General features: G+C 68.2%; 53 protein-coding genes and 1 pseudogene (1 of these 54 running past the window's edge). 32 read left to right on the top strand and 22 right to left on the bottom strand.

Going from position 1 to position 57,050, the window contains the following annotated elements:
- Window positions 1-631 carry part of the coding region annotated (locus QM624_RS06330) for an FAD-binding oxidoreductase (RefSeq protein ID WP_415089898.1) on the top strand (this coding region is incomplete at its 5' end). 535 nt of the annotated region lie to the left of the window's left edge, so 631 of the 1,166 annotated nt are shown.
- 116 nt (window positions 632-747) lie between these two features.
- Here QM624_RS06330 and QM624_RS06325 read toward each other — a convergent pair.
- Window positions 748-1,068: a VOC family protein gene (locus tag QM624_RS06325; protein ID WP_415089896.1), complete on the bottom strand. Its 321-nt coding sequence runs from the start codon at window positions 1,066-1,068 to the stop codon at window positions 748-750.
- A gap of 148 nt (window positions 1,069-1,216) precedes the next feature.
- Between QM624_RS06325 and QM624_RS06320 the strand changes: the two genes are divergently transcribed.
- Window positions 1,217-1,555: a hypothetical protein gene (locus QM624_RS06320; protein ID WP_415089894.1), complete on the top strand. Its 339-nt coding sequence runs from the start codon at window positions 1,217-1,219 to the stop codon at window positions 1,553-1,555.
- Window positions 1,556-1,559: 4 nt separating this feature from the next.
- Here QM624_RS06320 and QM624_RS06315 read toward each other — a convergent pair whose 3' ends face one another.
- The gene (locus QM624_RS06315) at window positions 1,560-2,108 is read right to left on the bottom strand and encodes a GNAT family N-acetyltransferase (RefSeq protein ID WP_415089892.1); all 549 of its coding nucleotides are present in this window, start codon (window positions 2,106-2,108) and stop codon (window positions 1,560-1,562) included.
- A 215-nt stretch (window positions 2,109-2,323) separates the two neighbouring features.
- Window positions 2,324-2,995, bottom strand: coding sequence for an NUDIX domain-containing protein (locus QM624_RS06310; RefSeq protein WP_415089890.1), 672 nt, complete (start codon window positions 2,993-2,995; stop codon window positions 2,324-2,326).
- A gap of 68 nt (window positions 2,996-3,063) precedes the next feature.
- Here QM624_RS06310 and QM624_RS06305 point away from each other — a divergent pair, with 68 nt between their 5' ends.
- Window positions 3,064-3,852: a DeoR/GlpR family DNA-binding transcription regulator gene (locus tag QM624_RS06305; RefSeq protein ID WP_415089888.1), complete on the top strand. Its 789-nt coding sequence runs from the start codon at window positions 3,064-3,066 to the stop codon at window positions 3,850-3,852.
- On the opposite strand, the gene QM624_RS06300 is transcribed toward QM624_RS06305, so the two are convergent.
- Entirely contained in the window at window positions 3,821-4,309 is a 489-nt protein-coding gene (locus QM624_RS06300) for a GNAT family N-acetyltransferase (protein ID WP_415089886.1), read from the bottom strand. The two genes, QM624_RS06305 and QM624_RS06300, sit on opposite strands and share 32 nt — an antisense overlap.
- A 172-nt stretch (window positions 4,310-4,481) precedes the next feature.
- Window positions 4,482-5,120: a dihydrofolate reductase family protein gene (locus QM624_RS06295; RefSeq protein ID WP_415089884.1), complete on the bottom strand. Its 639-nt coding sequence runs from the start codon at window positions 5,118-5,120 to the stop codon at window positions 4,482-4,484.
- A gap of 260 nt (window positions 5,121-5,380) precedes the next feature.
- Here QM624_RS06295 and QM624_RS06290 point away from each other — a divergent pair, with 260 nt between their 5' ends.
- Window positions 5,381-5,938, top strand: a complete 558-nt coding sequence (locus QM624_RS06290; protein WP_415089882.1) for a dihydrofolate reductase family protein — start codon at window positions 5,381-5,383, stop codon at window positions 5,936-5,938.
- A gap of 98 nt (window positions 5,939-6,036) precedes the next feature.
- On the opposite strand, the gene QM624_RS06285 is transcribed toward QM624_RS06290, so the two are convergent.
- The 6 genes from QM624_RS06285 to QM624_RS06260 form a co-directional block, all read right to left on the bottom strand.
- A complete protein-coding gene (locus QM624_RS06285; RefSeq protein ID WP_415089880.1) occupies window positions 6,037-6,519 on the bottom strand; it encodes a GNAT family N-acetyltransferase in 483 nt (160 codons plus the stop codon).
- Between the two features lie 70 nt (window positions 6,520-6,589).
- On the bottom strand, window positions 6,590-8,065 hold the full coding sequence (locus QM624_RS06280; RefSeq protein ID WP_415089878.1) for a hypothetical protein: 1,476 nt from the start codon (window positions 8,063-8,065) through the stop codon (window positions 6,590-6,592).
- Entirely contained in the window at window positions 8,047-10,044 is a 1,998-nt protein-coding gene (locus tag QM624_RS06275; RefSeq protein ID WP_415089876.1) for an N-6 DNA methylase, read from the bottom strand. Before QM624_RS06275 ends, QM624_RS06280 begins: the two co-directional genes overlap by 19 nt.
- A gap of 63 nt (window positions 10,045-10,107) precedes the next feature.
- Complete coding sequence (gene ychF / locus QM624_RS06270) at window positions 10,108-11,205, bottom strand: redox-regulated ATPase YchF (RefSeq protein ID WP_415089873.1); 1,098 nt, start codon at window positions 11,203-11,205, stop codon at window positions 10,108-10,110.
- 302 nt (window positions 11,206-11,507) lie between these two features.
- The gene (locus QM624_RS06265; protein WP_415089870.1) at window positions 11,508-12,092 is read right to left on the bottom strand and encodes a GNAT family N-acetyltransferase; all 585 of its coding nucleotides are present in this window, start codon (window positions 12,090-12,092) and stop codon (window positions 11,508-11,510) included.
- Window positions 12,089-13,360 carry a citrate synthase gene (locus QM624_RS06260; RefSeq protein ID WP_415089868.1) on the bottom strand — a complete coding sequence of 424 codons (1,272 nt, stop codon included), beginning with the start codon at window positions 13,358-13,360 and terminating at the stop codon, window positions 12,089-12,091. Before QM624_RS06260 ends, QM624_RS06265 begins: the two co-directional genes overlap by 4 nt.
- Before the next feature lie 101 nt (window positions 13,361-13,461).
- Between QM624_RS06260 and QM624_RS06255 the strand changes: the two genes are divergently transcribed.
- The 6 genes from QM624_RS06255 (at window position 13,462) to QM624_RS06230 (ending at window position 21,880) form a co-directional block, all read left to right on the top strand.
- Complete coding sequence (locus QM624_RS06255) at window positions 13,462-15,279, top strand: ABC transporter ATP-binding protein (RefSeq protein WP_415089866.1); 1,818 nt, start codon at window positions 13,462-13,464, stop codon at window positions 15,277-15,279.
- Between the two features lie 238 nt (window positions 15,280-15,517).
- Window positions 15,518-15,907 (top strand): YbjQ family protein, encoded by a 390-nt coding sequence (locus QM624_RS06250; protein ID WP_415089864.1) that lies wholly within the window; start codon window positions 15,518-15,520, stop codon window positions 15,905-15,907.
- 84 nt (window positions 15,908-15,991) lie between these two features.
- The gene (gene pulA, locus QM624_RS06245) at window positions 15,992-18,676 is read left to right on the top strand and encodes a pullulanase-type alpha-1,6-glucosidase (RefSeq protein WP_415089862.1); all 2,685 of its coding nucleotides are present in this window, start codon (window positions 15,992-15,994) and stop codon (window positions 18,674-18,676) included.
- 35 nt (window positions 18,677-18,711) lie between these two features.
- Window positions 18,712-19,698, top strand: a complete 987-nt coding sequence (locus QM624_RS06240) for a 3-oxoacyl-[acyl-carrier-protein] synthase III C-terminal domain-containing protein (RefSeq protein WP_415089860.1) — start codon at window positions 18,712-18,714, stop codon at window positions 19,696-19,698.
- A gap of 75 nt (window positions 19,699-19,773) precedes the next feature.
- On the top strand, window positions 19,774-20,601 hold the full coding sequence (locus tag QM624_RS06235) for an MBL fold metallo-hydrolase (protein WP_415089857.1): 828 nt from the start codon (window positions 19,774-19,776) through the stop codon (window positions 20,599-20,601).
- On the top strand, window positions 20,594-21,880 hold the full coding sequence (locus QM624_RS06230) for a F390 synthetase-related protein (protein ID WP_415089855.1): 1,287 nt from the start codon (window positions 20,594-20,596) through the stop codon (window positions 21,878-21,880). Before QM624_RS06235 ends, QM624_RS06230 begins: the two co-directional genes overlap by 8 nt.
- On the opposite strand, the gene QM624_RS06225 is transcribed toward QM624_RS06230, so the two are convergent.
- The 3 genes from QM624_RS06225 to QM624_RS06215 form a co-directional block, all read right to left on the bottom strand.
- A complete protein-coding gene (locus tag QM624_RS06225) occupies window positions 21,881-22,267 on the bottom strand; it encodes a type II toxin-antitoxin system VapC family toxin (protein ID WP_415089853.1) in 387 nt (128 codons plus the stop codon). It abuts the gene before it with no gap.
- The gene (locus tag QM624_RS06220) at window positions 22,264-22,491 is read right to left on the bottom strand and encodes a type II toxin-antitoxin system Phd/YefM family antitoxin (protein ID WP_415089851.1); all 228 of its coding nucleotides are present in this window, start codon (window positions 22,489-22,491) and stop codon (window positions 22,264-22,266) included. Before QM624_RS06220 ends, QM624_RS06225 begins: the two co-directional genes overlap by 4 nt.
- Before the next feature lie 79 nt (window positions 22,492-22,570).
- Window positions 22,571-23,566: an NAD-dependent epimerase/dehydratase family protein gene (locus tag QM624_RS06215; RefSeq protein ID WP_415089849.1), complete on the bottom strand. Its 996-nt coding sequence runs from the start codon at window positions 23,564-23,566 to the stop codon at window positions 22,571-22,573.
- A 173-nt stretch (window positions 23,567-23,739) separates the two neighbouring features.
- On the opposite strand from QM624_RS06215, the gene QM624_RS06210 reads away from it, so the two are divergent.
- The 3 genes from QM624_RS06210 (at window position 23,740) to QM624_RS06200 (ending at window position 30,099) form a co-directional block, all read left to right on the top strand.
- Window positions 23,740-25,068 carry an MFS transporter gene (locus QM624_RS06210; protein ID WP_415089847.1) on the top strand — a complete coding sequence of 443 codons (1,329 nt, stop codon included), beginning with the start codon at window positions 23,740-23,742 and terminating at the stop codon, window positions 25,066-25,068.
- A gap of 186 nt (window positions 25,069-25,254) precedes the next feature.
- Entirely contained in the window at window positions 25,255-27,324 is a 2,070-nt protein-coding gene (tkt, locus tag QM624_RS06205; RefSeq protein ID WP_415089845.1) for a transketolase, read from the top strand.
- 342 nt (window positions 27,325-27,666) lie between these two features.
- A complete protein-coding gene (locus QM624_RS06200; RefSeq protein ID WP_415089843.1) occupies window positions 27,667-30,099 on the top strand; it encodes a peptidoglycan-binding protein in 2,433 nt (810 codons plus the stop codon).
- Between the two features lie 134 nt (window positions 30,100-30,233).
- On the opposite strand, the gene QM624_RS06195 is transcribed toward QM624_RS06200, so the two are convergent.
- Entirely contained in the window at window positions 30,234-30,875 is a 642-nt protein-coding gene (locus QM624_RS06195; RefSeq protein WP_415089841.1) for a hypothetical protein, read from the bottom strand.
- A 169-nt stretch (window positions 30,876-31,044) separates the two neighbouring features.
- Between QM624_RS06195 and QM624_RS06190 the strand changes: the two genes are divergently transcribed.
- The 5 genes from QM624_RS06190 to QM624_RS06170 all read left to right on the top strand — a co-directional run bounded on the left by QM624_RS06190 (window position 31,045) and on the right by QM624_RS06170 (window position 37,060).
- Window positions 31,045-32,763 (top strand): S49 family peptidase, encoded by a 1,719-nt coding sequence (locus tag QM624_RS06190; protein ID WP_415089839.1) that lies wholly within the window; start codon window positions 31,045-31,047, stop codon window positions 32,761-32,763.
- 256 nt (window positions 32,764-33,019) lie between these two features.
- Entirely contained in the window at window positions 33,020-34,741 is a 1,722-nt protein-coding gene (locus tag QM624_RS06185) for a VanW family protein (protein ID WP_415089837.1), read from the top strand.
- A gap of 256 nt (window positions 34,742-34,997) precedes the next feature.
- Window positions 34,998-35,855, top strand: a complete 858-nt coding sequence (locus QM624_RS06180; RefSeq protein ID WP_415089835.1) for a bifunctional 5,10-methylenetetrahydrofolate dehydrogenase/5,10-methenyltetrahydrofolate cyclohydrolase — start codon at window positions 34,998-35,000, stop codon at window positions 35,853-35,855.
- Between the two features lie 171 nt (window positions 35,856-36,026).
- Window positions 36,027-36,503, top strand: a complete 477-nt coding sequence (locus QM624_RS06175; protein WP_415089833.1) for a GyrI-like domain-containing protein — start codon at window positions 36,027-36,029, stop codon at window positions 36,501-36,503.
- A gap of 218 nt (window positions 36,504-36,721) precedes the next feature.
- Window positions 36,722-37,060, top strand: coding sequence for a hypothetical protein (locus tag QM624_RS06170; RefSeq protein WP_415089831.1), 339 nt, complete (start codon window positions 36,722-36,724; stop codon window positions 37,058-37,060).
- 498 nt (window positions 37,061-37,558) lie between these two features.
- Here the strand turns inward: QM624_RS06170 and QM624_RS06165 are convergent, their stop codons facing one another.
- On the bottom strand, window positions 37,559-38,887 hold the full coding sequence (locus tag QM624_RS06165) for a DUF222 domain-containing protein (protein ID WP_415089829.1): 1,329 nt from the start codon (window positions 38,885-38,887) through the stop codon (window positions 37,559-37,561).
- A gap of 847 nt (window positions 38,888-39,734) precedes the next feature.
- Window positions 39,735-40,157 carry a hypothetical protein gene (locus tag QM624_RS06160; RefSeq protein WP_415089826.1) on the bottom strand — a complete coding sequence of 141 codons (423 nt, stop codon included), beginning with the start codon at window positions 40,155-40,157 and terminating at the stop codon, window positions 39,735-39,737.
- Window positions 40,158-40,283: 126 nt separating this feature from the next.
- On the opposite strand from QM624_RS06160, the gene fdxA reads away from it, so the two are divergent.
- Together fdxA and dapC are read left to right on the top strand one after the other, a co-directional pair.
- The gene (gene fdxA / locus QM624_RS06155) at window positions 40,284-40,604 is read left to right on the top strand and encodes a ferredoxin (protein ID WP_415089824.1); all 321 of its coding nucleotides are present in this window, start codon (window positions 40,284-40,286) and stop codon (window positions 40,602-40,604) included.
- Window positions 40,601-41,701, top strand: a complete 1,101-nt coding sequence (dapC, locus tag QM624_RS06150) for a succinyldiaminopimelate transaminase (RefSeq protein WP_415089822.1) — start codon at window positions 40,601-40,603, stop codon at window positions 41,699-41,701. Before fdxA ends, dapC begins: the two co-directional genes overlap by 4 nt.
- Window positions 41,702-41,833: 132 nt before the next feature.
- Here dapC and QM624_RS06145 read toward each other — a convergent pair whose 3' ends face one another.
- Entirely contained in the window at window positions 41,834-42,649 is an 816-nt protein-coding gene (locus QM624_RS06145; protein ID WP_415089819.1) for a hypothetical protein, read from the bottom strand.
- 29 nt (window positions 42,650-42,678) lie between these two features.
- On the bottom strand, window positions 42,679-43,608 hold the full coding sequence (gene dapD, locus QM624_RS06140; RefSeq protein WP_415089816.1) for a 2,3,4,5-tetrahydropyridine-2,6-dicarboxylate N-succinyltransferase: 930 nt from the start codon (window positions 43,606-43,608) through the stop codon (window positions 42,679-42,681).
- A gap of 72 nt (window positions 43,609-43,680) precedes the next feature.
- Between dapD and dapE the strand changes: the two genes are divergently transcribed.
- From dapE to QM624_RS06115, 5 genes are all read left to right on the top strand, one after another.
- Window positions 43,681-44,736: a succinyl-diaminopimelate desuccinylase gene (gene dapE, locus QM624_RS06135; RefSeq protein WP_415089814.1), complete on the top strand. Its 1,056-nt coding sequence runs from the start codon at window positions 43,681-43,683 to the stop codon at window positions 44,734-44,736.
- Window positions 44,737-44,919: 183 nt separating this feature from the next.
- Entirely contained in the window at window positions 44,920-45,840 is a 921-nt protein-coding gene (locus QM624_RS06130; RefSeq protein ID WP_415089812.1) for an LCP family protein, read from the top strand.
- A gap of 27 nt (window positions 45,841-45,867) precedes the next feature.
- Complete coding sequence (locus QM624_RS06125) at window positions 45,868-46,608, top strand: TIGR00730 family Rossman fold protein (protein WP_415089810.1); 741 nt, start codon at window positions 45,868-45,870, stop codon at window positions 46,606-46,608.
- A gap of 13 nt (window positions 46,609-46,621) precedes the next feature.
- Window positions 46,622-47,101: a DivIVA domain-containing protein gene (locus QM624_RS06120; RefSeq protein ID WP_415089808.1), complete on the top strand. Its 480-nt coding sequence runs from the start codon at window positions 46,622-46,624 to the stop codon at window positions 47,099-47,101.
- A 143-nt stretch (window positions 47,102-47,244) separates the two neighbouring features.
- On the top strand, window positions 47,245-47,418 hold the full coding sequence (locus tag QM624_RS06115; protein ID WP_298131522.1) for a DUF3117 domain-containing protein: 174 nt from the start codon (window positions 47,245-47,247) through the stop codon (window positions 47,416-47,418).
- A 74-nt stretch (window positions 47,419-47,492) separates the two neighbouring features.
- Here QM624_RS06115 and glgA read toward each other — a convergent pair whose 3' ends face one another.
- Complete coding sequence (gene glgA, locus QM624_RS06110; protein ID WP_415089902.1) at window positions 47,493-48,677, bottom strand: glycogen synthase; 1,185 nt, start codon at window positions 48,675-48,677, stop codon at window positions 47,493-47,495.
- Window positions 48,678-48,849: 172 nt separating this feature from the next.
- Here glgA and glgC point away from each other — a divergent pair, with 172 nt between their 5' ends.
- Entirely contained in the window at window positions 48,850-50,067 is a 1,218-nt protein-coding gene (gene glgC / locus QM624_RS06105; RefSeq protein ID WP_415089806.1) for a glucose-1-phosphate adenylyltransferase, read from the top strand.
- A 192-nt stretch (window positions 50,068-50,259) separates the two neighbouring features.
- On the opposite strand, the gene QM624_RS06100 is transcribed toward glgC, so the two are convergent.
- Window positions 50,260-50,916 carry an O-methyltransferase gene (locus QM624_RS06100; RefSeq protein ID WP_415089804.1) on the bottom strand — a complete coding sequence of 219 codons (657 nt, stop codon included), beginning with the start codon at window positions 50,914-50,916 and terminating at the stop codon, window positions 50,260-50,262.
- 75 nt (window positions 50,917-50,991) lie between these two features.
- Here QM624_RS06100 and dapA point away from each other — a divergent pair, with 75 nt between their 5' ends.
- The 6 genes and pseudogenes from dapA to QM624_RS06070 form a co-directional block, all read left to right on the top strand.
- Complete coding sequence (gene dapA, locus QM624_RS06095) at window positions 50,992-51,873, top strand: 4-hydroxy-tetrahydrodipicolinate synthase (RefSeq protein ID WP_415089801.1); 882 nt, start codon at window positions 50,992-50,994, stop codon at window positions 51,871-51,873.
- Between the two features lie 130 nt (window positions 51,874-52,003).
- The gene (locus QM624_RS06090) at window positions 52,004-52,396 is read left to right on the top strand and encodes a sec-independent translocase (protein WP_415089799.1); all 393 of its coding nucleotides are present in this window, start codon (window positions 52,004-52,006) and stop codon (window positions 52,394-52,396) included.
- A gap of 124 nt (window positions 52,397-52,520) precedes the next feature.
- The gene (locus QM624_RS06085; protein WP_415089900.1) at window positions 52,521-53,744 is read left to right on the top strand and encodes a magnesium transporter MgtE N-terminal domain-containing protein; all 1,224 of its coding nucleotides are present in this window, start codon (window positions 52,521-52,523) and stop codon (window positions 53,742-53,744) included.
- Window positions 53,731-54,273 carry a DUF1003 domain-containing protein gene (locus QM624_RS06080; protein ID WP_415089797.1) on the top strand — a complete coding sequence of 181 codons (543 nt, stop codon included), beginning with the start codon at window positions 53,731-53,733 and terminating at the stop codon, window positions 54,271-54,273. Before QM624_RS06085 ends, QM624_RS06080 begins: the two co-directional genes overlap by 14 nt.
- A 69-nt stretch (window positions 54,274-54,342) precedes the next feature.
- On the top strand, window positions 54,343-55,497 hold the full coding sequence (locus QM624_RS06075) for an Mrp/NBP35 family ATP-binding protein (RefSeq protein WP_415089795.1): 1,155 nt from the start codon (window positions 54,343-54,345) through the stop codon (window positions 55,495-55,497).
- 13 nt (window positions 55,498-55,510) lie between these two features.
- Window positions 55,511-56,011: pseudogene (locus QM624_RS06070) on the top strand (general stress protein); the annotation flags it as partial.
- A 449-nt stretch (window positions 56,012-56,460) separates the two neighbouring features.
- Here QM624_RS06070 and QM624_RS06065 read toward each other — a convergent pair.
- On the bottom strand, window positions 56,461-57,050 hold a 590-nt coding region (locus QM624_RS06065; protein WP_415089793.1), incomplete at its 5' end, for an RDD family protein.

Raw genomic sequence — 57,050 nt, 5'->3', positions numbered from 1 at the left:
GTCGCTGCGGCTGATGAACCTGCCGCCGCTGCCGGAACTGCCGCCGTTCCTGAGCGGCCGGAAGCTGGTGGTGATCGACGGGGCCATCCTCGGCTCCGACGAGGAGTCCGTCGAACTGCTGGCGCCGCTGCGTGCCTTGAACCCGGAGATGGACACCTTCACTCGGATGCCGGCCGCGGCGCTGACCCGCATCCACATGGATCCGGAGGGCCCCACCCCGTCGGTGTCGGCATCCTCGCTGCTGGGCGCGTTCCCGGCGGAGGCGATCGAGGCGTTCCTGGCAGCGGCCGGACCCGAGTCGGGAAGCAGCGTGCTATCCGCCGAGATCCGGCACCTGGGCGGGGCTCTCAGCCGTCCGTCCGACGCGGCCCTGGCTCAGCTGGACGGGCAGTATCTGGCCTTCTTCCTGGCCATCGCGGCGACGCCCGAGATGGCGATGCAGGGCCAGCTCGACGTGAACCGCGCCGTCGCGGCACTCACACCGTGGGCGAACGGGGCACGCTTTCTGAACTTCGACGACAACCTCGTCGATGTCGCCGCCGGGTACGCGGCACAGGCATGGCAACGGTTGCAGGCGGTGCGGGGGGCCGTCGATCCGGACCGCCGCCTGTTGGCGAACCACGCGGTGTAGCAGGGGGGCCGTGGGGCCCGCGGACAGGCGGGTCCCACTCCCTGTCAGCGCCCGCTGTTGGGCGAAGGCAGTCCGGTTATTGTCGCGGCATCACCCCTAGCCCGATCAGGGTCCGGTCAGCACACACGGTTGCCGTCGGGATCGACGATCTGCAGAATCCGTGCGCCGCCGCCCGGCTGGGGGCCGTCATGGTCGATCCCGACCCTGGTGAGTCGGTCGGCCGCGGCGTCGAGCTCGGACTCCCCGAGCACAACCGTCGACTTGCCGGCCCGGTCGGGATCGGTCCAGAGCTGGATGCCGAAGGTCTGTGCGAGATGCCATTCGAGCAGGCCCGGCATCGGGCGGGCGTCCGGTGCGCGGCCGAACAGCCGCACGTACCACTGTTCAGCGCGCTCCAGATCGCTGACGGCACAGTTGGCGAGTAGCTGGGTGATCATGTCCACTCCTGACGTTGCTGAAGGCAGTCGGCGCCTTGCCGGTTGCAAGTCGCAATCACTTGAGCGTAGGCCGACTGAATGCAAAGTGCAACCGGTTTCCGGGTGGCTGTTCGCAGCGGATAGCGGCAGACCTGCTTCACTGGGAGCGATGCACTACCTCGATCATGAGAGCGGCGCCTGGTTCCTTCTCGGGCACCGGGGCGGCGTCTACCTGGACGCCCGCTACAGCTACAGCGCGCTGATCGACGATTCCGCGCTGATCCGGCTGGACGACGCCGAACTTGAGGCCTATCGCAGCGGCGGCCACGAATATCTGACCGATCTGGCCGCCCGCGTTCACAACAGTGCTCCCTACCTGGAGAGCTCTCGTTACTTCGCGAGAGATCTCTACCGCGGGCCTGAGGGCGCCATGTATCGCAAGGTGGTCGCCGACGCCATCGCCGACCACACCTGGAGCGCCGACCAACGCCGACGCGGCGCTGACTAGGGGATCAGCCCACCCATTCGCGTCTCAATAGGCCGTACACCCAGGTGTCCGACACGTCGCCGTTGACGATGCAGTCCTCGCGGAGGGTGCCCTCGCGGACGAAGCCGAGCTTCTCCAGCACCCGTGCGGACGCGAGATTGCGGGTGTCTGCCTCGGCTTGGACGCGGTTGAGGTCGAGCGTGTCGAAAGCCCACCGGAGCAGGGCCCGCGCCGCCTCGGTGGCGTAGCCGTGCCCCCAGGCGTCCTGGCTGAGGATGTAGCCGAGGGAAGCGCTGCGAAAGTCGGGATTCCAACTGCTGACGGTGCACCAGCCGAGGAAGGCGCCGCCGGACCTGTGCTCGATGACAACGCGTGCGCCGCTGCCGTCCTCGGCCATCTTTTCGCAGCGGGCCATGAAGCGCGCGATCGATGCCCGCTCGGTCCAGGGCGGCGAATCCCAGTAGCGCAACACCTGCGGATCGCTCTGCAAGGCGAAGAGATCGTCGGCATCGGCTTCAGTGAAGGGCCGCAGCAGAAGACGATCCGTCAGCAGGTTCGGGGTGGCGAGAACCATCCAGCCATCCTGGCACGCGACGTGGGCGCCACAACCCCGCAACGGGGTGGACCGAGGGTCGTGCAGATGCTTGCCTGGGGCGTGCGCCGCTTCTTCTACCGGGACTCGTCCGGACGGGTGGTCAACGTCGGCACCCACGCCCGCGAGTCGGACTGACTGGAGAGGCTGGCCAGTCGCAGCTGCTCGACAGGGCGGAGTCCGAACCCGGCACCGAACTAGGGGCGATCGCCCGGGGCGAATGGACCGTGCAGGGCCGCCCACTGCAACAGCATGATGGTCTTGCCGTCGGTGATCTGCCCCTCCCTGATCATCGCGAGCGCTTCGCCGAAGTCGAGTTCGAGCACTTCGATGTCCTCGCCCTCGTCGGCAACCCCGCCGCCCTCGCTCGTTCGGTTCTCGGGCGTGTAGGCGGCCGCGAAGAAGTGCAGCCGCTCGGTGACCGAGCCGGGGCTCATGTACGCGTCGAAGACGTGCTCGATCCGGCTGAGGGTCACGCCCAGTTCCTCGGCGCTCTCGCGACGAATGGCGGTGAGGGGGTCGTCGGCGTCCAGAAGCCCTGCCGCTGCTTCGATGAGGAGCCCGTCCGGATGATCGTTCACGTAAGCCGAAAACCTGAACTGGCGGGTCAGCAGGACCGTTCGACGCTCGACGTCGTAGGGAAGGATCACCGCGCCGTTCCCGCGGTCATAGGTCTCCCGCTGCTGGCGTTCCCAGCGCCCGTCACGTCGCCGATAGTCGAAGGTGGTGCGCCTGAGCACGTGCCAGCCCTGCGAAGTCAGCTCGACATCTCGGATCACCACGTCCGGGTTGCGGTCCAGCTCTCGCCCGGTGCGATCAAGACCGGTGCGTCCCCGATGGTCCGGGACGTCGACGCCGGGGGTCTTCATGCTGCCTGTGCTGTCGTCATGGCGGCCACCATACATGCAATAATATGGATAAACAGGAAGGAATGTGGATGCTTGCCGCTCAGCGCCGCGCCCACCTGCTCAAGATTCTTGCGGAAACAGGCAAGATCGTGGCCACGGACGCCGCGGACGATCTAGGCATCTCGGTGGACAGCATCCGTCGCGACCTGCGTGACCTGGCCGCCGAGGGGCTATGTCAGCGGGTCTATGGGGGTGCGTTGCCGACCTCGCCCGCCATCGTTGACTACGCCGCCCGCCAGAGCGTCGAGCCCGAGGGCAAGCGGGCGGTGGCCGCGAAGGCGGCTTCCCTGGTCCGCCCCGGCGGAGTACTCATCCTCGACGGTGGCACCACCGCGCTCGCGGTCGCCCAGCTGCTTCCGAAGGAACTGGAATGCACCGTGATCACCAACAGCCCGACCATCGCGTCGGCGCTGCTGCAGCATCCCCGGGCTGAGCTGTTCATGCTGGGTGGCCGGATCTTCAAACACTCCGCCGTCACCTGCGGGGCCGCTGCCGTCGAGGCCGCCCAGTACGTCTCGGCCGACCTCTGCTTCATCGGCGTCACCGGAGTCCACCCGGAGGCCGGGCTCACCACCGGGGACGCCGAGGACGCCGCGATGAAGCGGGCCCTTGCCGCGCGCGCGGCCGAGACCTACATACTCGCCTCGTCCGAGAAGATCGGCACGGCCTCGCCCTACCGTGTGCTGCCCTGGGGTCAAGTCTCCGGAGTGATCACCGATGCCAGTCCGGCCAGTGCCGTCATCAAAGAGGTCACGACCCATGGGGTCGAGATCCTGTACGCCGGTCTCAACTCTCCCGATGGTCGCGCATTGAAGTGAGGGTGAGCCGCATTCGAGGCAGAACCCGGCCGGCGATCGAGCCGCTCGCCGTCGCGCCGATTCGAACCGCGCCGTAGTGGGCGTAGAAGGGCTCCGCACCCGGATCGGCCTCGAGGGTCAGGTCGTCGAAGCCGCGCACGGTCGCTTCGCTCAGGACGTCCTTGAGCAGCAGGTCGCCCACGCCTCGTCCGATCGCATCGAGATCGACGAAGAGTGAGGCGAGTTCGCCGTGCGGTGGGGTGCCGCGCAGGCAATGGAAGCCGAGGATTCTTGGCCCGTCCACGGCAACCCTGATCGCGCCCGAAGCGCACTCATCCGGACGGACGGTCAGTTCCGCTCGGCAGGCGGCGAGGAACTCGGCGTCGTACCCCCAGTGGCTCTTCGAGCGAAGCGCCAGTTCGGTCAGTGCCGCGGCCTCCTCGGCCCGGGCCGGGCGAATCGCTACCTCGTGAGTCATCCCAAGCAGCCTATGAGGACGTGTGGCGGCCTAGGGGTAGGTGACCAGCGGTGAACGAAGAGGTTCGATTGTTGGGGAAGCGCTGGTCATTCACGTCATCCCGGGCTCTCAGGCGGGAAGGATCCCGGATCAAGTCCGGGATGACGATGGAGAGGCTTTGATCAGCCCATCCTTAGCGATTCCTGTTCCACAGTTGATGGGTCAGGCCGCTGGACGTGCTGATCGACTCGACGGTGAACCGGTCCTCCAGGCCGGCGAGGTGATCCCAGATCCGCACGCCGGTGCCCAGTACGACCGGCACGATCGCCACATGCAGGAAGTCGATGAGGTCAGCCTGGAGGAATTCGCTCACCGTCGTCGGACCGCCGCCGATCCGGACGTCCAGTCCACCGGCAGCCTGCTGCGCCAGTCGAAGCGCCTCCTCGGGCGAGGCGTTGATGAAGTGGAAGCTGGTGCCGTTGGCGAACTCGATGCTCTCGCGCGGGTAGTGGGTGAGAATGAAGACCGGCGTAAGGAACGGCGGCGCTTCTCCCCACCAGCCCTGCCATCCGTCGTCCGGCCATTCACCGCTCTGCGGTCCGTACTTGCGACGGCCCATGATTTCGGCACCGATGCCCTGCCCCCAGGTGCTGAACAATGCACGGTCCACCGTCACCGGTTCGTCGACACCATGAATGCCGTGGATGACACGGCCGTCGAATCGGGCGAAGAGCGCCCTCGCCTCGCCGATCGGCTTCTCCAGCGTCACGTAGTCGCCGGCGGCGAATCCATCGGACGACACGAACAGGTTGTGGACTCGCGTGCGCGGCATGACGGCCTCCAAAGTGCTTGCAAATCAAGAGCACCTGTACCGTAGCGCAAGGTGATTCTGATCTGCAAGCACTTGACGACGCAATGGCTGACGAGTGGTTCCTGCCGGATCGAAGATCACGCCACGTTCAGCGGTGTGACCTTCGATCTTGTCGAGATCGTGGCTGCCGGCCCCCGGTCGCCTCGATCGGACAGGAGGACGAGTACGGTGAGATCACCGCCCTCCATGAGGTCGGGGGCGATCCGGTCCTTGGAGTCGTCATGCGCCCACTAATCCTCCGCCACAGCCTGTCCCTCGACGGGTACGCCGCAGCGCCCGCAGGCGTACGCGACGACTTCTTCCTCGAGTACGACGAGGACGAGGAGTTCGTCGCGCACATGGCCACCGTGCTCGGCTCGGCCGGTGCCCACGCGATGGGTGCTCGCACCTACCGCGACATGGCCGGGTACTGGCCGTTCCAGAGAGGACCCGAGGCCGACGCGATGAACGCCATCCCCAAGGTCGTCTTCTCCCGATCGCCGATCGACACCCCGTGGGCGACGACGACTGTCTGTTCCGGGGACCTGGCCACCGAGGTTGCCAGGTTGAAAGCCCAGGACGGCGGCCCGATCCTCGCGCACGGCGGCGTGCGATTCGCTCAGGCGCTCGTCCGCGCGGACCTCGTCGACGAGTACCACCTGCTGGTCAGCCCCTTCGCCCACGGCAGCGGCAGCCCGCTGTTCACCGAGTTCACCAGGTTGCAGCTGATCGACGTCAAGTCATTCCCCAAGGGGAACCTCGCCTTGACCTACGCGCGTCCGGACGCAGTCTCTTCCTGAAATGCAGCGCAGAGCGCCTATCCCGGGGTGAGACTGCGAACTGAAGCGGAACTCGACCGCGTTGCGTCCCGCATAGTCGCTGTTTGAGTAAGCCCGTCTCATTCGGCGTCAGTTTCCGGGCGGGATATCTCGGCCACGTGATGCTCCCAGACCTCGTCTCCGTAGTCGGTCCTCCCTACGAACTGGAATCCGGTCGCACGCGCGACACCGATGCTCGCGACGTTCTGGTCCGCGATGGTGGCTGTGTAGAGCGCGGCGCCGGGCCAGACACCAGCGGTGAGGATGCGGGCGACGGCTTGCTTGGCGACACCCTTGCCGCGGAAGGAAGCGATCACGAAATAGGCGAGTCCGACACGGCCGGCATCGTTGTCGGCGTCCACGAATCCGACCAGGACACCGTCGAGTTCAATCAGCCAGGCCCGGCGGTCGGGCCCGAGGAGAGGTGCAAGACGTGTCCGCGCTCGCCCGTAGAAGCCGCCGAACTCCGCAGTTCCCTGCTGATCGCCGCAGACCAAGCGCTCGAGTGCAGCAAGTTGCTCATCCTCGGTGACAGGAATGAGCTCCAGCCGCATCCCCGTCATGACTGCGACATCCCTTGCGCCAGAGCCGCCACGAGGTCAATTCGAGAACCGGAACTCCACCCACTCGCAGTCACGCATCGGCGTGAAGCGGGCGAAGCGAACCATGCCGACCAGTCAGGGCGGAGACGGCGTTCTCGGCCGCCTGAACGGCTTCAGTCTCCAGACGGTCAGCCTGGGCACCAAGCTGCGTGGCTTCATCACTGAGATCGGCTATGGCCTCTTCCTGAGCCGAATCGAAGCGCGGTATCAATACCTCGCGAATGTCCGGCGGATCGAGGTGCGGCACCGAAGTACCCGAGGCATAGCGGACCACGCGTGGCCTGCCGTAGTCAACGTGGTTAAGGACTGTCTGAAGGTAACCAGTTCTAGCTTTGGCCTCGTCGGGGACGATACGGATCAGGTCTTCGCTCCCGAAGGACCCGGCATGGTTTTCATTGAGAACCATCGTCCTGCCCAAAAGGCCGTACGTCTGCCCGGAGCGAGCCATGATCATCTCCCCGGGGCGAAGCATGTACACCTCGGCATTGTCGAGGAGCCCAGCGTATATGCGCTTGGTGACGGCCGGGTTGACGTCGAACAACTCGCCCGCCGACCTGTACGTCGTGCCGTTCGGCCCGAAGTACCGCTTGAATCTCGGTGACATCGTGACGGACTCGACCAGGTCGGTCAGTGGCTGGGCGTAGGCAGCAGCAGCCTGGACGAGTTGCTCCACCTGCAGCACATCGGAGCGATAGAACTGGCCCTCGAAACGGCGTCTCCCCGAGGTCAGCGACGACGCGCTCACTCGAGTCGAGAACGATGTCTCCAACGGAATCTGCTGCGGGTTCACTAGACGCACGTACGCAGTGTCCGCTTCCGCCTGGAGTCGGCGAGAGGACTGCCGCAGCCGCAGAGCCTTGGTCGCCTTGGCGCTGATTCGTTCCCTGATGTTCGCCTCGGGCATCGCTACGGGCATGTCGAGCACATGCCCGGGCTCCAGGTGCTTGATCATGTGGCCGTACTGCGAGCTTCGAGCGATCGCGAAGAACGTCGGGGTCTTCATATAGGCGTAGAGCCAGCCGTAGTCGGCTCCGTCGAGAGGCACCACGCGCAGCAGGTCGTGGGTGATCACCTTGTCGAGGTGCTCGTCGTAAACGGCTGTCACTCGGCCGACTTCGCCTGAGCAGGACATCATGATCCAGTCGGGTTCGAGATAGCGGCTCTCGGCACGCGGAACCATGGCGGTGGCGAGCCACTTGCGCACACGTGGCTGTCCCTCGAACACCTGCCCAGCGGAGAGAAAGGGCAAGCCCTTCCCGTCCTCGACCGGGTATCCCTTCAAGCGATTCGGCTGCCACACGTGCGCCATCAGCGACATCGAAACGGTCGACGGCAGCACCTCGAGCCCCTGCCTGAGCCCGTATCCGTCCGTCAGAAAAGTGGATGCCTCAAGACGACGGCTGCCATGCCTGAGTACGCGTGAGCTGACAGGGGCCCACAGGACATCTGGAGCGAGATCGTCGCCGACGGGAGCCGGTGTCGAGATCTTCAGAGCGTTCTGAGCCATGCCCTGAACTCCTCCGCGATTTGCTGGGTGTTGTCGTCGACCACTCGTTCCTTGGCGAGGTGCGCCTTCTCTTCACCGTCTCCATCGGCCGCGGTGGTGACTGCGTCCTCGGTCTCCTGAACGATCTCGAAGCCTTGGTCATCGCGCATGAAGATCGCATTGCCGCGCTTGTCATGGCCGATGTGGTCGCAGACCGCCATGAAGATGTCGTAGTCGTTGATGCGGCCGGCCGCGATCTCCTCACGCACCTGCCGCTCGGTCTTCCGCTGCAGAACGAGCACCGACGTCTGCACGCTGGTGCCGGGCTGGAACGTGTCCGGATGCAGGTCGACCGACGCGAGGATGGTGGCGTAGGTCAGGATCCACTGCCGCACGAATCCGAGGCTCGGGCTCCCCAGGATGCCGTCCGGGAGCACCAGGGCGGCGCGCCCCGTTCCCGGCTTCAGAAGCTGGATGCAGCGCTCGATGAAGAGGATCTCTGGCGGACGTGAACTGGTCTTGGTGGTCTTTACCCAAACATCGTGCTCGTCGTCGTACTCCCAGTGATGGCCGAGATCGAACTGGTCGAGGATCGTAGGGTCGTCAATCGGAATCTTCGACCCGAACGGCGGATTCGTCAGGATCACGTCGACCGAGCCGACGAGATCCCGCTGCCGCAGGTCCTCGGTCCACCGGGTGGGGTTGTCGAGCGAATTCGCTTGGAACAGCCCGCCGGAACCGTCGTTGTTCATGACCATGTTCATCTTGGTCGCGCGCACGAGATTCGGGTTGAAGTCCAGCCCGACGAGATTGTTCTCGAGGAAGTACTTCTTGCGGTTCCGGAGCGTCTCGTCCTGGAGCTGCTTGCTGCGGCCGGACTCCCGGACCTGTCGCTTGACGGTCGCGAGAACGTGGTTCATGGCCGCGATCAGGAACCCGCCCGTACCACAAGCCGGGTCCAGGATGAGGTCCTTGTCGCCCGGGTCCAGCATGTCGACCATCATGTTGCAGACGTTGCGCGGCGTGAAGAACTCGCCGCGATCCCCACGGAGGTTCGACCCGACGACTTCCTCATAGGCCTTGCCCTTGACGTCGACATCCGAGTCGAGGAGCGAGTACATCTGGAGTTGCGTGACGATGTACGCCAGCACCTTGGGCTCGAGTTCGATCTGCTCGGATGCCTTGAAGATCTGCGGGTACTGCTTCGTGACGGTCTCGAAGAGCTTCCCGATCCGGTTCGCGCACCGCATCAGGCCCGTCATGTTCTGGCGTTCCTTCGGAGTCGCGTAGAACTCAGGCGACGCCGAGTCGCGCTCATCCTGAATCTTGCAGAAGATGAGCTTCAGCAGTTCCCAGAACGCCTCCGGCTTCTGCATGCCCTGGTTACCGGCGATGTAGCTGTGCGCGCGGCGGAATGCGAACAGCAGCGAGTCTGAAGCGGCGGGGCGCAGCTGATCGAACCGCGGGGTGCCGGCCTCGGCCGCGTCCCCGCTGTGTGGGATATCAGGAATCTCGACTTCGACCCGCTTGCCGGAGCCGTCGACCTCGAACGCGAAGCTCGCCATGTCCTCGCCGTTGGTCCACATGCCGACTTCGACGTTCGGGCAGGCCGCCATATAACTGAGCATCTGCTCTACGCCGTCCTTCTTCATGGACGGCTTCACCTTGGCGTTCTTGCACTCGATGATGAGCCACGCCGCCGACTGGGTCTGCTCGGTGGCCTTCAGCCCGGGAGGGAAGACGACGATGTCGACGCGCACTCTGCGGCTACCGAACTTGATCGGGAACTCGACTCGAATGTCAGTCTTGTCATACCCGTACTCGCGAACGAGCGACTTCAGGATCTCCTGCCGGACGTACTCCTCCGGGGTGTCCTGGCGGAGCGTGACTCCATCGATAAAGTCGAGGACCTTGCCCGGTGGGACGATGGCGAATCCGCCGTGTGGTGCGACGCTCTGAATACTCACGTTGCTCTCTTTCGTTTCCGCCTCGATCGTCATCCGATCATCGTCGTTTCGACCAGTGTGAAGTGGGCACCGACGCCGCGACGTCGGCCAGAGCCGCTACTTCTTGCCCCCGCTCCCAGCCGTTCCTCCGTGCCTGAACTCCACCACGTCGCCGTCCGCCATCACGTAGTCCTTGCCCTCCAGCCGGACCTTGCCGGCGGCCTTGGCCTGCTGCATGCCACCCAGCTGGATCAGGTCGTCGAAGGACACCACCTCGGCCTTGATGAAGCCCTTCTGGAAGTCGGTGTGGATCACTCCGGCGGCTTCGGGGGCGGTGGCACCCTTGCGGATCGTCCAGGCGCGGGCCTCCTTGGGGCCGGCGGTCAGGTAGCTCTGCAGGCCGAGGGTTTCGTAGCCGACCCGGGCCAGCACGTCCAGGCCGGGCTCGTCGATGCCCATCTCGACCAGGAACTCGCGGGCCTCGTCCGGCTCCATCTCGACCAGTTCGGACTCGATCTTGGCGTCCAGGAAGATCGCTTCGGCGGGCGCCACCAGCTCGCGCATCCGGTCCAGCAGCGCGGTGTCGGTGAGTTCGTCGGAGTCGCAGTTGAACACGTAGATGTACGGCTTGGCGGTGAGCAGGAACAGCTCGCGCAGCGGCTCGCGGTCGACGCCCGCGGCGTAGATGCCGCGTCCGGAGTCGAGCACCTGCTGCGCGGCCTGGACGGCGGCCAGGGTCTCGCGCCGGTCCTTGTTGATCCGGGCTTCCTTCTCCAGCCGGGGGAGTGCCTTCTCGACGGTCTGCAGGTCGGCCAGCATCAGCTCGGTGGTGATCGTGTCGATGTCGTTGCCCGGGTTGACGGCACCGTCGACGTGGGTGACGTCGGGGTCGCGGAACACCCGGGTGACCTGGCAGATGGCGTCCGCCTCGCGGATGTTGGCCAGGAACGCGTTGCCCATGCCCTCACCCGCCGACGCACCCTTCACGATGCCGCCAATGTCGACGAAGCTGACCGTGGCCGGGACGATCCGTTCGGAGCCGAACAGCTTCGCCAGTTGCGGCAGCCGCTCGTCCGGCACCCCCACCACCCCCACGTTGGGTTCGATGGTCGCGAACGGGTAGTTCGCCGCCAGCACCTCGTTGCGGGTGAGCGCGTTGAACAGGGTGGACTTGCCCGCGTTGGGCAGCCCGACGATGCCGATTGTCAAAGCCACGCCGGACAGCGTAGTGGCGCGGTCGATGGTCGCCGTGCCGAGGCCTGGTTCCGGGAATCAGGGCCGGCGCGTGTGGATTCGGGGTCGGTCGTGCGGGGCTGTCCGCGGATGGGTGCGGAGGGGCCTCGACAAGCTCGACCAACGGTGGGTGGTTTGGGTCTCGACAAGCTCGACCAACGGTGGGTGGTTTGGGTCTCGACAAGCTCGACCAATGGTGGGGCGGTTGAGGTCTCGACAAGCTCGACCAACTGTGCGGCTTGGGGTCTCGACGAGCTCGACCGATGGTGGGGGACGAGCGACAGTTAGCGTTGCCGCAACCGGGCGGTCAGCCGCTCCTTCACCGGGGGCCACTCGTCGGCGAGCATGCTGTACATGACCGTGTTCCGGATCGAGCCGTCGCGTCGCAGCTTGTGGTGCCGCAGTTCGCCGTCCTTGCGGGCGCCGAGTCGTTCGATGGCGCGCTGGCTGGCGAAGTTCTCGTTGTCGGTGCGCCAGCCGACGACGCCGGCGTCCAGGGTCTCGAAGGCGTGGCCGAGCAGCAGCAGTTTGCAGGCGGTGTTCACGTGGGTGCGCTGCACGCTGCGCCGGTACCAGGTGTAGCCGATCTCGAGCCGGTGCACCTCGGGCGCGATGTCGTGGTAGCTGGTGCTGCCCAGCACGCGTCCGGCTTCATCGAGCACCGCGAACGGCACCCGGTCGGGAGTCGCCAGAGCCTCGGCGATGTAGCCGGTCTCCTGCCCCGGCTCCGGCGCGCTGGTCACTCGCAGTGTCCACAGCTCACCGTCGGCGGCGGCGTCCGCCAACCCTGCGGCATGCCCCAACTCGAGCGGCACCAGCCGGACGCCCCACCCGGCCAGGCTGACCGGCTCGACCCAGCTCTGGTTCACCGCCGTCCGAGCGGCACGTACGGACGCCGCTCAGAACCGGTGTAGATCTGCTTGGGCCGGATGATCCGCTGATCGGCATCGGTCAGCTGCTCCTGCCAATGCGCGATCCAGCCGGCCGTCCGCGGCACGGCGAACAGCACGGTGAACATCTCGCTGGGGAAGTTCAGCGCCTCGTAGATCAGGCCCGAGTAGAAGTCGACGTTGGGGTAGAGCTTGCGCGAGACGAAGTACTCGTCGTTCAGCGCGATCTTCTCCAGTTCGAGGGCGATGTCGAGCAGCGGATTGGTGCCGCGCACCTCGAACACGTCGTCGACGGCCTTCTTGATCACCTTGGCCCGCGGATCGTAGTTCTTGTAGACGCGGTGGCCGAAGCCCATCAGCCGGCCCTTGCCGTTCTTGACGCCCTCGATGAACTCGGGCACCCGGTCGAGGCTGCCGATCTCGCGCAGCATCCGCAGCACCGCCTCGTTGGCGCCGCCGTGCAGCGGTCCGAACAGGGCGCCGATGCCGGCCCCGCACGAGGTGTACAGATCGTTGCCGGACGAGGCCACCGTCCGCACCGCCGTGGTGGAGCAGTTCTGCTCATGGTCGGCATGCAGGATGAACAGCACTTCCAGCGCCCGGACCAGCCGCGGGTCGGCGCGCCAGACCCGCTGCTGCGACTGGAACAGCATGGCCAGGAAGTTCTCCACGTAGCCGAGTTCGTCGCTGGGGTAGACGGGGTGGCGTCCGATCGAGTGCCGGAAGGCGGCCGCCGCCAGGGTGGGCATCTTGCCCAGCAGCCGGAAGGCGTTGAGCTCGCGCGACTCGGGGTCGGAAATGCGGCGCGACGAGGGATAGAAGGTCATCAGCGAGGCCACCGACGCCATCAGCTTGGCCATCGGGTGGGCGTCGTAGCGGAACGCCCGGATGATCTCGTGCACGTTCTCGTGGACCAGGCGGTGCCGGTTGACCTGGGCGTCCCAGTCCTCGAGTTCGGACGCCGACGGCAACTCGCCGTTGATCAGCAGGTAGGCGACCTCGAGGAAGGTCGAATGCTCGGCCAGTTCCTCGATCGGATAGCCGCGGTGTTCCAGGATTCCGGCGTCACCGTCGATGTAGGTGATCGCGCTGCGGCAGGCTGCCGTGTTCACGAATCCGGGGTCGTAGGAGGTGAGCGGGCCACGGTCGGTCGGGACGGCGGACAGCCCGGTCGCACGGATGGCGCCCTCCGCGATCGGCAGGTCGCCGGTGTACTCACCAGCGCTGAGGTGCAACGTGTCGGCCATGCTCGCACCCTATGCAGACAGCCCCAACCCCCGTGGGAACGCCGGAGTCTGAGACCGGGCGGGGCGGCTAGCCTCGCCGTGAACTGGCGAGAGGGGCAGTCATGGAGATGGCAATCGAGCGTGGGCCGGCCCGGATCAATCCGGACGACCGTGCCCAGCTGGCCGAGTCGCCGGTGTCGGCCCGCCGGGTGCTGGGGCTCTTCATCGGCGATCGCGGACGGCTGATCGTGCTGACCCTGACCATCGTGGCGACCTCGGTGGCCGGCCTGGCCCAGCCGTTCCTGGTCCGCGCGGTGATCGATGTCGCCCTGCCGCAGCAGAACACCACCCTGCTGGTCTGGTGCGTGAGCGGCATGGTCGCGGTCGCCGCCGTCACCGGACTGCTAGGGGTGACCCAGACCTGGCTGGCGACCGAGGTCGGACAACGGGTGATGCATCGGCTGCGGGTCGGCGTGTTCGACCATCTGCAGTCGCTGTCGTTGGACTTCTTCAAGCGCACCCGCGGCGGTGAGGTGCAGTCCCGGCTGACCAACGACATCGCCGGCCTGCAGTCCGTGGTGACGTCGACGGCGACCTCGGTGGCGTCCAACTTCACCACCGCCGTCGCCACTGCGGCAGCGATGATCGCGCTCAGCTGGCAGCTCACCCTGCTCACCGCGCTGGTGCTGCCACCGGCGATCTGGACCACTCGCCGGGTCGCCCTGGTCCGCCGCGACCTGACCGCGCGGCGGCAGCATGCGCTGGCCGACCTGCAGGAAGAGGTGCAGGAGTCGATGGGCATCAACGGCGCCATCCTGAACCGCACCCTGGGCCTGGCCGATCCCCGCTCGGCAGAGTTCGCCGCCACCTCGGAGGAACTCGTCCAGCTGGAGTTGCGCTCGCAGTTGGCCGGACGGTGGCGGATGGCCACCATGCAGATCATCTTCGCCGCCATCCCGGCGCTGATCTATCTGGTCGCGGGCTTTCCGGCGCTCACCCCGGGGCTGACCATCGGCACCCTGATCGCGTTCACCACGCTGCAGGTGGCGATCTTCCGGCCGATCATGGGGCTGCTCAACATCGGTGCCCAGTGGGTGTCGTCGATGGCGCTGCTGAGCCGGATCTTCGGCTACCTGGACCTGCCGGTCGGCGTCCCCGAGCCGTCCGAGCCGGTCACGATTGACCCGGCGGGCATTCACGGTGAGGTGCGGTTCGAGGACGTCCGGTTCCGCTACCCCGACGGCGATCGGGACGTGCTCGCCGGCATCACCCTGACCATCCCGGCCGGTGGCTCACTGGGCGTGGTGGGGGAGACCGGGTCGGGCAAGTCGACGCTGGCATCGCTGCTGGTCAGGCTCGACGATCCGACGTCCGGACGAATCACCGTGGACGGCATCGACCTGCGTGATTTCGCCGCCGCCGACCGCAGCCGGTTCATCGGCGTGGTGTCCCAGGAGACCTACCTGGTGCACGACAGCATTCGTGCCAACCTGCTGCTGGCCAGGCCGGACGCCACCGACGCCGAACTCTGGCAGGTGCTCCGGGCGACCCGGATCGCCGAGCTGATCGAGGAACTTCCCGAGGGCCTGGACACCGTGGTCGGCTCCCGGGGTCACCGGTTCTCCGGCGGTGAGCGGCAGCGGCTGGCCATCGCCCGGACACTGCTGCGCAACCCGCGCATCCTGGTGCTGGACGAGGCCACCAGCGCCCTCGACAACGACACCGAACGCGAGGTGCAGGCCGCCCTGGACGTTCTCGCCGAGGGCCGGACCACGCTGACCATCGCGCACCGGCTGTCGACCGTCGCCGACTGCGACGAGATCATCGTGCTCGACGAGGGCCGGGTCGCCGAGCGTGGCACCGAGGCCGAACTGCGGGCGGCCGGCGGCCGTTACGCACACCTGCTCGGCCGGACGACGGCGCTGGCCGACGACCAGTGACGCTCGGCACCGTTGGTTGAGCTTGTCGAAACCAAGCCTCGGTGGTCGAGCTTGTTGAGACCCCGCGGAAGGATCTCGACAAGCTCGATCAGCGGTGGCTCGCCGGTTGATCCGGGATCTCGGCAGACGCCCAGTCCGGCGCTGAGATCCCGGCGTTCGCCGGGATGACGAAGGTCTCCACTCGCTCACTGGATCTCGCCGGACGGAAGCGGCACCCGACGCGCAATACGATGCGGCAATGCTGATCGTCACCACCAACGACATTCCTGGCTACCGCATCGAGGCCGTGTTCGGCGAGGTCATGGGCATGACCGTGCGGTCGGCCAACATCGGCGCGAACTTCGTCGCCAGCTTCCGCTCGCTGGGCGGCGGCGAGGTGAACGAGTACACCCAGCTGGTCTACGACTCGCGGCAGCAGGTGATGGCCCGGATGTGGGAGCAGGCCACCCAGCGTGGCGCCAACGCGATCGTCGCCTGCCGGTTCGACACCGGCGAGATCGCCGCCCAGTTCTCCGAGGTGTGCTGTTACGGCACCGCGGTCGCCGTCGTCCCGATTCCCGAGGGCGAGCCCGGCGCGACCCCGCAGTCCATCGCCGACGCCAAGGCGCGTGCCTCGCAGATGCGGTAGACGCGCCGCGAGGCGGCGTCGCCGAATCCGCTGTCACGAGGCACGATGGTCGGGTCCGGAGTTCTCGACGATGAGGTTGCTGCGATGCGCAGACTGCAAGGCCCACCCGATCTGACACTCGCGCCCGGCCACTGGGTGCGACGTGACCTGATCGCGTGGCCGGCCGACGGCGTCCCCAGCGGTGTCGATCCGGCCGAGCTGGACTGGCAGCTGCACTGGTCGCCGGACGGCGGGATCGATCCGGGCGCCCGCGAACCCGTGGTGTGGGACATCGACGAGGTGCGGTTCGACCTCGACGGTCTGCCTGAGGACGTGCTCATCGAGCGGCCGCACCTGCGCGGCTATCTGGCCCTGCGGCTGCGGCCCGAGACCGCGGCGCGGGCCGAGCAGATCCTGCGCGGGCAGGTCGTGCTCAGCCTGCACCAGGCGTCCGGACGGCTGGTCAACGCCGGCTCGCTGCAGCTGCCCGGGGTGCTGGACGACCTGTATGCGGCCGCCACCGAGGCCCAGCTCGGGCTGAGCTGGCAGGGCCGGACGCCGACCCTGCGGCTGTGGGCGCCGACCGCGCACGACGTCCGGCTGCGCATCTGGGGCGCCGAGGACGATCTGCACGATCCGGGCCGTTCGCTGCCGGCTACGCGCGAGGCCGACGGCTGCTGGGCGATTTCCGGCGGACCGGACTGGCTGGCCGCCCGGTACCGCTGGGAGGTCACCGTCTACGCCCCGAGCGGACGGCGGGTGGTGACCAACCAGGTCACCGACCCCTATTCGGTCTCGCTCACCGTCAACTCGACGCACGCGGTGATCGTCGACCTGCGCGATCCCGAACTGGCGCCCGAGCAGTGGCGGACGACCCCCCAGCCGCGGCTGAGTCACGCCGTCGACCAGGTCATCTACGAGTTGCATGTGCGCGACTTCTCGATCAGCGACAAGTCGGTGCCCGCCGACGAGCGGGGCAGCTTCCTGGCGTTCACCCGCGACAGCCTCGGCATCCGGCACCTGAAACGCCTTGCCGACGCTGGTTTGAACACCGTGCAGCTGTTGCCGACGTTCGACAACGCGAGTGTTGAAGAGGCCAAGGAACGCCAGCACCGTCCACCGAAGGCCGACCTGCGGGCCGCGCCCGCGGACAGCCCCCATCAGCAGCGGCTGATCGCGCTCACCGTCACCAACAGTCCGTACAACTGGGGCTACGACCCGTGGCATTACCAGGCCGTCGAGGGGTCGTACTGCGCCAGCCTGGCCAGCGCCGAGGGTGCCGGACGGGTGCACGAGTTCCGCGCCATGATCGGCGCCCTGCACGGGCTCGGACTGCGGGTGGTGCTCGACCAGGTCTTCAACCACACCGCCAGCTACGGCCAGAACACCAAATCGGTGCTCGACCGGATCGTTCCGGGCTACTACCACCGGCTCTCGCCGCTGGGCTTCACCGAACATTCCACCTGCTGCCCGAACGTGGCCACCGAGCACGCGATGGCGCAGAAGCTGATGGTCGACTCGGTGCTGCTGTGGGCCCGCGACTACAAGGTGGACGGCTTCCGGTTCGACCTGATGGGCCACCACAGCCTTGCCAATATGCGCGCGGTGCGGGCCGCGCTTGACGCGCTCACCCCCGAGCGCGACGGGGTGGACGGCAGCGCCGTCACGCTCTACGGCGAGGGCTGGAACTTCGGCGAGGTGGCCGACGACGCGCGCTTCGTCCAGGCCCGCCAGGGCAACCTGGGCGGCACCGGGATCGGCACATTCAACGACCGGCTGCGCGACGCCGTCCGCGGCGGAGGTCCGTTCGACCACGATCCGCGCGGGCAGGGTTTCGGCACCGGCCTGCTCACCGCGTCCAACGACTCCCCGGTCAACGGCGACGGCTACCACCAGCGTGACCGGCTGCTGCTCGACACCGACCTGATCCAGCTGGGTCTGACCGGCAACCTGCGCGACTACTGGCTGCCGGCCAACAGCCGCCGGCAGTTCGTCCGCGGCGACGAACTGGAGTACAACGGCCAGCCGGCCAGCTACGCCGGCGAGCCGGACGAGGTGATCAACTACGTCGACGCGCACGACAACGAGACCCTGTTCGACGCGCTCACCCTGAAGCTGCCGATGGAGACCACGATGGCCGACCGGGTGCGGCTGAACACGCTCTGCCTGGCGCTCGCCACCCTCGGCCAGGGCCCGGTGATGTGGCATGCCGGCACCGACATCCTGCGCAGCAAGAGCCTCGACCGGAACTCCTACAACTCCGGCGACTGGTTCAACTTCCTGGACTGGACGATGACCGACAACGGCTTCGGTGCTGGGCTTCCGCCCGAGGTCGACAACGGTCCGAAGTGGGACTTCTTCCGGCCGTTCCTGGCGGATGTGGCGCTCAAACCGAGTCCCGAGGACATCGCCGAGGCGCACGCCCAGGCGCTCGACCTGCTTCGGCTGCGGGCCTCGACCAGGCTGTTCCGGCTGGCGTCCGGACACGAGATTCGCACCAAGCTGACCTTCCCGGTCTCGAACACCGCCCACCAGATTCCCGGTGTGATCGTGATGCGGATCGACGACAGCGTCGGCGAACCGAGCCAGGACGAATGGTCCAGCCTGGTCACCGTGTTCAACGCCACCCCGCTGCCGGCACGGCTGCCGGTGCCCGGGCTGGACCGTCGGCACGTGCTGCATCCGGTGCAGGCCCGCGGACACGATGCGGTCGTCAAGGGCGCCCGGGTGGAGGGCGAATGGGCCCGGGTGCCGGCGCGCAGCTACGCCGTCTTCGTCCGGCCCTGGTAGCTGGATCGGCCCTTCGCGCTGCTACGTTTGCGGCCATGTCCTGGCCCGTTCGGATTGTCTCGGTGGGCAGTCACACCCCCGCGCGGCGGGTCACCTCCACCGACCTGGACGCCGCCCACGGCCGGGTCCCAGGCCTCACTTTCACCCGCTCGGGGGTTGCCGCGCGGCATTGGATAGGACCCGGCGAAACCAGCGTCAGCATGACCGTCGGCGCGCTCAGCCAGGCGCTGGACCGGGCCGATTGGGACGTCGACGAACTGGATGCGCTGATCGTCGCCTCGGTGCTTCCCGAGCAGCCGATGCCGACCACCGCGATCCTGACCGCCGCCCAACTCGGGGTGACCGGTGGCAGGCTCGAGGCCTTCGATGTGAACGCGTCCTGCCTCGGCTTCCTGACCGCACTGCAACAGGCGTCTTTCGGCATCGCGATGGGGCGCTGGAAGCGGGTTGCCGTGGCAGCGGTGGACATCGCATCCAAGGGCCTCAACCATGCCGATCTGGAATCCAGCGCACTGTTCGGCGACGGGGCTGCCGCCGTGCTGCTGGAGGGGTCGCAGGCGTCCGAGATTCTGGCGCTGCGGCTGACCAGCTACCCGAGCGCGTCCGAGCTGTGCCGGATCGCCGCCGGCGGCACCCGGTGGAACCCGGTTACCCCGCCCCCGTCCGCCATCGACTACCTGTTTGCCATGGACGGCCTGGGCATGATGAAACTGGTCACCCGCGAGATGCCGGGCTTCCTCGACGGGCTGCTCGCCGAGGCGGGCGTGGACGCCGACGCGATCGATGTCGTGGTGCCGCACCAGGCGTCCGGGCTGGGACTGCGCTTCCTGCGCGAACGATTGCCGGTACGGTCCGAGACCGTGGTCGACATCCTCGCCGAACACGGCAACCAGGTGTCCGCGTCGATGCCGACCGCTCTGGCACATGCCGTCGAGACCGGACGCCTCGAGCGCGGCGGCCTGTGTCTGCTGATCGGGACCGGCGCCGGATTGTTGTTCGGCGGGGCAGTCCTGCGGTACTGATGCTGGGGCGCCGAAGTGGCGTGGGCTGTCGACGCAAGAGGCCGACATGGTGCGGCGGGGTGAACGGGGATCGTGATGCGTGAGTGGGAGGTGCTCGTCGCCGGGCACTGCGTCCAGCTGGAGCGGTTCGTCCGCGACGGCGGGGCGTGGCGTCCGATCGAGTTCCCGTCCGCGGTGGCGGTCATTCCGCACCCGGACGGCGGGGTCGCCCTGTTCGACACCGGCTATGCGCCCCGCTTCCACACCGCGACGGCGCGGCTGCCGTACCGGCTGTACGGGGCGCTGCTGCCGGTGACCTGCGGTGAATCGGACGCCATGGTGACGCAGCTGCGCGACCGCGGCATCGGCCCCGAACAGGTCCGGCTGATCGTGCTCTCCCACCTGCACGGCGACCACGTGGCCGGGTTGCGCGACTTTCCGGATGCCCGGGTGGTCGTCGGTGACGGCGCGCTGGCACCCGGCTGGCGGGATCGGTCGGCCTGGACGAACACCGCGCACGGTTTCGTGCCCGACCTGCTGCCCGACGACCTCGACGAACGCCTGCTGCCGCTGGCCGAGCTGGCCGTCGGGCCGACCGGTCTCGGCGGCCGGCTGCGCAACGGCTACGACCTGTTCGGCGACGGCACCGCGTTCGTGCTGCCGTTGCCGGGCCACACCGATGGGCATCTCGGCTTGTGGCTGCCGGGTGCTGGGGATGACGGGGTCCTGCTGGTGGGCGATGCGGTGTGGAACGAGCGTGCCTTCACTCACGGCGAACTGCCGTTGCCGCCACTGCGCGGTGACCGGGAGGCCTACGAGGGCGTCGTCCGCGGGCTGGCGCGGCTGCATCGGGAGCGCCCCGACCTGGCGATCGTGCCGTCGCATTGCACCGCCAGCCTCGATCGGATCCGTGGCCGTGGCTGAGCAACTGCAGGTCGACCGGTGGCAGGTGCTGCGCTCAGTGCTGGGCACCTGGCTGCGTCGTTTCGGCACCCGGGACGCGTTGGACCGGTACCAGCGCCGCCGGCTGCGGAAGGCGCTCGGCCGGGCGCGTCGGGTGTTTCCGTACTACGCCGATATCGAGAGCGTCGAACTGGACGCGTTCCCGGTGCTCGACAAGGCCGAATGGTTGGAGCACTTCGACGGCCTCAACGATCGCGGGCTGAGCCTCGACGACTGCTTGGTTGCGGCGCGCGAGGCCGAGGCGCGACGCAGCTTCGACGCCACCCTGGCCGGCGTCAGCGTCGGGCTCTCGTCGGGCACGTCCGGACGCCAAGGCGTCTTCCTGACCTCACCCGCCGAACGTGCCCGCTGGGCCGGCACGGTCCTGGCCAAGGCGCTGCCCAGCCTGCGCGAACCGGCCCGGGTGGCGCTGGTGCTGCGTTCCGGCGGCCCGCTCTACCAGGCGGTCGACGGTGGACGCATCGCCTTCCGCTACGTCGACCTGGCGCTCGACCCGGACGTCATCGCCGCGCAGTTGACCGACTTCGCACCCACCGTGCTGGCCGCCCCGCCGCAAGTGCTGGACGACCTCGCCGGTCGTTCCTCGGTGGGCTCCGGGCAGCTCCGGCCCCAGGTCGTCTACTCGATCGCCGACGTTCTCGACGACGATGTGGCGGCGCGAGTCGAGGCCGGTTTCGGCGTCCGGTTGCGGCAGGTCTACCAGGCCACCGAGGGCTTCCTCGGGATCAGCTGCGCCCACGGCACCCTGCACCTCAACGAGGACCTGGTGCACGTCGAGCGCGAGGTGATCGACGAAGCCAGCGGCCGGTTCGTGCCGATCATCACCGACCTGTACCGAACCAGCCAGGCGATCATCCGCTACCGGCTGGGCGACGTGCTGGTGCCGGGTGCGGCGAACTGCCCGTGCGGTTCGGTGTTCACCGCGATCGACCGGATCGAGGGCCGCGCGGACGACGTCCTGCAGTTCACCGCCGCGACGGGGGAGACCCGGCCTCTGTTCGCAGACTTCGTCCGGGCCGCCGTCCTGGGTGCGCCGGCGGTGGCCGACTTCCGGCTGGTGCAACGCGCCGACGGCAGCCTGCGGCTGGCCGTCCGCCCCGAGCGAGCCCAGGCATCCGCGCATCTGGCGCTGCAGGCGCTGCTGCGCTCACGGGGCCTGCGAGTGCCCCAGATCTTCGGCATGCCCTGGCCGGTGGAAGCTCCGACCGCCAAGCGCCGCCGAGTTCGCCGGGACGGTTAGCTAAAGCCTGGCGTCGAGAACGTCCGTGCGCCCGAGGCCCAGCAGCAGCCGATCTGCGGTCAGCAAGGTGAGTCGCTCGGCGGTGGCTTGGGCCAGCAGCATTCGGTCGAAGGGATCTTTGTGCGGCAGGTCGATCCGCCCGATCGTGCTCGCGTGAACTGCGGTGATCGGTAGTTCAGTGAGCCCTGTCTCGGCCCCGATGGCCTCAAAGGGCTTGTCGCGCGGGATGCGGCCGAGGAGTCGTTTGATCTCGAGTTCCCAGATCGAGGCGGCTGAGTAGGCGACCGTGGAAGCCGCGGCGATCCGCCCCCGCGTGACCGAACCCATCGAGGGATCGTCGGTCATCAGCCAGTACAGGGCGTTGGTGTCGAGCAGGTAGTTGCTCACGCGTTCTCGAACATCTCGACGATCTCGGGAGCGACCTCATCAAAGTCGTCGGGCAACCGCGGAGCGTCGACCCACGAGCCCCACACCAGGTCGACGCGGGCATGCGGAACCAGGTCGGCAATCGGTTTGCCGGCCCGAGCGATCGTCACGAGCTCTCCGGCTTCCACAGCCTCAAGCAGGCGAGAGAGGTGCGTCTTCGCCTCATGGATGTTGACGGTCTTCATAGCCGCAGACTATCCAACTGGACTAAGTCTAGTCTAGTCCTGATGTCGTTCGAAGCGCAGCGCAGGGACGGCTCTTTGGTCACCGGGGACGGTTCCTTTGGTCACCGGACCGGGACGAACTCTTCCGCCACCACTCGACCAGAGCGCGCCGGCCGTCCTCGACACTGAGCGGCGGCTCGCCGAGCAGGGTGCGGCAGCGGGTCACGTCGAAGGTCTTGGAGTGGGCGAACATCGACACTCCGAAGGTGGTGATCGGTGGTTCGCGGTAGCCGAGCACGGTCGCCGAGGCGATTTCGGACGCGCGCGCCAGCGCCATCGCCGCACCGACCGGCAGTCGACGGGTCGGACGCGGCAAGTCCAGGTCGTCGAGCAGGTCGAACAGGAACGGGTACAGCTCGACGGGTTCGCCGTTGGTCAGGTTGACCGGACCGGTCAACCCGCGGGCGACGGCCTCGACGATGTAGTGCGCCACCACGTCCACATGGGTCAGGTCGGTGAGCACCGGCTCTGGTTGGCTGCGGACCAGTAGCGGCAGCCGTCCGGCTCGGGCCGCGGTGACCACGCGGGGCAGCAGGACGGTATCGCCGGGCCCGAACACCGCCCGCGGCCGCACGATGCTCCAGTCGCCCACGTACGCCTCGATCAGCCGTTCGCCGGCGAGTTTGCTGCGCGAGTAGATGTTGATCTGGTCCGCGGGCGCGGGAATGGGGGAGCGTTCGGTGATTCCGAGCTGATCGGCACGGGTGTAGAAGACGCTGGACGACGACACGTAGTGCACCGGTGGTGCGCCATGAGCTCGGGCCCACTCCAGAACGTGCCGGGTGCCGTCCACGTTGGCCCGCCGATAGGCCTCCGGCCGCGCCCAGGGCGAGGCCAGCGCCGCACAGTGCACCACCGCGTCCACGGTGTCATCGAGCCGCAGTGGATCGGCCAGGTCGTGCCGGTGATAGGCGTCCACCTCGACCGCCGGACGCGGTTGCCGTCCCAGTCCGACCACCTGCCAGCCACGCTCCCGGGCCGCCGCGACGACCCGGGCACCCACGAACCCGTTGCTGCCAGTGACCAGGATCCGCATCCGTTCACCGTAGCCGGGCATTCGGTGACCAAGAGAACCGTCCCTGGTGACCGGGAGAACCGTCCCCGGTGTCCAAGGGAACCGTCCCCGGTGACCGGGGTTCGATGGGACGGTTCCGTCGCCGGGGCATCGTCACTAAGCTGAGGCCGGCTTATTGGCAGGGAGGACAAATAATGTCTGATGCCGTCACCGAGACTTCGCTGACCCGCTCGGAGCGCCTTGACCGGCTGCCGTTCACCCGCAAGCACGGGAAGCTGCTGGTCGGGTCGGGGGTGGGCTGGGCACTCGACGCGATGGACGTCGGGCTGATCTCGTTCGTGATGGCGGCACTGGCCACGCAATGGAAGCTGGACGCCGGCACCCTGTCCTGGATCGGGTCGATCGGCTTCGTCGGGATGGCCATCGGCGCCTCGCTGGGCGGGTTGCTCGCCGACCGGATCGGACGCCGCCAGGTCTTCGCGCTCACCCTGCTGATCTACGGCATCGCCACCGGCGCCTCGGCCCTGGTCGGCAGCGTGGCGATGCTGATCGTTCTTCGCTTCATCGTCGGCATCGGCCTGGGCGCCGAACTGCCGGTGGCGTCCACCCTGGTCAGCGAGTACGCGCCGAAGGCGATCCGGGGCCGGGTCGTGGTCGGGCTGGAGGCGTTCTGGGCGCTGGGCTGGATCCTGGCCGCGCTGATCGGCTACCTGGTCGTCCCCGCCTCGCCGGACGGCTGGCGCTGGGCCCTGGCGGTCGGCATCGTGCCCACCATCTATGCCGCCGCCATCCGCTGGGGGTTGCCCGAATCCGTCCGCTTCCTGGAATCCAAGGGACGCATCGCCGAGGCCGAGGACGCCGTCCGCAGCTTCGAGGAGTCGGCCGGTGTCGCCCCCGTCCCCAGCCCGGACGCCCCGGCGGCCGCAGCCGAACCGACGCACTCGATCTGGTCGCCCGCCTACCGGGTGCGGACCGCCGCGCTGTGGGCTGTCTGGTTCTGCATCAACCTGTCCTACTACGGCGCCTTCATCTGGATCCCGACGCTGCTGGTGCAGCGCGGCTTCCCGCTGGTGCGTTCGTTCGAGTTCACCCTGATCATCACCCTCGCCCAGGTGCCCGGCTACGCGGTCGCCGCCTGGCTGATCGAGAAGTGGGGACGCCGGGCGACGCTGGCGGTCTTCCTGGCCGGCTCGGCCGTCGCGGCAGCAGCCTTCGGGTTCGCCACCACCGAGACGATGATCATCGTCACCGGCTGTGCGCTGTCCTTCTTCAACCTGGGTGCCTGGGGTGCGCTGTACGCCGTCGGCCCCGAGATTTACCCGACCGGCGTCCGCGGCAAGGGCACCGGCGCGGCCGCCGCCTTCGGCCGGATCGCGTCGATGATCGCGCCACTCAGCGTGCCGCTGCTGATGGGCGCCGGTGGATCGGTGCTGGTCTTCGGCGTCTTCGGGGTGGCTTTCCTGCTTGCAGCCGGGGCTTCGCTGGCGCTGCCCGAGCAGGCCGGACGCGCGCTGGAGTCCTGACCTTCAGCAGACTTTCCACCGACGACGCCGACGCGTCCGTTCCGTGGCTACTCGCGTGACTTTCCACACAGAATGCGAGACTGCCGAGGGCGACTCCCCAAGCAGGTCAACAAGCCAATAGTGTGGGTGTGTTCGTTCTCCATCGTCTCCCGCGCACTGAGGCGCGACATCTGAGAGGAATACTCAATGAGCAATCTGACGTGGACGGAGCAGGACGCGAAGGCCGTCGACATCGCTCGCGTGCTGGCTGCCGATGCCGTCGAGAAGGTCGGCAACGGTCACCCGGGCACGGCGGTTTCGCTGGCTCCGATCGCTTACCTGCTGTACGCGAAGCTGATGAAGTCGGACCCGTCCGACCCGCGTTGGCTGGGCCGCGACCGCTTCGTCATGTCCGCGGGTCACTCGTCGCTCACCCAGTACACGCAGCTGTACCTGAACGGTTTCGGCCTCGAACTGGACGACATCGCGAGCCTGCGCACCTGGGAGTCGCTGACCCCGGGTCACCCCGAGTTCGGCCTGACCAAGGGCATCGAGTGCACCACCGGTCCGCTGGGTGCCGGTGTGGCCAACGCGGTCGGCTTCGCGATGAGCGCCCGCCGCTCCCGTGAGCTGTACGATCCGCAGGCCGCGCCGGGCGAGTCGGTGTTCGACCACAACGTGTACTGCATCGCAGGTGACGGCTGCATGCAGGAGGGCGTCTCGGGCGAGGCGTCGTCGCTGGCCGCCACCCAGGATCTGGGCAACCTGTTCCTGATCTACGACGACAACCGGATCTCGATCGAGGGCGACACCAAGATCGCCTTCTCCGAGGACGTTCAGGCCCGCTACGCCGCGTACGGCTGGGACACCTACCACGTCGACTTCACCAACGGGTTCACCACCTATGAGGAGAAGGTCGCCGAGCTGTACGACATTCTCGAGCGGGCCAAGCAGGTCACCGACAAGCCGCACTTCATCAAGGTGACCACCATTATCGGCTGGCCGCTGCCGACCAAGCAGGGCGACCACTCCGTGCACGGCTCCAAGCTGGGCGGCGCCGAGATCAGCGCGCTGAAGGCCAAGCTCGGTTTCGAGGACAAGCCGTTCGCCGTCGACACCGCGGTGGTGGACGCCACCCGCGCCAACGCCGCCGCTCGCGCCAAGGAGTTGCGCGCCGAGTGGGATCCGCGGTTCGAGGCCTGGCGTGCCGCCAACCCCGGGCAGGCCGAACTGCTGGACCGGGTGCTCGCCAAGGAGGCTCCGGCCGATCTGGACGCCGCACTGCCGGTCTTCGAGCCGGGTTCGATGGCTACCCGTGCCGCGTCCGGCAAGGTGCTGTCGGCGCTGGCCGAAGCGGTGCCCGAGCTGTGGGGCGGCTCGGCCGACCTGGCCGGTTCGAACAACACCACGATGGCCGGGGTGAACTCGTTCATCCCCGCCGAGCGGTCCAGCCACGAGTTCACCGGTGCCCCCGGTGGCCGGACGCTGCACTTCGGCATCCGTGAGCACGCCATGGGCAACATCGCCAACGGCATCACCATGGACGGCCTGTCCCGGGTCTACTGCGCCACCTTCCTGGTGTTCTCCGACTACATGCGGACGACGCCGCGACTGGCCGCGCTGTCGCACGTGCCGACCACGTTCGTGTGGACCCACGACTCGGTCGGTGTGGGCGAGGACGGCCCGACCCATCAGCCGATCGAGCATGTGATGAGCCTGCGGTTGATGCCGAACATCGACGTGGTGCGCCCCGGTGACGCCAACGAGACCGCGCACGCCTGGGCGCAGATCCTGCGCACCAAGAACCATCCGGCGGCGCTGATCCTGTCCCGGCAGAACGTGCCCACCCTGGACCGTTCCGAGGGCTCGGGCCTGGCCGGTGCCGAGAACACGGTGCTGGGCGGCTACGTGCTCAAGGAGGCCTCCTCCGAGGCCAAGGTGGTCCTGGTCGGTACCGGTTCCGAACTGCAGGTCGCGCTCGCCGCGGCCGAGAAGCTCGAAGCCGAGGGCATTCCGGCCCGCGTGGTGTCGCTGCCGTGCGTGGAGTGGTTCAAGGCCCAGGACGCCGACTACCAGGAGCAGGTGCTGCCGGCCGGCACCCCGAAGGTCGTCGTCGAGGCCGGTGTGCCGGTGGGCTGGAAGGACCTGCTCGGCGGCAACACCGAAGCGATCGGCATCGACCACTTCGGCGCTTCCGCCGACGGCGCCCTGCTGTTCGAGAAGTACGGCGTCACCGCCGAGGCCGCGGCTGCCAAAGCCAAAGCACTGATCGGCTGATTCAGAACACCTCGACCATTCGATCCGGGCGCCGCATGCGGTGCCCGGATCGTTGGCGTTCGGGGCGATTGGCGAGACATTCACTAAATGACATCGGTGTAATTCAAGGTCTTTTCCGAGGGCATTCGGGAGGGCCCAAGAATGGGTTGTCCAAGTGAACCAATCGGGTCGCGATGGCCAACCCTCGACCAACCCTGAACGATTAGTTGAGCGAAGTGAAGATGCATCACCCCTTGTCCTGAGCCTTTCTAAGGGGATGCTGAATGTCAACTCTCAAGTCCGTGTTTGCATTCGATATTGCTCACTAGGTAGCTAACAGGTGTGCGAGTTCTGTCGAGATTGTTGTCACCCCCCGTCGCGCTGCTGCTGGTCGCCACCCTGGCCCTGACCGACGCCACCGGCGTCAGCGCCGCCACCATTTCGAAGAAGGCCAAAGAGTCGTTCATCACCAGCCTGGCGACCCCCGCCCAGCAGGCCCAACGCAGTTACGGCGTCCCCGCCTCGGTGTCGATGGCGCAGGCCATCGTCGACAGCGACTGGGGCACCTCGGATGCGGCCAAGAAGGGCCGGAACTACTTCGACATCCAATGTGCCGGCAAGATGACGCCGGCGCAGTTCGCCAGCCTGGCCGACGACCAGGTCGGCAAGCCCTACGTGCTGGGCGCCGAGGCGGCGATCAGCAACCCGGACCCGGCCAGATTCGACTGCTCCGAACTGGTCGAGTGGCTGTACGGCCGGTCCGGTAACCGGATCACCGACCTCGCCGCGTGGCAGTACGACGCCACCAAGAAGGTCACCGGCTCGCCCAAGGTGGGCGACCTGGTGTTCCTGCGCAACAACCCGGCCCGGGCCAACGGGATCGGCCACGTCGCCGTCCTGACCAAGAAGCTCGACAACGGCGACTGGCGCATCATCGAGGCCCGTGGGCGCGCCTACGGCGTCGTGCGCACCACGCTGAGCTACTGGAAGACCCGCAAGTACTACGCCGGCCTGCGCCGCCAGTCGTCGTTCTCGCTGGCCGGCAAGGACGCCCCGGCCGCGTCCGCGGCGAGCCGCTTCCAGGAGGGCTGCGTCACCGTCGGCAAGGTCAGCTACGCCAAGTACGGCTCGGTCAAGGACTCCTTCGCCGCGCACGCCGCCGCCGTCGCCGACGACTCCCGCTACGCCGCGGCACGCAAGGTGATCAGCGACGTCGACAAATTCGTCACCGCGATCGCCAAGGTGGAGCAGCCCAAGAACGCCGCGGCCTACGCGGCGAAGCTCAACGACGTCATCGCCGAATACGACCTGGGCTACTACGACAACGTGGCCTTCAACCTGGTCCTGCTGTCGGGCGACTCCGGTCCCAAGGTGACCGCGCTGCAGTACCTGCTCAGCGCCGCCGGCTATGCCGCTCCCACCAGTGGGAAGTACGACTCGGCGACCGTCGCGGCAGTCAAGAAGTTCCAGAAGGCGAAGAAGCTGGAGGTCGACGGTGAGGCCGGTCCGATCACGCTGACCGCAGTGGCCCCGTCGCTGTCCAGCGGCGCCAAGGGGGACGCGGTGCGCGGCCTGGCCACGCTGCTGGCGTCAGCCGGTCAGCAGGTCGGCGGGGCGTCCAGCTTCAGCTCCGACGTGGTGGCAGCGGTGAAGTCGTTCCAGGCCTCGGTGGGCCGCTCGGTCACCGGCAGCGTGGACGACCGCACCTGGGCCGCGTTGTTCATGACCCTGGACGCAGCCACGCCGAAGGTCAGCGGCAAGGCTGCCGTCGGCGAGAAGCTGACCGCGTCCGCCGGCAAGTGGGGCCCGGGCTCGGTGAAGCTCTCCTACCAGTGGTACCGGGGCAACACCGCCATCGGCGGCGCCACCGGAACCACCCGGACGGTGACGGTCGACGACGCGGGCCAGGCACTGAGTGTCCGGGTGACCGGCACCCGGGAGTTGTACGCGCCGACGGTGCGAAGCTCGTCCGCCACGGCCACCGTTCCGTTGCTGAAGCTGAAGACCACCTCGACCCCGACCGTCTCGGGCACGGCGAAGGTGGGGTCGACCCTGACCGCCAAGGCCGGCACCTGGGCTCCGGCACCGGTCACGCTGTCGTACCAGTGGTACCGGGGTAGTGCCAGGATCGCCGGTGCCACCAAGTCGACCTACACGGTGACCGCCGCGGACGGCGGGGCGGCCATGAGTGTCGCGGTGACCGGGACCAAGACCGGGCATGCCGCGGTCACCAGGACGTCGAAAGCCACCGCGTCCGTTCCGCGGCAACTCGACGGGCCGACCCCGACGTTCTCGGGTGCCGCCCAGGTCGGTTCGGCGCTGACAGTCAAGACCGGCTCCTGGGGACCGGCCAAGGTCTCACTCAGCTACCAGTGGTACCGCGACGGCTCCGCCATCAAGGGGGCGACCAAGTCGTCCTACACGCCGTCGGCGTCCGAGGTGAACGCGAAGCTCAGTGTCCGGGTGACCGGCAAACTCAGCGGTTACGACTCGTTGAGCCGGACGTCGGCGAGCGTCACGGTGGCCAAGGGGACGCTGATTGCGAAGACGCCGACGATCACCGGCACCCGCAAGGCGGGCAAGACCCTCACGGTGAAGGCCGGCAGCTGGGGTCCGGGCAAGGTCGCGCTGAGCTACCAGTGGTACCGCGGCTCGACCAAGGTCAAGGGCGCGACCAAGACCAGCTACAAGCTGACGTCGAAGGACAAGGGCAAGAAGGTCAGCGTCGTGGTGCGCGGCACGAAGTCCGGCTACACCACCGTCGAGCAGAAGGTCACCGTCTCGATCGCCAAGTAGCAGTTCCGTCGGTCGAGCTTGTCGGGACCCTGGCTTCCGTCGGTCGAGCTTGTCGAGACCCCTCAGAAGGATCTCGACAAGCTCGATCAGCGGTGGCCGGACTTGGCTCTCGACAAGCCGATCAACGAGTGGCGTCACCAGTTGGTGTTGGCGCAGGTGATCGTCAGGGTGACCGGAATGGTGCCGGCCGGCTGGCCGTTCTCGGTGTTGCTCAGCTTGCCCTTGGCGGTGAAGGTGGCGCCCTTGCCGGTTAGGTCGAGCGACGTTCCCTTGGCCGGCTGGGCGGCGTTGTAGCTGATCGTGCGGACGATCGATTCGGAGTCCTCACCGAGCGAGATGGTCAGCTTCGACACGGTCGTCCGGCGAGCCGAGAGCACCATCGTGGCGTCGATGGTGCCGAAGAAGTCGTTGGCTCGATCGGCCACCGTCAGAGTCGGCACCCCGGACTTCGTCGCGCAGGTTCCGGCGAGCTTCTTGCTCGCCTCGCTGTACAGCGCGAGCGAACCGGTGGCCTTCACCGCGGGCTTGTCGGACGGCGTCGAGCTCGGGCTCGAACTCGGCGTGGTGCTGGGGCTGCTCGACTCGGACGGGGTTGCGCTCGCCGAGCCGCTCGGGCTCGGCTCGGCGGACGACGGGGCCGGGACGGCGGTGGCCGGCGGGTCGAGCACCGGCGGGGTCTTGGCGCATCCGGCCAGGGCGGCCGTGACCGCGGCCGCGAGGATCACCGAAGTCCGTGCCCAACTGCCTCCGGTGCGGGGTGCATTGCGTCCTATCACGCTCCTCATGCTGGCCTGTCGGTGCTCCGGCAGCGGGCCGCGACGCGCTGAGGCCGTCCGATTCGCCGTCCGGTTCGGCACGCAGGCGGCGCGAACCACGTCCGCGTCGCATCGTCCGGACCCGCACTGCGTGACCCACCCGGCGCCCGTCCCGCATACGCTGGGCGCCATGGATCCTCTCGGCACGCTGTCCTCCCTGCTGCGCAAATCCTCCGTCGGCGATCAGGTGATCCTGGAGCTCGACCTCGACCATTCCGTGCTCAGTAACGCGCCGGCCAATCCGCTGGAGGCGTTCAAACTGATCAACGCGCCCTCGATGCGGGCGCTGCGCGACGGGCTGCAGGCGGCCGCGACCGACCCCGCGGTGAGCGGGCTGATCCTGCACCTGGGCACCTGCCCGATCACCGCCGCCCAGTGCTGCGAGCTGGCCGATCTGGTCGCCGGCTTCGGTGAACACAAGCCGGTCTGGGCCTACACCGAGTCGTTCGGCGAGTTCAGCAGCGGACTGCTGCCCTACACGTTGGCCGCCCATGCCGAGAAGGTCTGGGTGCAGCCGTCCGGCGAGTTGACCCTGGGCGGCGTCCGGACCCAGATCACCCTGCTGCGCGGCGTGTTCGACAAGGTCGGCCTCGAGCCGCAGTTCGGCCAGCGCAAGGAGTTCAAGACCGCCGTCGACACCTACGCGGCGCACGAGATCTCTGCCGCGAACACCGAGATGATGCAGCAGATCGCCAACTCGATCGCGCACTGGGCGGTCGACACCATCGCCCAGCGCCGGGGCCGGACCGCCGATGAGGTCTGGGCCAGCGTCGATGCCGGAGGGTTGACCCCCGACGAGGCCGTTGCGCACGGCCTGATCGACCGGATCGGCTACCGCGACGAGGTCTACGCCGAGGCGCGGCGGGCCTGGGGTGGCGAGCAGGCCGGGCTGCGGTTCGTCCATCGTTACGGCAAGGTGTCGGCGGCGCGTGAGCTGGTGCAGGCCCGGACGAAGCCCGCGGTGGCGGTCGTCGAGGTGCGCGGCGCGATCGTTTCCGGACGTCCGCAGCGCCAGGCCGGCGGGCAGCCGATGGCGGCCTCCGAGGTGGTCTGCCAGCACCTGCGGGCCGCGGCCGCCGATGAGCAGGTGAAGGCCGTCGTACTGCGGGTCGACTCGCCCGGTGGTTCCTACATCGCCTCGGACGCGATCCGCCGCGAGGTGCTGCGGCTGCGTGAGTCGGGGCGTCCGGTGGTGGCCTGCATGGGCGACATGGCGGCGTCCGGCGGCTACTTCGTGTCGATGCCGGCCGACGAGATCGTCGCCCAGCCCACCACGCTGACCGGCTCGATCGGCGTCTTCGCCGGCAAATTCGTCACCACCGAGATCAAGGAGAAGCTGGGCCTGGTACTCAGCGACGTCACCGCGGGCGCGTGGGCATCGTTCATGTCGGCCAACAGCGGCTTCAGCGACGAGCAGTGGGCGGCGCTGGATCGCCGGCTGGACGCCATCTACGCCGACTTCACCGGCAAGGCCGCCGCCGACCGAGGGATGGCGCTGGACGTGCTGGAACCGCTCGCCCACGGCCGGGTCTGGACGGGTGTCGACGCCCGTCAGCGCGGGCTGGTCGACCACCTGGGTGGCATGGGTGCCGCCATCGACCGGGCCTGTGCACTGGCCGGGCTGCGGCGCGACGATGTCGCCGTCCGGGCGGTGTCGATGCTGGGCTTCCTGAAGCAGTTCCGCCCGGCCGAATCGAGTGAGTCGGTCTCGGGTTCGATGGTGACGGCGGCGGCGCGGTTCGACCTGGATTCGCTGGTCGAGATGGCGGCCGCCCGGCTCGGCCTGGCAGCGACCGGCGTGCTCAGCGTCCCCTTCGGCATCGAGGTGCACGCCGGCCTGGGTCGCTGAGGTCGCCGGTCGAGCTTGTCGAGACCCGGGACGGGCGCCGCGCTCGCTGGTCGAGACCTGGGACGGCGCCGCGCTCGCACAGGTGCCATCCTCCCGGCGCACTCGCCGTCCGGCGCACTCGTGATCCCGGCGCACTCGTGATCCCGGCGCACGCCGGGATCTCCGCAGCCGACCTGTGCAGCGGACCGGTCGCCCGGCTTGTCGGAGCACTCCCGTAGACTGAGCCGACACTCGTTGCAGACCCTCAGGAGCACCCGTGTCCACATCCCCTGACAAGCCAGCGCGCCGCGGCGGTCGACTTGCCCTGTGGGTGACCGGGGGTGCCCTAGTCGTACTCGGCGGCGCCTACATCGCCGGCTATGCCCTCGCCGGCGACAACACCCCGCGCAACGCCGCCGTCGCCGGCGTCGCCATCGGTGGGCTGAGTTCTGAGGCCGCGGTCGAGAAGCTGCGTTCCGAACTGGGCCCGCGGCTCGACCGTGAGCTGACCGTCACCGCCGGCGAACACACCCTGCAGACCACTGCGGCCGAACTCGGGCTGGCCATCGACTACCCCGCGACGGTGTCCAACGCCGGCGCCGGACGCAGCTGGAACCCGGCGCACATCGTCACCGTGCTGACCGGTGGCGGCGAGCAGCAGCCGGTGGTCACCCGCGACCAAGCGAAGCTGACCGCGGCCGTCGCCGGCCTCGCCGAGAAGGCCGACACCAAGCCGGTCGACGCCGACCTCAGCGTCAAGGGCACCTCGATCGTCCGCTCCGAGGCCAAGCCGGGCGTCACCGTGCAGCAGCCGCAAACCGCGGACGCCCTCGCCGAGGGCTTCGCGACAACCACCACCGTGGCCGCGGTGGTCGCCCAGGCCGATCCGGAGGTCACCACGGCCGAGGCCGACCAGGTGGCCGAGAAGATCGGCAAGCCCGCGCTGGCGGCCCCGATCACGGTGGAGACCGGCTCGTCCGGCTCGTTCCAGCTGACACCGGCGGTGATCGCCGCCGCGCTGTCGTTCGAGCCCGCCGACGGCAGCCTCAAAGCGGCCCTCGACGGGGGCAAGCTGACCAAGGCGGCGGCCAAGCCGATCAAGGCGCTCGGTTTGAAGCAGCCCAAGGACGCCGACATCACCATCGCCAAGGGCAAGCCGAAGATCATTCCCTCCGTGGACGGCGTGGGCCTCGACCCGGACGCCCTGAGCAAGGCGGCATTGGGCGTGCTGGAGAAGCCGTCCGGGCGTTCGATCACCGTCAAGGCGACTACGCAGAAGCCCGCGTTCACCACCGACGACGCCAAGAAGCTGGGCGTGAAGGAGATCACCGGCAAGTTCACCACCTACTACCCGGGTTCGGCCTACCGGGTGAACAACATCGGCAAAGCGGCGCGGATGGTCAACGGCACCTTCCTCAAGCCCGGCGAGACGTTCAGCATGAACGCCGCGCTGGGCAAGCGGACCGCGGCGGCCGGCTGGATGGCGGGCGGCGGCATCGAGGGCGGCAAGATCAAGACGCTGCAGGGCGGCGGCATCTCGCAGGCCACCACCACCACGTTCAACGCGATCTTCTTCGCCGGCCTCGAGGACATTTACCACAAGCCGCATTCGCTCTACTTCAGCCGCTACCCGGTCGGCCGCGAGGCGACCCTGGACTGGGTGAGCGTCGACATGAAGTTCCGCAACGACTCGCCCTACGGGGTTGTGCTGCAGGCGTGGACGACCGGCAAGGTCGGCCAGACCGGATCGGTCACCGTGCGGGTCTGGTCGACCAAGCGCTACACGATCAAGGCCACCAACCCGGTCCGCAGCAACTACCGGGGCCCGGGCCCGACCCAGTACGACTCCTCACCCGGCTGCGTCCCCCAGAGCGCGATGAGCGGTTTCGACGTCCGCTTCAAGCGGCTGTTCTACCAGGGCAAGAAGCTGGTCAAGTCCGAGCCCTTCTTCTGGCGCTACAACAGCCTGACCCCCGTGGTCTGCGGCAAGAAGCCCTGATACGCGGACGGTTCTTTTGGTCACTGGGGACGGTTCTTTTGGTCACCGGGGACGGTTCCTTTGGTCACTGGGGACGGTTCCCTTGGTCACCAGGACGCCTTCCTCGCCGATCGGCGACGGACGCAACCGTAGGTCGGCTCAGGATCGCTCTCCTTCCGGTTCAGCGGGATCTCTCGGTACGTCCGGCCTTCGTGTGGTTGACCGTGCCCGCCCGCCGGTGCTGTCTCCACTCGTTCACGGCATAGGCTGACCTCTTGTGAGTGCTGTGCTGATGCCGGGCAAGCCGGTTGCCGACGCTGTCTTCGCCGACCTCGAACCGCGGATCGCCGCGCTGCGGGACGCCGGGCACAACCCGGGACTCGGCACGATCCTGGTCGGCGACGATTCGGCGTCCGCCGGCTACATTCGGATGAAGCAGGAGATGGCCGCCTCGTTGGGTTTCGGCGGTCGCCACGTCCAACTCGCGGGCGACGCGACCCAGGCTGATCTGATCGCCGCAATCCGCGACTTCAACACCGACGATGCGGTGGACGCGGTGCTGATCCAGCACCCGATCCCGGCGCACCTCGACTACGAGGCGGCACTCGCCGAACTCGACCCGGACAAGGACGCCGACGGAGCGCACCCGTTCAACATGGGACGCCTCGCGCTCGGCATGCCCGGGCCGCTGCCCTGCACCCCGGCGGGCATCGAGGCGCTGCTGCTGCACTACGAGATCCCGGTGGCCGGCCGCAACGTGGTGGTCCTCGGCCGCGGGTTCACCCTCGGCCGGCCTCTGTCGATGCTGCTCTCGCTGAAACGTCCCGGCGGGAACGCCGCGGTGACCGTGGTGCACACCGGCGTCCCGGACTGGCCCGAGTACACCCGCCGGGCGGACATCGTGATCGCCGCAGCCGGCGTGCCCGGCATCCTGCGGCCCGAGCATCTCACCCCTGGCCAGGTAGTGGTGGGGGGCGGCGTCCGGTACGAGGGACGGCGGCTGCTGCCCGACGTCGACGAAGCCTGTAACGAGGTCGCGGGCTGGATCACCCCGCGGATCGGTGGGGTGGGTCCGACAACGATCGCCATGCTGTTCCGCAACACGGTGGAGGCCGCCGAACGGCGCGCTATCTGATCAATTCGTCACCCCGCTGGTTGAAGCTGGCGAAACCTTGTCGGTGCCGGACGACTCTTGGTCGGCCCTCCTGGGGAAATGACTGTGCTTCCACGCCGTGCTCCCGGAGCGGTGCGAAGGTTCACCGTTGCGGGGGTGGACGCCGTCGGGTCTGCCCGGCACCATCGTTCGATGGAGATCTCTGAGCCACTCACCGAGCCGACCCTCGTCACTCGTGAGGCACACCCCGCGGTGATCGTCCGGCACCTGGGAGTCCGAGCCGATCAGCTGCCCAGCTTGTTCGACGCGGGCTTCCCTGCGCTGGCGGCCAGCGGCGTTCCGATCAACGGCCCCGCGTTCGCCGCCTACCACGGAGATCCGAGCGCCAGCTTCGACCTCGATATCGGTTTCCCGGTCGCCGAGACGCTGGGCGATCCGGTGCAGGTCGGGGAGCTGACGGTGCGGGCATCGGAGCTGCCCGGTGGTGAGCTGTTTGGCCTCACCCACGTGGGTCCCTACGACACGCTGGCCCAGTCCTGGGATCGGCTGGCGACCGCCGCCACCGAGCGCGGGTTGCAGCCGTCCGGGTTCTTCGAGGTATACGTGACCGAGCCGTCGCCGGAGGTCGATCCGGCGACGCTGCGCACGGATCTGTTCCTGGTCGTCTGACCCCGGACGGCGTCCGGTTCGGCCCGCGGCCAACCGGCTCCGAGTCGCGGCCTTGACGGACTGTGTGGGCCGGGTCATGGCACGAGCCGCCGCTGGAACAGGAGCGAACCGACCACGATCACCGGGATCGGCAGGAACGCCAGCAGCCACCGCAGCCACGAGGCCGCCGCGAACACCGCCCCGGGGGTCGGTCGGACGGGTGGATTACCCTTGCCCGCATGAGCAGCTCAGACTTCCGCGAGCCGACCAATGACGAGCTGTGGAGTCAGCCGCCGATGAGCGCAGCCTCCGGAGAGAGGGCTCCGATGGCGGTGCCGCACCCGGTGCCCCCGGCCCCCACCCCGTACACGGGCGGGCATGTGCAGCCGATGCCGGCGGCCGGACAGCCGCGACCGGATCGGACGGTGTTCACGCTCGCCATCGTCTCGTTGGCCATCGGTGTCCCGTTGACCGCCATCGGTAGCGCCGCCGCAGGCCTGCCCGGCTTGCTCGTTGTCTGGGTCGGGATCGTTCTCGTGAACCTCATCTACGCCCGGAGTCGCGGCAAGCAGCCCTGAGAGCGGCGACGGAGGAGCCCTGTGGCCCCGGCTCCACCGCATTCCGACACTCGACCCCGTCAGCTGTCGTCCGGCGCCCGGCCGTCAATTGGTCATCCGGCACTTTGATCCCGGATCTCCACGACCGGAGTTCTCGGCTTGGGAGATCCCGGCGTTCGCCGGGTGACGTGGGTGCCCGTTGTGCGAGCTTGTCGAGACACTCTTGCGGACGCGCACCGATTCGCTTCACCCTCTTGCGGACGCGCACTGATTCGCTTCGTCGTCCCGGACTTGATTCGGGATCGCCGCAGCCCGAAAACACTCGGACGGAGAGATCCCGGCGTCCGCCGGGATGACATGGGTGCCGTCGGCCGAGCTTGTCGAACCCTGACTCGCCGCCGTGGTGATTCTCAGCGCCCGCTGCGCCGCGCGGTGTTGGTCGAGCTTGTCGAGACCCATTCCCGCACATGCGCACATTTCTGGCCGCGGTCCAACCCGCGCGCCCGCGATTCTTCCTGGCTATTCGGGTCGTCGGAAACGTTGATGGCATCGTGGCCGTCGATGCTTATCCACGAACCGGGGCGGAATCACCTCCGCAATCCCATCGGTTGAGATTCTGATCTGCCACTGCAGCTCCGATGCCCGTTTCGTATCAGGTTCGAGCAGGTTGTGGTGATGTCTACACAGCAAACACAGATTCGACAATGATGTTGCACCACCTTGAGCCCACGGGATGATGTGGTGAGCATCACAATCAGCAGCAGGCCGGTCGCAACCTGGAAATACGCAGCCTTTGTCGCGCACATGGAGGGCGTGGCGGATCTCGGGAGTGACCAAGCGCTGTTCTCTTCCGACGTCCAGTACCCCGGAGGGGCCACCGAGGATGATGGGCAGGATGCCGGCATCACAGGCGAACTGCCGCAACTGGCCGGCGGTCAGCATGGTGCCGTCAGCCAGACCGGCGCCGTGGCAGTCGCTGAGCAGGTCGTCGTAGTCGATCAGCACCACCACATGGGGACGGTCACCACCATGGCGTGGTGCTTCTCGGTGGATCGCGACCCGGCGGGCCAACTCCACCAAAGCATCGGCACGGCGTTGCGGCCATGACGGTTGCGGCACACCCGGGTCGCGTAGTTCCAGGGCGGTGCGGTGCATCTGCTGGGCGAGCGCTTCGATCTGGGCCTTGATCAGTGCCGCGTCAGCGGTGGGGAGGGAGCCTTTGATGGTGGTGCACCCATGCCCGTCGTCGGAAAAGTTCAGATGTCGAGCCTGCTGTGCGTCGCGTAGTTCACGTTCTTGGCGTTTCGCTTCGGCTTCTTCGGCGACCTCGGGTGCGACAACCTCCAACAGATAGCGCGACAGACCGGCAAGTTCGTGACTGTTGAACTCCTCGCAATGGCCGACCATCGTCGCCTGGGCTTTCGCTTCGGCTTCGACGCCCAGGTCGGTGGGGAGCTTCTTCAGCACCTGGGTGACGGCTTGGGCTTGCCGGTCGTTGGCGACACCGTTGCGCAGCGCGTCACCGATCTGGGTGAACCGGTGCAGGTCGTTGGCGTGGTGCAGCATCGCGGAGGCTTGGCCCCGGGTGTACCGCAGCTCTGACGCCAACCACGACACCGTCGGGACACCATGTGCTGCCATCGCCGCTTCGGAACGGTCGACCTGGCCGAGCACGGTGTGCACCACACCTGACAGCCGTGACTGCACCGTGAGCAGGTCAGCAACCAGGTCAAGCTGTTTCCGATCTGTCAGTAGCGTCACGTCATCATAGTCGAGGTCATCGAGCAGGCCGGCCACCACGGTGGCGAAATCCGCCACCGCCGTCCCTGGCTCTACATCGATGCTCATACCGTTGACCCTAAACGTCGCCACTGACAAAACCGTTCACCAGCCGATCAGGGATAAATCCCGTAGCCACACCGGTGATGCGATTCATGACGACCACGATAGAAGCCGGGTCTGACACTTTTCGTGGGCAAGTTTCCGCGGCAGGCATGTTTCTGGAACTGACAACACCAGGGTGGCTTCTGACAACACTGTGACAACACCTTTTCGTGGAGATCTGCTTGCGGAAATCACTGCCGGAGGGGGTCTCGACAAGCTCGACCAACGGCCACTGGGTGGCCGACTGAGCAAACCGGCACACAGATTTGGGGTGTACCGATGTCGAGATCGCTCACTGATTTCGGGAAACCTCTCGGATTTCGGGTTGCAACACGAGATCGGCACATGTTTCCCGCCACCGGTCACCGATGTCGAGATCGCCGCCGCGCCGTCGCTCGCCCGCGGCCGAGGTGATGCACCGTCGCTCGCCCGGCTGTCCCGGTGCAAGTGTCGTCCGGTCGACGGAGATCCTGGCGTCCACCAGGACGAGGAGCTTCAGCCAGTCAGCGCACGACACGTCGAGCAAGTCCGACCAACGGCAGCCAGAGCCTCCTTCTTCCGTCGGACGAGTGACTCCAGATCGGCGGCGCACGAGGCACCTGGCGAGTTCGGCCAAAGTGGAACCAAGAGAACCGTCCCCTCGGTCCACGTTGCCCGGAAGTGGAACGAAAGAACCGTCCCCCGCGTTCCAGGAGTGGAACGAAAAGAACCGTCCCCGCGTGCCAGAAGTGGAACGAAAAGAACCGTCCCCGCGTCCCACCGTCCCCGCGTCTCACCTGGCCCCGGCAGGCTTGACCAACGGGCGCGAAGTTCAGCGGCGCACCTGGATGCTGCGGGCGTTCTGCCGGGTGGCCCACCAGGCGAGTGCGACCAGCAGTTCAGGATCGGTGACGTTCGTGGTCAGCCACTCGCCCTCGACGCGGGCTCGCAGGTCGCCGTCCGACCATTCGCCGCGTCCGGCGAACACCTCGGCGGGTGCGGGACGTCCGGCCAATAGGTCGCTGATCCGGTGCAACTCCGGCTCGCCGGCAACCCGGGCGCGCAGGGCCAGCTCGTCCAGCAACACTCTGGGTGCCGAGCGCGGATCGCGTCCCAGCGACACCGTCACTCGCCGGGCTGCCAGCACCGTTCCCGGCGTCACCACATGCGAGCGGCCGTGCCGGTCCTCGAGGGTGAGCGGGTTCACCGAGAGCACGAATCCGATCAGGTCCGTCGCGGGCTCGGTGAGCCGCAAACTGACCCGTTCGCCGGGCCGGAGCGGGGGTCTCAGACGGTCCAAAGCGTCCATGGGCACCCTCTCTGTTCCCAGTCGTGCACGCTAGAGTGTTCCACGATTCAACGAGGTTCGGAGAGGATCGAGATGACGTACATCATCACGCAGCCCTGTGTCGATGTGAAAGACCTGGCTTGCGTGGAGGAATGTCCCGTGGATTGCATCTACGAGGGCAACCGAATGTTGTACATCCAACCGGACGAGTGTGTCGACTGTGGCGCCTGTGAGCCGGTCTGCCCGGTGGAGGCCATCTACTACGAGGACGACGTCCCGTCAGACCAGAAGGTCTTCTACGACGTCAACGTGCAGTTCTTCGACACCGTGGGATCCCCGGGTGGCGCGGCGAAGATGGGCCCCATCGACGCCGATCATCCGGTCGTGACCGCGCTGCCGCCGCAGGGCGAGTGAAGCTCCGCGACCGCAGCCTGCCGGACTTCCCCTGGGATTCGTTGGCGGGCGCCAAGGCCCGCGCCCTGGCGCACCCCGACGGGATCGTCGACCTTTCGGTCGGCACGCCCGTCGACCCCACTCCTGAGGTGGGCCGTCGAGCGCTCGCTGAGGCGTCCGATGCCCCGGGGTATCCCACGGTGTGGGGGACGCCGGCGCTGCGGGCCGCGATCCGCGGCTATCTCGCCGACCGTTGGCAGAGCCTGCCGATCGCGGACGAGGGGGTGCTGCCGGTCATCGGCACCAAGGAGATCGTGGCCGTGTTGCCGCATCTGCTCGGTCTCGGTGCCGGCGACAGCATCGTCATTCCGCGGATCGCCTACCCGACCTACGAGGTGGGCGGACGGCTCGTCGGCGCCGAAGTGGTGCCCTGCGACGACCCAGGGCAGATCGCCGATCTGCGGCCCGGTCTGGTCTGGATCAACTCGCCGGCCAACCCGCACGGCGAGATCCTGTCGGCCGACCAACTGGCCGCCTGGGTGCGGTACTGCCGCGAACGCGGGGCCGTGCTGGCCTCCGACGAGTGTTACGGCGAGTTCGGCTGGGACGCCGAGCCGATCTCGGTGCTGCATCCGGACGTGAACCAAGGTTCGCTGGACGGGTTGCTGGCCGTGCACTCGCTGTCCAAGCGCTCCAACGTGGCGGGCTATCGAGCCGGCTTCCTGGCCGGGGACGCCGAGCTGGTCAGCGGACTGCGCGAACTTCGCAAGCACGCCGGCGGCATCGTGCCGGCACCCGTGCAGGCGGCGATGGTCGCGCTGCTCGGTGACCACGGCCATGTCGTCGAGCAGCGGGAGCGGTACCTGCGGCGGCGGGCGCTGCTGCGGCCGGCGCTGGAGGCGTCCGGTTTCCGGGTGGTGCACTCGGAGGGTTCGCTCTACCTGTGGTGCACCCGCGATGAGAACGGCCGGGCCAGCGTCGATTGGCTCGCCGAGCGCGGCATCCTGGTCGCGCCGGGTGACTTCTATGGGCCTGAGTCGGGCGACTTCGTTCGGGTCGGGCTGACGGCCACCGACGAGCGGATCGCGACCGCGGCGGCGCGCCTCACTGCCGGCTGAGGTCTCGCGCTGGGGACCGGGAGGGAGATCCCGGGGCGAGCCCGGGATGACGGTGGAGCGTGGGGAGTCCGTTGTGGCGACGGCATGGGTCTCGACAAGCTCGACCAGCGGTAGGGCTCGACCGGCAGCTGGCTAGGCCTTGAAGCCGATAGTCACGCTGCGTCCGCCGCCGATTCCCGACCAGGACGCCAGGGTGCGTGAGCTGTGCACCCAATCGCTGCCGCCGACGCTGACCCGGGCCACGCCGAACTGACCGACATGGGCGATCGCCAGGTTCGCCGACGCCCAGGCGACGTTCTCGCTGCTGGCGGCCACCACGACGTTGGCGTCGGTGGCGCGGACCTCGACCTTCGACTTCAGCGCCTTGCGGAGCACGGCGGCGGTGCCGGCAGGATCGGCCTTGCCCGGCTTGTCGAGGGTGCAACTGAACCCGCCCGGAGTGTTCCCGGTGAGCACGGTGGACAGCACCCGCGCCTTGCTGACGTGCTTGCGGTAGGCATCGGGATGGCCGGAACGCTGCACCGCCTGCGCCACATCGTTGACGTCGCCGGTGCGCCAGTTCTTGACCCGGACCAGGGCATCGTAGAACTTGCCGGCGGAGTAGTACGGATCCATGATCTGCTTCACCGTGCCCCAGCCCTTACTGGGTCGCTGCTGGAACAGTCCGATCGAGTCGGCGTGGCCGTAGTCGAGGTTGCGAATCCCCGACTCCTGATAGGCGGTGGCGAGCGCGATCGTGACCGCCCGGGCGGGCAGGTCGCGACTCAGCGCCACCGAGGTGATGATCGTGGCGTTCACCGCCTGCTCGGGTGTCAGCGTGACGTTCGCGCCGTCCGCACTCGCCCGGCACTGGTCGTCCATCGGCAGCGGCTGTTTGGTCGCGTTCGACCAGATCACCGCACCGCCCCACAGCACGCCGCCGACGATCGCCAGCAGGGCGATCGCCACCAGGGCGATGCGAGACCAGCGGGGGCGCATCAGTTCGCGTGCAGAGCGGCGTTCAACTCGAAAGTGCTGCCGGCCTTCGGGCGCACCTGGACGGCGCCGGTCAGTGAATTGCGCAGGAACAGCAGGCCCGACTGCCCGGACAACTCGCGCGCCTTGACCACGGCGCCGTCGGGCAAAGTGACCTTGGTGCCGGCGGTCACGTACAGGCCGGCCTCGATGGTGCAGTCGTCGCCGAGCGAGATGCCCAGCCCCGACTCGGCGCCCAGCAGGCAGCGTTCGCCGATCGTCACCATCTCTTTGCCGCCGCCTGACAGCGTGCCCATGATGGACGCCCCGCCGCCGATGTCGCTGCCGTCGCCGACGATCACGCCGGCCGAGATCCGGCCCTCGACCATCGAGGCGCCGAGCGTGCCGGCGTTGAAGTTCACGAACCCCTCGTGCATCACCGTCGTACCGGACGCCAGATGCGCACCCAGCCGCACCCGGTCGGCGTCCGCGATCCGTACCCCGGACGGCACCACGTAGTCGACCATTCGAGGGAATTTGTCGACACCGAAGACGGTGAGCTGGCCCCGGCCGAGGCGCAGCGCGGCCCGTACCTGCTCGAAACCCTCCACCGCACAGGGGCCGGCCGAGGTCCAGACCACGTTGGGCAGGGCGCCGAAGATGCCGTCCAGATTCAACTCACGGGGCCGGACCAGGCGGGCGCTCAGCAGGTGCAGTCGCAGGTAGGCGTCCGGGGTGGACGCCGGGGCGGCGTCCAGGTCGATCTCGACCAGCACGGCCTCGGTGCGGACGCCACGCTCGGCATCGTCGGTCTGCGCCGCCGCCAGCTGTTCCGGGGCGGTGGCGCTGGTGGGGGAGCCGAGCTGAGGGTCGGGGAACCAGGTGTCGAGAACCTGTCCGGAGGAGTGGATGGAGGCCAGGCCCCAGCCCCAGGCTGAGCGGGTGTCGGTCATGGCGGCAAGCCTAGCGGGGCCCTCCGACAGGGCCGAGCGAGAAATGTCGGCCGCCCTCGCTACGCTCAGGCCATGACCCTCGATGCCCGCGGCGACCTGGTCGCGCTGTTCCGTGCGATCGTCGACATCGAATCGGTCAGCGGGAACGAGCGCGAACTCGCCGACCAGATCGAACGAGAACTGCGCGGCTGCGCGCACCTGAGCGTGCTGCGCGACGGCGATACCGTAATCGCCCGGACGGCGCTCGGCCGGCCCGAGCGGATCGTTATCGCGGGACACCTCGACACCGTCCCGCTCGCCGGCAATCTGCCGTCCCGGCGCGAGGGTGACCTGATCTACGGCCGCGGCACCTGCGACATGAAGGGCGGCGTCGCGGTCATGCTGGCCGCCGCAGTCGCCCTCGAGGCCCCGTCCAGTGATCTGACCTGGATCTTCTACGACCACGAAGAGGTCGAATCGGCGGCCAACTCGCTGACCCGGATCGCCGCCACCCGTCCCGAGATGCTGGCCGGCGACTTCGCCGTCCTGATGGAGCCGACCAGCGCCCGCGTCGAGGGCGGTTGTCAGGGCACGCTGCGGTTCACCGTCACCACCACCGGACGCGCCGCCCATTCGGCCCGCGCCTGGATGGGGCACAACGCCATTCACGACGCGGCCGACGTGCTGGCCCGACTCGCCGCGCACGTCCCCGAACAACCCGAGGTCGACGGGCTGCGCTACCACGAGGGGCTCAACGCGGTCGCCATCGAGGGCGGCATCGCCGGCAACGTGATCCCCGACCGTTGCACGATCACGGTCAACTACCGGTTCGCGCCGCATCGCAGCGTCGATGAGGCGCAGCAGTACTGCCGCGACATCCTGGCCGGCTACGAACTGACCTTCACCGATGCCGCGGCGGGCGCCCGTCCCGGCCTGGACCGTCCGGCCGCGGCTGCCTTCCTGGCCGCCGTCGGCGGCGACCCGTCCGCCAAATTCGGCTGGACCGATGTCGCCCGGTTCTCCGCCCTCGGCATCCCGGCGGTCAACTTCGGGCCCGGCGACCCGTCCAAGGCGCACGCCGACGACGAGTTCTGCCCGGTCGCCGACCTGGTCACCTGCCACGACGCGGTGCTGCGCTGGCTCAGTTGAGCGCAGATTCCCCGATCGGCCGGTAGTCGCCGGTCAGCGAGCCGGCGCCATGTACGCTGGCCTCTCGCCGACGGTTCTTCGGGAGGGAGCCGCGGCATCTGTGAATGAGCCGACCGGGGGGATCGGACCATCAGCGACCTACTTGCCTATTCCCGGACGCGCCCGCGCAACCGCGGCGTCCGGATGTTCCTGCGCGTGAGCACGGGTGTGCTCGCGTGCCTTCTCGCCGTCGTCATCGTCGCGGGTGCGGCCGTCGGCTCGCTCTGGCTGTCGGCCTCCGGCATCCACCGCAGTCCGTCGCTGCTGCCCGCGCGGGATGCGGCTGCCAGCCCCGGTGTGCCGGGGTCGCTCAACCTGCTGCTGGTCGGCAACGACGGGCAGCAGCCACGAGCCTCCGCCACCGTGCTGCTGGTGGTGCACATCGACAGCACCCGCCGGCGGGTGGATGTCGTCTCGTTGCCGCGCAACCTGATGGTGACCTCCGCCGACGGCAGCAGTCAGCGGCTGAGCCGCTGTTACACCGACGGCGGGCCCGCGTCGGTCGTCCAGTCCGTGGAGAGTCTGCTCGGCATCCGGATCGACCACGTCGCACTCACCCGGCTGGAGGGCATGTCCCGGCTGATCGACATGCTGGGAGGGGTCCCGGTCAACAACCCGGTCCAGGCAACCACCGGTGACTACACCTTCGTCCGCGGCCCGATCACCCTCACCGGTCCGGGCGCGCTGGCCTTCGTCCGTCAGGACGACGACACCAAGATCGGCGGTATCGATCGTGAGGAGAGCCAGCGGCTGGTCCTGCAGGGCATCGTCGAGCGGCTGCTCACTAGCAAGGCGCTGCTCAACCCGGGAACGGTGAAGGCGGTGCTCGATCAACTGGCCGGCGACATCGTGGTGGACTCGGGACTGGACGCCCGTGCCATGGTCGAACTCTTCGTGGACGTGCGGCTGCGGGCCACTCAGCAGCGTCCCGAGACGATCAAGCTGCCGACCGCCGGCGGGGGCGTGACTGAGGCCGGCCTGAGCTATCTGTTGCCCGATCAGGCCCGGGTCGCGGCTCTGGGCCGGGCCTTGAACACAGACGCGATGGACTCCTGGGGCCGCTGACGAAGCGCCGCCACTACGCTGGCGGGCGTGAGCAAGCGCACGCGCACCCAGGGCCCGGTGATCCGGCGAGAGGGGCAGGTTCAACCGACCACCACCGACCAGCGGCTGCTGGCGGGCAAGGACGACGCGGGCTGGATCCACAGCGACCAATGGCGCATCCTGCGCATTCAGGCGGAGTTCGTCGAGGGCTTCAGCACCCTTGCCGAACTCGGTCCGGCGATCGGCGTCTTCGGCTCAGCGCGGACGCCGAAGGCCAGCCCGGTCTGGCAGGCCGGGGTCGAGATCGGACGCGGCCTGGCCCACGCCGGCTACACCGCGATCACCGGCGGCGGCCCGGGCATCATGGAGGCGGTCAACAAGGGTGCCGCGCAGGCCGGTGGGGTGTCGGTCGGACTCGGCATCGAGCTGCCGTTCGAGCAGTCGCTGAACAAGCACGTCACCCTCGGCATCAACTTCCGCTACTTCTTCGCCCGCAAGGTGATGTTCCTCAAATACTCCAAGGGGTTCATCGTGATGCCGGGCGGATTCGGCACCTTCGACGAGTTGTTCGAGGCGCTGACCCTGGTGCAGACCCGCAAGGTCACCTCGTTCCCGATCGTGTTGTTCGGCACCGAGTTCTGGCAGCCGCTGCTGGACTGGATCCGCTCCTCGGTGCTGGCCGGCGGGTACGTCTCCGAGGTGGATCTCGACCTGGTGATGGTCACTGACAACGTCGACGAGGCGATCCGCTGGGTGACCGGCGCGGGCGCGACCGGCAACGGAACCTGACCGGAGGCATGACATGGAATGGGTGTTGTGGATGATCGCCGTGGCGGTGCTCGGCCTGGCGGCCGTGGCGGCGTCCGGACGGCTCGGTGAACTGCCCGGGACGGTGACCGACACGCCGCGTCCGCATGTGCCGACCGGGGTGGTCACCGGTGACGACCTGCGCGCCCTGCGGTTCGCGGTCGTCCCGCGCGGCTACTCGATGGACCAGGTGGACGGCCTGCTCGACCGGCTGGCCCGGCAACTCGACGCGGCACCCTCCCGGACGTACCTGCCCCCGCTGGCGCCGGACGTCCCGCCCGTCGGTGCCGAGACCACGACCGCGGCTCCCGGGTTCACCCCGGCTGAGACGGTCGTGTCAAACCCTGAGACAGAACCTCCGACACCCCGCGCCGACACCGATCCCGATCCTGCGGCGCCGCAGGTACCGGTCGGCTCCGACGATGAGCGCCCCGCGTTCTTCCGTCCGGCGGGCGAGAACGACCAGCGGCGCTGACCGCGCCCGGACGCGGGTCGAGCAGCCGTCCGGACCGATCCGTTGCCGGCGATCGGCGAGCAGGCCAGGGTCGCTTCCGGGCAACCGCGACGGGGTTCTGGAATAATGGCCCCGTAAGTCCCCAACTAGAACGAGGGTGAGCAATGGCAGCAATGAAGCCGCGGACCGGTGACGGGCCCATCGAGGTGGCCAAGGAAGGGCGCGTGATCGCCATGCGAATCCCGGCTGAGGGCGGCGGACGTTTGGTCATCGAGATGAACGCGGCCGAGGCGGCCGAGCTCCTCGAAGCACTGACGGGTGTCGTCAACCCTGCCTGAGCGCGCCGCTTTTCCAAGCCAATGACGAAAGGCCCCCGGATCTTCCGGGGGCCTTCGTCGTGTCGGAACAGCTGTCAGCTGTTGTGGGTGGCGATCGCCTTCTCGTAGACCTCCACGGTCTCCTGGGCGATCTTCTCCCAGCTGAACTCGTCGATGCAGCGCTGGCGTCCGGCCAGGCCCATCTGGCGCGCCCGGTCACGGTCGCGAGTGAGCGTGTTGACGTTCTCGGCGAACTTCGCCTCGAAGCCCTTCACGAACTCGGGGTCGCCGGCCTGGGCCGGGTCGTAGGGCACCAGCAGGCCGGTCTCGCCGTCGACGACCACCTCGGGGATGCCGCCGACGGCCGAGGCCACCACCGGGATCTCACAGGCCATCGCCTCCAGGTTCACGATGCCCAGCGGCTCGTAGATCGAGGGGCAGGCGAACAGCGTGGAATGGGTCAGCACCTGGCGCACCGCGGCCCGGGGCAGCATCTCCTGCACCCACTTCACGCCGCTGCGGGTCTTGTTCAGCTCGGCGAACGCGCCGTCGAACTCGGCCGCGATCTCCGGGGTGTCAGGGGCGCCGGCGAGCAGCAGCACCTGGGTATCAGGGTCGAACTGCTGAGCGGCCCGAACGAGGTGGATCAGGCCCTTCTGGCGGGTGATCCGGCCGACGAAGGTGACGATCGGCTTGTCGCGATCGACGCCGAGGGAGTCGATCACGTCGGTGTTGGCGTCCGGCTTGAACTCTTCGGGATCGATGCCGTTCTTGACCACATGGATGCGGGCCGGATCGATCGACGGGTAGGCGTTGGTGATGTTGGTGATCATCGCCGCCGAGACCGCGATCACGGCGTCGGCCTGGGTGAAGGCGGTCTTCTCGATCCACGAGCTGACCCGGTATCCACCGCCCAGCTGCTCGACCTTCCAGGGCCGGTCGGGCTCCAGCGAATGCGCGGTGACGACGTGCGGCACGTCCTGGAAGTGGCCGGCGACGATACCGGCGAACTGGGCGTACCAGGTGTGCGAATGGATGACGTCGACCTCGGGGATGGCGGCCGCCATCGAGACGTCGGCGCCCAGGACGCGCAGGGCTGCGTTGGCACCGGCCGGGTAGTCCTCGGCATGCGCCGTCGCACCGTCGCGCGGCTCTCCCATGCATTGGACGTCGACGGACTCGGTGAACTTGCGTAGTTGCGGGACCAGCTGACCGACATGGACGCCGGCGCCCCCGTAGATGTGCGGCGGATACTCACGAGTGAGGATGGATACACGCAGTGACATGCAGGGATCGTTGCACACCGAGCCCGCACCACGGGAGGGGCTGAGCCGGTGCCGGGACATTCGAGCGCCGAATATTCCTCGGTCCGGACGCCGCGGCCGCGCGACTCGCCTGAGAATTTCCTCCGTGGGACTGTCCCATAGCTGCGGGGGGCTCTATGTTCGGATCATGAGCAACCCGACCGTTCTCTCCATCGTCCTGGCGGGCGGTGAGGGCAAGCGCCTGATGCCACTCACGGCCGATCGAGCCAAACCCGCAGTGCCCTTCGGTGGCACCTACCGGCTGATCGACTTCGTCCTCTCCAACCTCGTCAACTCCGACCTGACCAAGATCTGTGTGCTGACCCAGTACAAGTCGCACTCCCTCGACCGGCACATCGCCGTCACCTGGCGGCTGTCGCCGATGCTGGGCAGCTATGTGACCTCGGTGCCGGCGCAGCAGCGCACCGGCAAGCAGTGGTTCCAGGGCAGCGCGGACGCCATCTACCAGTCGATGAACCTGATCAACGACGAAGATCCCGACTACGTGGTGGTGTTCGGCGCGGACAACATCTACCGGATGGACGTCTCGCAGATGCTGCAGGCGCACATCAACTCCGGCCTGGACTGCACCGTCGCAGGCATCCGGGTGCCGCGTTCCGAGGCGACCGCCTTCGGTGTGATCGACGCCGACGAGAACTCCAAGATCAAGAGCTTCCTGGAGAAGCCGGCCGACCCGCCCGGCCTGCCGGACAGCCCGGACGAGTCGTTCGCCTCGATGGGCAACTACATCTTCACCCGCAAGGCCTTCGTCGAAGCCCTCAACGATGACGCCAACGCCGACACCAAGCACGACATGGGCGGCAACATCGTCCCCGACTTCGTCAATGGCGGCCGCGCCGGGGTGTACGACTTCACCCGCAACGCGGTTCCGGGTGCCACCGAACGCGACCTCAACTACTGGCGCGACGTAGGAACCATCCAGGCCTACCACGCCGCCCACATGGACCTGATCTCGGTCGACCCGGACTTCAACCTGTACAACCGCAAGTGGCCGATGTTCACCGAGCAGGTACAGGCTCCGGGCGCCAAGTTCACCCTGCGCGGCAACGCCGAGGACTCGATCGTCAGCGCCGGCTGCATCATCTCGGGCGGCGACGTCGACCGCTCGGTGCTGTCGCCGAACGTGGTCGTCGACAAGTGGGCCAAGGTCGAAGAGTCGATCATCTTCCCGGGGTGCCGGATCGGTCGCAACGCGGTCGTCCGGCGGGCCATCCTGGACAAGAACGTGCATGTGCCGGACGGCGTCGAGATCGGCGTCGACCCCGAGCACGACAAGGCGCGCGGCTTCTTCGTCGAGGACGGCCTGACCGTGGTGCCGAAGAGCTTCCCGATCCCCAGCCCGTAACCAACTCCCAGCAGTGCCCGACGGCCGGCCCGGAACCCCGGGCCGGCCGTTCCGGCGTCCGGGCGGCTCCCGCGACGCACAAAGCCCTCCCTAACTAGTTCTGCCCTCCCACATGCGGGAGGGCAGAGATAGTTAGGGAGGGCTTGAGGTGCCGGACGGCCGGGCGGCCGGGGTGGTCGGCAGGGAGGAGGGTCAGGCCTTGACGGCGACCAGGAGGCCGTCGCCGACCGGCAGCAGGGTGGCGGTGAAGTCCTCCATGTCGTGCACGGCCTGCAGCGCTTCGCGAATGATCAGGGTCTCGTCGTCCTCGTTGGACTCCTCCGCGAGCAGGCCCTTCCACAGGGCGTGATGTAGCACCAGCAGGCCGCCGCTGCGGAGCAGCCGCTGCGACTGGTCGACGTATTCGACGAACTCCAGCGGGTCGCCGTCGACGACCACCATGTCGTAGGCGCCGTCACTCAGCTTGGGCAGCACGTTGAGCGCCGAACCGGCGATCAGCCGGGCGCGCCGGGGCGGGACGCCTTCGGCGGCGAAGATCTGCCGCGCGGCCACCTGATGCTCGGTCTCCAGGTCGATCGAGGTGAGGATGCCGTCGGAGGCCATGCCACGCAGCAGGGCCAGACCCGAAACGCCGGCGCCGGTGCCGATCTCGACCACGGCGCGTGCGTTGATCAGCCGGGCGAAGAAGGTGAGCGCCGACGTGACGCCCTGGCTGGCCGGTGTCAGGGCCAGTTGGCGGCTCGCGGCGCGGGCCAGCCGCATGGTGTCGTCGTCGGGAACGAACGACTCCGAGAATGCCCAGGACGGAGACGGGGTGGCAGCCTTGGCTGAGCGCGATGCAGGACTCACAGGGTCAGCCTATCGAAGCGTCGCCGAGAGGTGCGGGTACGGGCGTGCCGGGTGGGACGCCGTTACACTGCGGCCATGTCCCAGCCTGTCTTCGGCCGCCTGCTCACCGCGATGGTCACCCCGTTCCGCCCGGACGGCACGGTCGACCTGGCAGAGGCCCGAAAGCTCGCCGCCCACCTGGTGGATGTGCAGCACAACGACGCCCTGGTGATCAACGGCACCACCGGTGAATCGCCGACCACCACCGATGCCGAGAAGGCCGAACTGGTCGCCGCCGTGGTGGACGAGATCGGTGACCGCGCCCAGGTGGTCGCCGGCATCGGCACCAACAACACCCGGCACACCATCGAACTGGCCCGGCAGGCCGCCGACGCCGGGGCGTCCGGTCTGCTGGTGGTGACCCCGTACTACTCCAAGCCCCCGCAGGACGCGATCGCCGCCCACTTCCGCGCTGTCGCGGACGCCACCGAGCTGCCGGTGATGCTGTACGACATTCCGCACCGGGCCGGCGTCCCGATCCAGACCGCCACCCTGATCGAGTTGGCCGCCCACCCTCGGATCGTCGCGGTCAAGGACGCCAAGGGTGACCTGGTCGCCTCTGCCGCCGTGATCGCCGCGACCGGCCTGCACTACTACTCCGGCGACGACGCCCTCACCCTGCCGCTGCTGGCCGTCGGCGGGGTCGGCGTGGTCGGCACCTCGACGCACTTCACCGGTGCCCGCGCGAAGGCGATGATCGAGAAGTTCCTGGCCGGTGACCTGGCCGGCGCCATCGCCGACAACGCCGCGCTGCTGCCGGTGTTCACCGGGGTGTTCGCCACCCAGGGCTGCATGCTGGTGAAGGCCGGCCTCGAGGCCCGTGGCTTCCACCCGGCTGTGCTGCGCGCCCCGTTGCTGTCGGCCTCGGCCGAACAGCAGGCCACCTTCGTGGCGATCCTGGACGCCGCCGGTCTCTGAGAGCGCAACCATCGTTGGCGGAGCTTGTCGAGACCTCGCCGGCACCGGGTCGCGACAAGCTCGACCAGCGATGATCAGCACTCATGACCCGGGAATGGTCGTGCGGGCAGTTCGCACTACCCTGTGAGCCATGGATTTCAACGCGAGCGAGATTGTTCTGCTGCTCGTGTTGGCCATCGTCCTGTTCGGGCCCGAGAAGCTGCCCGAACTGGCCCGCAAAACCGCCCGGGTGCTGCACTACGTGCGGCGTATCGCCAACGACGCCCAGGGTCGGTTGCGCGAGGAACTGGGGCCCGAGTACGCGAATCTGCAGCTCTCCGACCTGAACCCGAAGGCGTTCGTCGCCAAGCATCTGGGCCCGGACGCCACCGCCGAACTCGATTCGGTGGCGGCCGAGATGCGGGGCGCCAGGACCAGCCTGGACGACGCGATCGCCGCCGGCCCGGACCCGGTGCCCGAGGCCGAACCGGAGCTGCCCGCGGCTGAGCGTCCGCTGCCACCCTTCGACGCCGAGGCCACCTGAGTCGCACCGACTCGTCGACATCGCGGGAAGCGGCGTCCGAGGGTCGGCCGCAGCGGGGGTGAGGCGCTAACCTCCCAGGGTGACCAGCTCGTCGATCTTCGTGTCCCGGATCAAGGGACTGCCGATGCTGGACGCCAGTGGCGACCAGGTGGGCAAGGTGCGCGATGTGGTGCTGCAGAACCGCCCCGGTAAACGGGCGCCGCGGGTCAAGGGCCTGGTCATCGAGCTCTTCGCGCTGCGCCGGATCTTCTTCCCGATGGAGCGGGTGCATTCGATCGACGCCAACCAGGTGATCATCTCGGGCGTGGTGAACACCCGCCGGTTCGAGCCGCGCGAGCAGGAGAACCTGGCCATCGAGGATCTGTTCGACCGGACCGTGTTCCGGCGCGGCAATCCGCAACCGTTCACCCTCTACGACCTGGCCATCCGGCAGGCCCGGCAGCGGGACTGGGAACTCAGCGAGGTCGCCCTGCGCGATCAGGTGCGCCGGCGTCCGTTCGCCAAGCCGCACATCACCATCGTGCCCTGGGACGAAGTGCCCGACTTCACCCTGATCCCGGGCGGCGGCGCCGAGCAGTTGCTGGCCGAACTGCAGGAGATGAAGCCGGCCGACGTGGCCCGCGAGCTGCATGACATGGATCCGCAGCGCCGCGCCGAGGTGGTCAGGGCGATGGACGACGAGCTGCTGGCCGAGGCGCTGGAGGAGCTGCCCGAGGACGAGCAGGTCGAGGTGATCCAGTCGCTGGAGGCCGACCGGGCCGCCGACGTGCTGGAAGAGATGGACCCCGACGACGCGGCCGACCTGATCGCCGAACTGGCGCCCGACGTCGCCGAGGACATCCTGGAACGGATGGAGCCCGAAGAGGCCGAGGACGTCCGTTCGCTGCTCAGCTACGACGCTGCCACCGCCGGTGGTCTGATGACGCCCGAGCCGGTGATCCTGCCGGCTGACGCCACGGTCGCCGACGCGCTGGCGATGATGCGCAACGAAGAGCTGACCCCGGCGCTGGCCTGCCTGGCGTTCATCTGCCGGACGCCGCTGGACACCCCGACCGGCCGCTATCTGGGTGGGGTGCACATTCAGCGGTTGCTGCGCGAACCTCCCTCCACGCTGGCGGCGTCCCTGGTGGACAAGGGCATCACGCCCCTCACGCCGGACTCCGACGTCGCGGTGGTGTCGCGCTACTTCGCCACCTACGACCTGGTCTGTGCCCCGGTGGTGGACGCCGACGGCCGGTTGCTGGGTGCGGTCACCGTGGACGACGTGCTCGACCACATCCTGCCCAACGACTGGCGCGGGATTCAGCTGGACCAGCTGCGGCAGGGGGTGACCGGTGTCCACCAGTGATCGGCTCAACACGCCCGGACGGGAGCGGCGCTGGCTGCCCCGGGTACGGATGGACGCCGAGGTGTTCGGCAGCTTCGCCGAGGGCTTCGCCCGGTTCATGGGCACCGCCAGCTTCCTGATCTGGATGACGGTGCTGATCGTCGCCTGGATCGGCTGGAACGTGATCGCCACCGGAGACTGGCGGATCGACCCGTTCCCGTTCATCTTCCTGACCCTGCTGCTGTCGCTGCAGGCGTCCTACGCCGCCCCGCTGATCCTGCTGGCGCAGAACCGGCAGGAGGCTCGTGAGCGGGTCAGCCTGGAACACGACCGCGAGGTCGCCGCCCAGGCCCGCGCCGACACCGACTTCCTGGCCCGCGAGATCGCCGCGCTGCGGATGCGGATCGGTGACCTGGCCACCCGCGACTTCATCCGCGGCGAGCTGCGCGATCTGCTCGAGGAACTCGACAAGGGTGAGGACGCCGGCGACACCGGCTCCCGGCCGTCCGGCAAGGACGGCGGCCGCCCGCCGACCCGTCCGAACCGGTAGCCCGCAGTCCCGACTACGCCGAGCGCGATACCCGGCGGTCGTCCGCGCTGCCCGGAGTAGGGTTCGGATATGCCCGATAACGAACTGCTCGTCGCTGTCCAGGAGGCGCTGACCGGGGTGGTGGACCCCGAGATCAAGCGCCCGATCACCGAGCTGGGCATGGTGGAATCGCTGACCATCGACGACGATGACGTGGTCTCGCTCACCGTGCTGCTGACGATCGCGAGCTGCCCGCTGCGGAGCACCATCGAGCACGACGTCACCGCGGCGGTCACCTCCGTGCCGGGGGTGGGCGGCATTAACCTGACGCTGGGTGCGATGACCGACGAGCAGCGCGCCGAGATGAAGCGCCAGCTGCGCGGGGGCATCGCCGAGCGCGCCATCCCGTTCGCGGAGGCCAACAACCTCACCCAGGTGATCCTGGTCGCCTCCGGCAAGGGCGGCGTCGGCAAGTCGTCGGTCACGGTGAACCTGGCGATGGCACTGGCCGAGCAGGGCAAATCGGTGGGCGTGCTGGACGCCGACATCTACGGCCACTCCATTCCGCAGATGCTCGGTGTCGCCGACACCTCGCCCACGTCGCTGGACGGCATGATCCTGCCGGTGCCGACGATGGGCCTGAAGGTGATCTCGATGGGCATGCTGAAGGCCAGCCGCGACCAGGTGATCGCCTGGCGTGGACCGATCCTCGACCGTGCCCTGCATCAGCTGCTCTCGGACGTGTTCTGGGGCGATCTGGACTTCCTGCTGCTCGACCTGCCGCCCGGCACCGGTGATGTGGCGCTGTCGCTGGGCCAGAAGCTGCCGAACGCCGAGGTGCTGGTGGTGACCACGCCGCAGCAGGCCGCCGCCGAGGTGGCCGAGCGGGCCGGCACGATGGCGTCCATGCTCGAGCAGAAGGTGATCGGCGTCGTCGAGAACATGAGCTACCTCGACGTCGAATGCCCCCATTGCGGCGACACCCATCGGGTGGACGTCTTCGGCAGCGGCGGCGGTGCCGAGGTGGCCAACACCTTGACCACCCGGCTGGGCTACGACATTCCGCTGCTGGCCGAGGTGCCGCTCGACCCCGCCGTGCGAGTCGGCGGCGACGACGGATTCCCGGTGGTGGTGGCGGACGGCTCGAAGCCGAGTGCTCGCGCCCTGACCGAGTTGGCCCGGACGATTGCGGCGCGCAAGCGCTCCCTTGCCGGCCGGACGCTGAACCTCACCCCTGTCGGCTGACGGAAGGAACCCGATGACCCAGCCCAATGCCCGACTCAGTTCGCTGTTCGAACTGGAATACCCACAGTCGGTGGGCGTCTACGACAGCTACGTGCAGGCACAGGCGGCGGTCGACTTCCTTGCCGACGCCAAATTCGCGGTGCAGAACATCGCGATCGTCGGCACCGACCTGAAATCGGTGGAGCGGGTGACCGGACGCCGCAACTGGGGCACCGTGCTGCTCCGCGGCCTGCAGAGCGGCTTGTCGACGGGCCTGATGGTGACCTTCATCCTGTGGTTCCTGCAGCCCCAGGCCAACCCGTTCGTGCTGCTGCCGGGCGCACTGCTGATCGGCATCGTGATCGGCGTCGCCTTCTCGGCGCTCGGCTACGCCGCGTCCCGCGGGAAGCGCGACTTCAACTCGATCAGCCAGACGGTGGCCGCCCGGTACGAACTGCTCTGCGAGCACAAGGTGGCCGGGCAGGCCCGGGAACTGCTGGCCACCATGCCGGGTGCCCGCGCCGCTGCCTTCGACCCGCGCAACGCGGCGCCGCAGCCGTGGCAGAACCAGCAGCAGTATCCGGGCCAGGGCCAGGCCGGCTACCCCGGCCAGGGTGCGCAGTACCCGGCCCAAGTCACGCCGCAGTACCCGGGGCAGGCCTACCCGGCCCAGCAGCCCCCGTACGCCGGTCAGCCGTCGGCGGGCCAGACCTACCCCGGCCAGCCCTATCCGGGCCAGCCGACGCCCGGGAACACCGAGCAGCCGGTGACGCCGCAGTCGGCGTCCGAACAGACCGCGGAGTCGGGTTCCGCGCCGCGTCCGTACGGTGAATACGGCACCGACGAGGGCATCGGACGGGCGCCGCAGCCGGAGCCGTCCGAGGATTCCGAACAGGACGGACGCACTCCGCGCGGCGAGAACTAGCCACTGACAAGCAACAATGGGCCGCCCCGACGGGGCGGCCCATTGCTGTTCGCGGATGACTACCGCTGGACGTTCTGCTCGTCGATCACCACGGTCTTGGCGATCTTGTCGGCGAAGGTCTGCTTCTTGGAGTCCCACAGCGGGAACAGGAAGCCCAGCGCGCAGACCAGCTCGTCGAGCAGGTGTGCCACGGCGCGCAGCATGGCGGTGTTCTGCGGCGGGGTCTGGCCGGTGTCCTCCATCACCACACGAACCTTGCCGATCTTGTGGCCGAAGGAGTAGCCGGTCGTCGCCACCCGGTAGCCGGTGTTGTACACCCACCAGCCCACGGCCAGCAGGGTGGACAGCAGGGTCGAGCCGTAGCCGCCGTTCGGCATCACGATGTTGACGATGATGCTGACCACGATCGCCGGGGCGACGAAGTCGATCAGGCCGCCGATGGCGCGCCGTCCCCAGGTCGCCAGCACCGGGCCGGACGGCGCGTACGGGTTGGGCTGGTAGCCGCCGCCGTACGGGCTCGGGGCGCCGTAGCCGCCGGCGTTCGGGTCGTAGCCGCCCTGCGGGGCGCCGCCGTACGGAGCCTGGCCGTAGCTGCCGGCATTGGGGTCGTAACCACCTTGCGGGGCACCGCCGTAGGGGCTCTGGCCGG

It is taken from the genome of Micropruina sp. (genome assembly GCF_047606365.1).
In the GTDB taxonomy this organism is placed as follows: Bacteria; Actinomycetota; Actinomycetes; order Propionibacteriales; family Propionibacteriaceae; genus Micropruina.
The sequence above is the reverse complement of the archived record's forward strand: the minus strand, read 5'-3'. Positions and strand labels throughout refer to the sequence as shown.

What these genes read in the sequence shown, in the direction of transcription:
- QM624_RS06325 (WP_415089896.1), bottom strand. Translation starts at nt 1,068, where the DNA reads ATGATCACCCAGCTACTCGCCAACTGTGCCGTCAGCGATCTGGAGCGC.
- QM624_RS06320 (WP_415089894.1), top strand. Translation starts at nt 1,217, where the DNA reads ATGCACTACCTCGATCATGAGAGCGGCGCCTGGTTCCTTCTCGGGCAC.
- QM624_RS06315 (WP_415089892.1), bottom strand. Translation starts at nt 2,108, where the DNA reads ATGGTTCTCGCCACCCCGAACCTGCTGACGGATCGTCTTCTGCTGCGG.
- QM624_RS06310 (WP_415089890.1), bottom strand. Translation starts at nt 2,995, where the DNA reads ATGAAGACCCCCGGCGTCGACGTCCCGGACCATCGGGGACGCACCGGT.
- QM624_RS06305 (WP_415089888.1), top strand. Translation starts at nt 3,064, where the DNA reads ATGCTTGCCGCTCAGCGCCGCGCCCACCTGCTCAAGATTCTTGCGGAA.
- QM624_RS06300 (WP_415089886.1), bottom strand. Translation starts at nt 4,309, where the DNA reads ATGACTCACGAGGTAGCGATTCGCCCGGCCCGGGCCGAGGAGGCCGCG.
- QM624_RS06295 (WP_415089884.1), bottom strand. Translation starts at nt 5,120, where the DNA reads ATGCCGCGCACGCGAGTCCACAACCTGTTCGTGTCGTCCGATGGATTC.
- QM624_RS06290 (WP_415089882.1), top strand. Translation starts at nt 5,381, where the DNA reads ATGCGCCCACTAATCCTCCGCCACAGCCTGTCCCTCGACGGGTACGCC.
- QM624_RS06285 (WP_415089880.1), bottom strand. Translation starts at nt 6,519, where the DNA reads ATGACGGGGATGCGGCTGGAGCTCATTCCTGTCACCGAGGATGAGCAA.
- QM624_RS06280 (WP_415089878.1), bottom strand. Translation starts at nt 8,065, where the DNA reads ATGGCTCAGAACGCTCTGAAGATCTCGACACCGGCTCCCGTCGGCGAC.
- QM624_RS06275 (WP_415089876.1), bottom strand. Translation starts at nt 10,044, where the DNA reads ATGACGATCGAGGCGGAAACGAAAGAGAGCAACGTGAGTATTCAGAGC.
- QM624_RS06260 (WP_415089868.1), bottom strand. Translation starts at nt 13,360, where the DNA reads ATGGCCGACACGTTGCACCTCAGCGCTGGTGAGTACACCGGCGACCTG.
- QM624_RS06255 (WP_415089866.1), top strand. Translation starts at nt 13,462, where the DNA reads ATGGAGATGGCAATCGAGCGTGGGCCGGCCCGGATCAATCCGGACGAC.
- QM624_RS06250 (WP_415089864.1), top strand. Translation starts at nt 15,518, where the DNA reads ATGCTGATCGTCACCACCAACGACATTCCTGGCTACCGCATCGAGGCC.
- pulA (WP_415089862.1), top strand. Translation starts at nt 15,992, where the DNA reads ATGCGCAGACTGCAAGGCCCACCCGATCTGACACTCGCGCCCGGCCAC.
- QM624_RS06240 (WP_415089860.1), top strand. Translation starts at nt 18,712, where the DNA reads ATGTCCTGGCCCGTTCGGATTGTCTCGGTGGGCAGTCACACCCCCGCG.
- QM624_RS06235 (WP_415089857.1), top strand. Translation starts at nt 19,774, where the DNA reads ATGCGTGAGTGGGAGGTGCTCGTCGCCGGGCACTGCGTCCAGCTGGAG.
- QM624_RS06220 (WP_415089851.1), bottom strand. Translation starts at nt 22,491, where the DNA reads ATGAAGACCGTCAACATCCATGAGGCGAAGACGCACCTCTCTCGCCTG.
- QM624_RS06215 (WP_415089849.1), bottom strand. Translation starts at nt 23,566, where the DNA reads ATGCGGATCCTGGTCACTGGCAGCAACGGGTTCGTGGGTGCCCGGGTC.
- QM624_RS06210 (WP_415089847.1), top strand. Translation starts at nt 23,740, where the DNA reads ATGTCTGATGCCGTCACCGAGACTTCGCTGACCCGCTCGGAGCGCCTT.
- tkt (WP_415089845.1), top strand. Translation starts at nt 25,255, where the DNA reads ATGAGCAATCTGACGTGGACGGAGCAGGACGCGAAGGCCGTCGACATC.
- QM624_RS06190 (WP_415089839.1), top strand. Translation starts at nt 31,045, where the DNA reads ATGGATCCTCTCGGCACGCTGTCCTCCCTGCTGCGCAAATCCTCCGTC.
- QM624_RS06175 (WP_415089833.1), top strand. Translation starts at nt 36,027, where the DNA reads ATGGAGATCTCTGAGCCACTCACCGAGCCGACCCTCGTCACTCGTGAG.
- QM624_RS06170 (WP_415089831.1), top strand. Translation starts at nt 36,722, where the DNA reads ATGAGCAGCTCAGACTTCCGCGAGCCGACCAATGACGAGCTGTGGAGT.
- QM624_RS06165 (WP_415089829.1), bottom strand. Translation starts at nt 38,887, where the DNA reads ATGAGCATCGATGTAGAGCCAGGGACGGCGGTGGCGGATTTCGCCACC.
- fdxA (WP_415089824.1), top strand. Translation starts at nt 40,284, where the DNA reads ATGACGTACATCATCACGCAGCCCTGTGTCGATGTGAAAGACCTGGCT.
- dapD (WP_415089816.1), bottom strand. Translation starts at nt 43,608, where the DNA reads ATGACCGACACCCGCTCAGCCTGGGGCTGGGGCCTGGCCTCCATCCAC.
- dapE (WP_415089814.1), top strand. Translation starts at nt 43,681, where the DNA reads ATGACCCTCGATGCCCGCGGCGACCTGGTCGCGCTGTTCCGTGCGATC.
- QM624_RS06130 (WP_415089812.1), top strand. Translation starts at nt 44,920, where the DNA reads ATGTTCCTGCGCGTGAGCACGGGTGTGCTCGCGTGCCTTCTCGCCGTC.
- QM624_RS06120 (WP_415089808.1), top strand. Translation starts at nt 46,622, where the DNA reads ATGGAATGGGTGTTGTGGATGATCGCCGTGGCGGTGCTCGGCCTGGCG.
- QM624_RS06115 (WP_298131522.1), top strand. Translation starts at nt 47,245, where the DNA reads ATGGCAGCAATGAAGCCGCGGACCGGTGACGGGCCCATCGAGGTGGCC.
- glgC (WP_415089806.1), top strand. Translation starts at nt 48,850, where the DNA reads ATGAGCAACCCGACCGTTCTCTCCATCGTCCTGGCGGGCGGTGAGGGC.
- dapA (WP_415089801.1), top strand. Translation starts at nt 50,992, where the DNA reads ATGTCCCAGCCTGTCTTCGGCCGCCTGCTCACCGCGATGGTCACCCCG.
- QM624_RS06090 (WP_415089799.1), top strand. Translation starts at nt 52,004, where the DNA reads ATGGATTTCAACGCGAGCGAGATTGTTCTGCTGCTCGTGTTGGCCATC.
- QM624_RS06085 (WP_415089900.1), top strand. Translation starts at nt 52,521, where the DNA reads ATGCTGGACGCCAGTGGCGACCAGGTGGGCAAGGTGCGCGATGTGGTG.
- QM624_RS06075 (WP_415089795.1), top strand. Translation starts at nt 54,343, where the DNA reads ATGCCCGATAACGAACTGCTCGTCGCTGTCCAGGAGGCGCTGACCGGG.